The sequence below is a fragment of the Aquimarina megaterium XH134 genome (assembly GCF_000520975.1).
Taxonomy (GTDB): Bacteria; Bacteroidota; Bacteroidia; order Flavobacteriales; family Flavobacteriaceae; genus Aquimarina; species Aquimarina megaterium.
Genome location: NZ_JACB01000019.1, coordinates 1 through 53258, shown reverse-complemented (window position 1 = coordinate 53258; position 53258 = coordinate 1). Strand labels below are relative to the sequence as shown.

At 30.9% G+C, this 53258-nt stretch carries 63 protein-coding genes and 1 pseudogene; 18 read left to right on the top strand and 46 right to left on the bottom strand.

The genetic code is table 11. From position 1 onward, the window contains the following. Nucleotides 1–284: 284 nt before the first annotated feature. A complete protein-coding gene (locus Z053_RS30120; RefSeq protein WP_025665565.1) occupies nucleotides 285–1343 on the bottom strand; it encodes a helix-turn-helix domain-containing protein in 1059 nt (352 codons plus the stop codon). Between the two features lie 255 nt (nucleotides 1344–1598). Here Z053_RS30120 and Z053_RS0113620 point away from each other — a divergent pair, with 255 nt between their 5' ends. The 4 genes from Z053_RS0113620 to Z053_RS0113605 all read left to right on the top strand — a co-directional run bounded on the left by Z053_RS0113620 (nucleotide 1599) and on the right by Z053_RS0113605 (nucleotide 7187). Beyond that, entirely contained in the window at nucleotides 1599–2372 is a 774-nt protein-coding gene (locus Z053_RS0113620) for a TIGR02757 family protein (protein ID WP_025665564.1), read from the top strand. 142 nt (nucleotides 2373–2514) lie between these two features. Further along, a complete protein-coding gene (locus tag Z053_RS0113615) occupies nucleotides 2515–3984 on the top strand; it encodes a PhoX family protein (protein ID WP_025665563.1) in 1470 nt (489 codons plus the stop codon). A 4-nt stretch (nucleotides 3985–3988) separates the two neighbouring features. Further along, nucleotides 3989–5791 carry a cytochrome-c peroxidase gene (locus Z053_RS0113610; RefSeq protein WP_025665562.1) on the top strand — a complete coding sequence of 601 codons (1803 nt, stop codon included), beginning with the start codon at nucleotides 3989–3991 and terminating at the stop codon, nucleotides 5789–5791. Between the two features lie 187 nt (nucleotides 5792–5978). Beyond that, on the top strand, nucleotides 5979–7187 hold the full coding sequence (locus tag Z053_RS0113605; protein ID WP_025665561.1) for a sensor histidine kinase: 1209 nt from the start codon (nucleotides 5979–5981) through the stop codon (nucleotides 7185–7187). Here Z053_RS0113605 and Z053_RS0113600 read toward each other — a convergent pair. Then, nucleotides 7184–8752, bottom strand: coding sequence for an NAD(P)/FAD-dependent oxidoreductase (locus Z053_RS0113600; protein WP_025665560.1), 1569 nt, complete (start codon nucleotides 8750–8752; stop codon nucleotides 7184–7186). The two genes, Z053_RS0113605 and Z053_RS0113600, sit on opposite strands and share 4 nt — an antisense overlap. Nucleotides 8753–8924: 172 nt before the next feature. Here Z053_RS0113600 and Z053_RS0113595 point away from each other — a divergent pair, with 172 nt between their 5' ends. The 6 genes from Z053_RS0113595 to Z053_RS0113570 all read left to right on the top strand — a co-directional run bounded on the left by Z053_RS0113595 (nucleotide 8925) and on the right by Z053_RS0113570 (nucleotide 14719). Further along, on the top strand, nucleotides 8925–9467 hold the full coding sequence (locus Z053_RS0113595; protein WP_025665559.1) for a porin family protein: 543 nt from the start codon (nucleotides 8925–8927) through the stop codon (nucleotides 9465–9467). A 188-nt stretch (nucleotides 9468–9655) separates the two neighbouring features. Next, a complete protein-coding gene (locus Z053_RS0113590) occupies nucleotides 9656–11584 on the top strand; it encodes a vWA domain-containing protein (RefSeq protein ID WP_025665558.1) in 1929 nt (642 codons plus the stop codon). Beyond that, nucleotides 11581–12834 (top strand): dihydroorotase, encoded by a 1254-nt coding sequence (locus tag Z053_RS0113585; protein WP_025665557.1) that lies wholly within the window; start codon nucleotides 11581–11583, stop codon nucleotides 12832–12834. The genes Z053_RS0113590 and Z053_RS0113585 overlap by 4 nt, the downstream gene beginning before the upstream one ends. Nucleotides 12835–12900: 66 nt before the next feature. Next, on the top strand, nucleotides 12901–13230 hold the full coding sequence (locus Z053_RS0113580) for a membrane protein (protein WP_025665556.1): 330 nt from the start codon (nucleotides 12901–12903) through the stop codon (nucleotides 13228–13230). Between the two features lie 21 nt (nucleotides 13231–13251). Next, nucleotides 13252–14055 (top strand): hypothetical protein, encoded by an 804-nt coding sequence (locus Z053_RS0113575; protein WP_025665555.1) that lies wholly within the window; start codon nucleotides 13252–13254, stop codon nucleotides 14053–14055. A 4-nt stretch (nucleotides 14056–14059) separates the two neighbouring features. Beyond that, entirely contained in the window at nucleotides 14060–14719 is a 660-nt protein-coding gene (locus Z053_RS0113570; protein WP_025665554.1) for an alpha/beta hydrolase, read from the top strand. A 2-nt stretch (nucleotides 14720–14721) separates the two neighbouring features. Here Z053_RS0113570 and Z053_RS0113565 read toward each other — a convergent pair whose 3' ends face one another. Next, nucleotides 14722–15984: a sensor histidine kinase gene (locus Z053_RS0113565; RefSeq protein WP_025665553.1), complete on the bottom strand. Its 1263-nt coding sequence runs from the start codon at nucleotides 15982–15984 to the stop codon at nucleotides 14722–14724. Next, nucleotides 15981–16658, bottom strand: a complete 678-nt coding sequence (locus Z053_RS0113560) for a response regulator transcription factor (RefSeq protein ID WP_025665552.1) — start codon at nucleotides 16656–16658, stop codon at nucleotides 15981–15983. Before Z053_RS0113560 ends, Z053_RS0113565 begins: the two co-directional genes overlap by 4 nt. 317 nt (nucleotides 16659–16975) lie before the next feature. Here Z053_RS0113560 and Z053_RS0113555 point away from each other — a divergent pair, with 317 nt between their 5' ends. From Z053_RS0113555 to Z053_RS0113530, 6 genes are all read left to right on the top strand, one after another. Continuing rightward, nucleotides 16976–17332: a hypothetical protein gene (locus Z053_RS0113555; protein ID WP_025665551.1), complete on the top strand. Its 357-nt coding sequence runs from the start codon at nucleotides 16976–16978 to the stop codon at nucleotides 17330–17332. 27 nt (nucleotides 17333–17359) lie between these two features. Next, nucleotides 17360–18220, top strand: a complete 861-nt coding sequence (locus Z053_RS0113550; RefSeq protein ID WP_152538309.1) for a hypothetical protein — start codon at nucleotides 17360–17362, stop codon at nucleotides 18218–18220. A gap of 246 nt (nucleotides 18221–18466) precedes the next feature. Continuing rightward, a complete protein-coding gene (locus Z053_RS0113545) occupies nucleotides 18467–19108 on the top strand; it encodes an outer membrane beta-barrel protein (RefSeq protein WP_025665549.1) in 642 nt (213 codons plus the stop codon). 111 nt (nucleotides 19109–19219) lie between these two features. Next, nucleotides 19220–19708, top strand: a complete 489-nt coding sequence (locus Z053_RS0113540) for a hypothetical protein (protein ID WP_035096132.1) — start codon at nucleotides 19220–19222, stop codon at nucleotides 19706–19708. A 559-nt stretch (nucleotides 19709–20267) separates the two neighbouring features. Then, the gene (locus tag Z053_RS0113535) at nucleotides 20268–20774 is read left to right on the top strand and encodes an RNA polymerase sigma factor (RefSeq protein ID WP_025665547.1); all 507 of its coding nucleotides are present in this window, start codon (nucleotides 20268–20270) and stop codon (nucleotides 20772–20774) included. Continuing rightward, nucleotides 20771–21361 carry a hypothetical protein gene (locus Z053_RS0113530; RefSeq protein ID WP_025665546.1) on the top strand — a complete coding sequence of 197 codons (591 nt, stop codon included), beginning with the start codon at nucleotides 20771–20773 and terminating at the stop codon, nucleotides 21359–21361. The genes Z053_RS0113535 and Z053_RS0113530 overlap by 4 nt, the downstream gene beginning before the upstream one ends. 96 nt (nucleotides 21362–21457) lie before the next feature. On the opposite strand, the gene Z053_RS28505 is transcribed toward Z053_RS0113530, so the two are convergent. The 9 genes from Z053_RS28505 to Z053_RS0113490 all read right to left on the bottom strand — a co-directional run bounded on the left by Z053_RS28505 (nucleotide 21458) and on the right by Z053_RS0113490 (nucleotide 27065). Then, complete coding sequence (locus tag Z053_RS28505) at nucleotides 21458–21922, bottom strand: hypothetical protein (RefSeq protein WP_152538308.1); 465 nt, start codon at nucleotides 21920–21922, stop codon at nucleotides 21458–21460. Between the two features lie 68 nt (nucleotides 21923–21990). Then, nucleotides 21991–22458, bottom strand: a complete 468-nt coding sequence (locus Z053_RS28500; RefSeq protein WP_081748268.1) for a Crp/Fnr family transcriptional regulator — start codon at nucleotides 22456–22458, stop codon at nucleotides 21991–21993. A 23-nt stretch (nucleotides 22459–22481) separates the two neighbouring features. Continuing rightward, on the bottom strand, nucleotides 22482–23288 hold the full coding sequence (locus Z053_RS0113520) for an alpha/beta hydrolase family protein (protein ID WP_025665545.1): 807 nt from the start codon (nucleotides 23286–23288) through the stop codon (nucleotides 22482–22484). A 262-nt stretch (nucleotides 23289–23550) separates the two neighbouring features. Further along, complete coding sequence (locus tag Z053_RS0113515) at nucleotides 23551–23928, bottom strand: DUF2200 domain-containing protein (protein WP_035096138.1); 378 nt, start codon at nucleotides 23926–23928, stop codon at nucleotides 23551–23553. A gap of 180 nt (nucleotides 23929–24108) precedes the next feature. Then, nucleotides 24109–24495: a DUF4345 family protein gene (locus tag Z053_RS0113510; protein ID WP_025665543.1), complete on the bottom strand. Its 387-nt coding sequence runs from the start codon at nucleotides 24493–24495 to the stop codon at nucleotides 24109–24111. Between the two features lie 69 nt (nucleotides 24496–24564). Next, nucleotides 24565–25266, bottom strand: a complete 702-nt coding sequence (locus tag Z053_RS0113505) for a helix-turn-helix transcriptional regulator (protein WP_025665542.1) — start codon at nucleotides 25264–25266, stop codon at nucleotides 24565–24567. A gap of 156 nt (nucleotides 25267–25422) precedes the next feature. Next, nucleotides 25423–25977 (bottom strand): hypothetical protein, encoded by a 555-nt coding sequence (locus Z053_RS0113500; RefSeq protein WP_152538307.1) that lies wholly within the window; start codon nucleotides 25975–25977, stop codon nucleotides 25423–25425. Nucleotides 25978–26320: 343 nt separating this feature from the next. Then, nucleotides 26321–26836 carry a GNAT family N-acetyltransferase gene (locus tag Z053_RS0113495; RefSeq protein WP_025665540.1) on the bottom strand — a complete coding sequence of 172 codons (516 nt, stop codon included), beginning with the start codon at nucleotides 26834–26836 and terminating at the stop codon, nucleotides 26321–26323. Then, nucleotides 26829–27065: a hypothetical protein gene (locus tag Z053_RS0113490; protein ID WP_025665539.1), complete on the bottom strand. Its 237-nt coding sequence runs from the start codon at nucleotides 27063–27065 to the stop codon at nucleotides 26829–26831. The genes Z053_RS0113495 and Z053_RS0113490 overlap by 8 nt, the downstream gene beginning before the upstream one ends. Before the next feature lie 166 nt (nucleotides 27066–27231). Here Z053_RS0113490 and Z053_RS0113485 point away from each other — a divergent pair, with 166 nt between their 5' ends. After that, complete coding sequence (locus Z053_RS0113485; protein ID WP_025665538.1) at nucleotides 27232–27642, top strand: Lrp/AsnC family transcriptional regulator; 411 nt, start codon at nucleotides 27232–27234, stop codon at nucleotides 27640–27642. Nucleotides 27643–27714: 72 nt separating this feature from the next. Here the strand turns inward: Z053_RS0113485 and Z053_RS0113480 are convergent, their stop codons facing one another. From Z053_RS0113480 to Z053_RS31520, 12 genes are all read right to left on the bottom strand, one after another. After that, nucleotides 27715–28653, bottom strand: a complete 939-nt coding sequence (locus tag Z053_RS0113480; protein WP_025665537.1) for an alpha/beta fold hydrolase — start codon at nucleotides 28651–28653, stop codon at nucleotides 27715–27717. A 155-nt stretch (nucleotides 28654–28808) separates the two neighbouring features. Beyond that, on the bottom strand, nucleotides 28809–29576 hold the full coding sequence (locus Z053_RS0113475) for a hypothetical protein (RefSeq protein ID WP_025665536.1): 768 nt from the start codon (nucleotides 29574–29576) through the stop codon (nucleotides 28809–28811). A gap of 205 nt (nucleotides 29577–29781) precedes the next feature. After that, nucleotides 29782–30381 carry a hypothetical protein gene (locus Z053_RS0113470; protein WP_025665535.1) on the bottom strand — a complete coding sequence of 200 codons (600 nt, stop codon included), beginning with the start codon at nucleotides 30379–30381 and terminating at the stop codon, nucleotides 29782–29784. A 102-nt stretch (nucleotides 30382–30483) separates the two neighbouring features. Then, nucleotides 30484–31218, bottom strand: a complete 735-nt coding sequence (locus Z053_RS0113465) for a DUF7003 family protein (RefSeq protein WP_025665534.1) — start codon at nucleotides 31216–31218, stop codon at nucleotides 30484–30486. A 148-nt stretch (nucleotides 31219–31366) separates the two neighbouring features. Beyond that, nucleotides 31367–32371 (bottom strand): serine hydrolase domain-containing protein, encoded by a 1005-nt coding sequence (locus Z053_RS28495; protein WP_051476047.1) that lies wholly within the window; start codon nucleotides 32369–32371, stop codon nucleotides 31367–31369. Between the two features lie 267 nt (nucleotides 32372–32638). Beyond that, nucleotides 32639–33064, bottom strand: a complete 426-nt coding sequence (locus Z053_RS0113455; RefSeq protein WP_025665532.1) for a nuclear transport factor 2 family protein — start codon at nucleotides 33062–33064, stop codon at nucleotides 32639–32641. A gap of 159 nt (nucleotides 33065–33223) precedes the next feature. Then, the gene (locus Z053_RS0113450) at nucleotides 33224–34174 is read right to left on the bottom strand and encodes a hypothetical protein (protein WP_025665531.1); all 951 of its coding nucleotides are present in this window, start codon (nucleotides 34172–34174) and stop codon (nucleotides 33224–33226) included. 206 nt (nucleotides 34175–34380) lie between these two features. Then, nucleotides 34381–34977 carry an AAA family ATPase gene (locus tag Z053_RS0113445; RefSeq protein ID WP_081748267.1) on the bottom strand — a complete coding sequence of 199 codons (597 nt, stop codon included), beginning with the start codon at nucleotides 34975–34977 and terminating at the stop codon, nucleotides 34381–34383. A 62-nt stretch (nucleotides 34978–35039) separates the two neighbouring features. Further along, nucleotides 35040–35468, bottom strand: coding sequence for a CPBP family intramembrane glutamic endopeptidase (locus Z053_RS28490; protein WP_051476046.1), 429 nt, complete (start codon nucleotides 35466–35468; stop codon nucleotides 35040–35042). A gap of 237 nt (nucleotides 35469–35705) precedes the next feature. Further along, nucleotides 35706–36500: an alpha/beta hydrolase gene (locus Z053_RS0113435; RefSeq protein WP_025665529.1), complete on the bottom strand. Its 795-nt coding sequence runs from the start codon at nucleotides 36498–36500 to the stop codon at nucleotides 35706–35708. 239 nt (nucleotides 36501–36739) lie between these two features. Next, nucleotides 36740–37417, bottom strand: a complete 678-nt coding sequence (locus Z053_RS0113430) for a LytR/AlgR family response regulator transcription factor (protein WP_025665528.1) — start codon at nucleotides 37415–37417, stop codon at nucleotides 36740–36742. After that, nucleotides 37410–38048, bottom strand: a complete 639-nt coding sequence (locus tag Z053_RS31520) for a sensor histidine kinase (protein ID WP_160170092.1) — start codon at nucleotides 38046–38048, stop codon at nucleotides 37410–37412. The genes Z053_RS0113430 and Z053_RS31520 overlap by 8 nt, the downstream gene beginning before the upstream one ends. Here Z053_RS31520 and Z053_RS32080 point away from each other — a divergent pair. After that, on the top strand, nucleotides 38047–38178 hold the full coding sequence (locus Z053_RS32080; RefSeq protein WP_255518925.1) for a hypothetical protein: 132 nt from the start codon (nucleotides 38047–38049) through the stop codon (nucleotides 38176–38178). The two genes, Z053_RS31520 and Z053_RS32080, sit on opposite strands and share 2 nt — an antisense overlap. Before the next feature lie 734 nt (nucleotides 38179–38912). On the opposite strand, the gene Z053_RS0113420 is transcribed toward Z053_RS32080, so the two are convergent. The 21 genes and pseudogenes from Z053_RS0113420 to Z053_RS30710 all read right to left on the bottom strand — a co-directional run. Then, nucleotides 38913–39656 carry a DUF6882 domain-containing protein gene (locus Z053_RS0113420; RefSeq protein WP_241459829.1) on the bottom strand — a complete coding sequence of 248 codons (744 nt, stop codon included), beginning with the start codon at nucleotides 39654–39656 and terminating at the stop codon, nucleotides 38913–38915. Nucleotides 39657–39692: 36 nt separating this feature from the next. Then, the gene (locus tag Z053_RS0113415; RefSeq protein WP_025665525.1) at nucleotides 39693–39971 is read right to left on the bottom strand and encodes a barstar family protein; all 279 of its coding nucleotides are present in this window, start codon (nucleotides 39969–39971) and stop codon (nucleotides 39693–39695) included. Nucleotides 39972–40094: 123 nt separating this feature from the next. Further along, a complete protein-coding gene (locus Z053_RS0113410) occupies nucleotides 40095–40490 on the bottom strand; it encodes a hypothetical protein (RefSeq protein WP_025665524.1) in 396 nt (131 codons plus the stop codon). Nucleotides 40491–40492: 2 nt separating this feature from the next. After that, complete coding sequence (locus tag Z053_RS0113405) at nucleotides 40493–40918, bottom strand: hypothetical protein (protein WP_025665523.1); 426 nt, start codon at nucleotides 40916–40918, stop codon at nucleotides 40493–40495. Nucleotides 40919–41006: 88 nt separating this feature from the next. After that, nucleotides 41007–41573, bottom strand: coding sequence for a hypothetical protein (locus Z053_RS0113400; RefSeq protein WP_025665522.1), 567 nt, complete (start codon nucleotides 41571–41573; stop codon nucleotides 41007–41009). A gap of 306 nt (nucleotides 41574–41879) precedes the next feature. Continuing rightward, nucleotides 41880–42236 (bottom strand): hypothetical protein, encoded by a 357-nt coding sequence (locus Z053_RS0113395; RefSeq protein WP_025665521.1) that lies wholly within the window; start codon nucleotides 42234–42236, stop codon nucleotides 41880–41882. Nucleotides 42237–42306: 70 nt separating this feature from the next. Continuing rightward, the gene (locus Z053_RS0113390) at nucleotides 42307–42900 is read right to left on the bottom strand and encodes a hypothetical protein (RefSeq protein WP_025665520.1); all 594 of its coding nucleotides are present in this window, start codon (nucleotides 42898–42900) and stop codon (nucleotides 42307–42309) included. Nucleotides 42901–42987: 87 nt separating this feature from the next. Further along, nucleotides 42988–44052 (bottom strand): DUF7638 domain-containing protein, encoded by a 1065-nt coding sequence (locus Z053_RS0113385; protein WP_025665519.1) that lies wholly within the window; start codon nucleotides 44050–44052, stop codon nucleotides 42988–42990. 72 nt (nucleotides 44053–44124) lie between these two features. Further along, entirely contained in the window at nucleotides 44125–44580 is a 456-nt protein-coding gene (locus Z053_RS0113380; protein WP_025665518.1) for a hypothetical protein, read from the bottom strand. Nucleotides 44581–44919: 339 nt separating this feature from the next. Beyond that, on the bottom strand, nucleotides 44920–45204 hold the full coding sequence (locus tag Z053_RS0113375) for a hypothetical protein (protein WP_025665517.1): 285 nt from the start codon (nucleotides 45202–45204) through the stop codon (nucleotides 44920–44922). A gap of 83 nt (nucleotides 45205–45287) precedes the next feature. After that, complete coding sequence (locus Z053_RS0113370; protein WP_152538306.1) at nucleotides 45288–45785, bottom strand: hypothetical protein; 498 nt, start codon at nucleotides 45783–45785, stop codon at nucleotides 45288–45290. Nucleotides 45786–46080: 295 nt separating this feature from the next. After that, on the bottom strand, nucleotides 46081–46596 hold the full coding sequence (locus tag Z053_RS0113365; RefSeq protein ID WP_025665515.1) for a hypothetical protein: 516 nt from the start codon (nucleotides 46594–46596) through the stop codon (nucleotides 46081–46083). 78 nt (nucleotides 46597–46674) lie between these two features. Continuing rightward, nucleotides 46675–47397 (bottom strand): hypothetical protein, encoded by a 723-nt coding sequence (locus Z053_RS0113360; protein ID WP_025665514.1) that lies wholly within the window; start codon nucleotides 47395–47397, stop codon nucleotides 46675–46677. 871 nt (nucleotides 47398–48268) lie between these two features. Then, the gene (locus Z053_RS0113350) at nucleotides 48269–48730 is read right to left on the bottom strand and encodes a hypothetical protein (RefSeq protein WP_025665512.1); all 462 of its coding nucleotides are present in this window, start codon (nucleotides 48728–48730) and stop codon (nucleotides 48269–48271) included. 62 nt (nucleotides 48731–48792) lie between these two features. Continuing rightward, nucleotides 48793–49356 carry a hypothetical protein gene (locus Z053_RS0113345; RefSeq protein WP_025665511.1) on the bottom strand — a complete coding sequence of 188 codons (564 nt, stop codon included), beginning with the start codon at nucleotides 49354–49356 and terminating at the stop codon, nucleotides 48793–48795. A gap of 9 nt (nucleotides 49357–49365) precedes the next feature. Then, on the bottom strand, nucleotides 49366–49905 hold the full coding sequence (locus Z053_RS0113340) for a hypothetical protein (RefSeq protein ID WP_035096125.1): 540 nt from the start codon (nucleotides 49903–49905) through the stop codon (nucleotides 49366–49368). 9 nt (nucleotides 49906–49914) lie between these two features. After that, complete coding sequence (locus tag Z053_RS0113335; RefSeq protein WP_035096124.1) at nucleotides 49915–50793, bottom strand: hypothetical protein; 879 nt, start codon at nucleotides 50791–50793, stop codon at nucleotides 49915–49917. A gap of 174 nt (nucleotides 50794–50967) precedes the next feature. Further along, on the bottom strand, nucleotides 50968–51417 hold the full coding sequence (locus tag Z053_RS0113330) for a hypothetical protein (protein ID WP_025665508.1): 450 nt from the start codon (nucleotides 51415–51417) through the stop codon (nucleotides 50968–50970). A gap of 88 nt (nucleotides 51418–51505) precedes the next feature. Then, nucleotides 51506–52069 (bottom strand): hypothetical protein, encoded by a 564-nt coding sequence (locus tag Z053_RS0113325; RefSeq protein WP_025665507.1) that lies wholly within the window; start codon nucleotides 52067–52069, stop codon nucleotides 51506–51508. 193 nt (nucleotides 52070–52262) lie between these two features. Continuing rightward, nucleotides 52263–52760 (bottom strand): hypothetical protein, encoded by a 498-nt coding sequence (locus tag Z053_RS0113320; RefSeq protein ID WP_025665506.1) that lies wholly within the window; start codon nucleotides 52758–52760, stop codon nucleotides 52263–52265. Between the two features lie 67 nt (nucleotides 52761–52827). After that, a pseudogene (locus tag Z053_RS30710) lies at nucleotides 52828–52986 on the bottom strand (tyrosine-type recombinase/integrase); the annotation flags it as partial. Nucleotides 52987–53258: the final 272 nt, after the last annotated feature.

The following is a 53258-nucleotide window of genomic DNA, read 5'->3' as shown; positions in this document are numbered from 1 at the left end:
GGTCCCTAAGAATCCTAAAATTATATTTAAAAAAATCCGGTTTATAACTTTGTAGAAATCAATTATATAATCTATGATTTACCTTAATAAATTCTTTAGTTTGTATCTAAGGGAACTAGAATTGGAATGCTGTTGAATAGTGTTTTCATAATAAGTCGATTGTTTGTGTAAAATTAGTTGGTGCTAAATTCAACAAAAAAAATGCACAAATCAACAAACAGGTGTCCCCTAACATGATATAGGATGTCTTAAATCATAATCATAAACACATAAAAGCAAGATAATCAGTCATCTGCGTTTTTTGCATATGATGAAGGAGAGACTCCAACAATATCTTTGAAATTTTTGTAAAATGATGCCCTGGAATTAAAACCTACCTCATTAGCTATTGCAGAAATGCTAAATTTTTTATGCCTATCCATAGACAAAAGCTGTTTAAATTCCTCTATCCTATAATAATTGATATAATTATTGAAATTTTTATGTTCTATCTTATTAATTGCTTTAGAAATTAGCCTTTCTGGCAACTTTATCTCTTTGGCAAATGTTTTTAAGGTAATTGAAGGGTTTAAATACGCTTTGGTTTCTGTCATATATTCTTCAATAATCCTTATAATATTTTCTAGTTCTGCCTTAGTTTCTTTTTCTTCTACTTTAGGAGAAATCATATTTATAATATTAACCTGTACCAAACTCGCAATGGTAACATAATAGAGAGAAAGTAAAAGAATAGTATTCATCAAATACCTATAAGACTTTTCACTAATAAACAGATTCAATGAGTTACCCGAAAGATTAAACAGGATACAGATAATACAAAAAACAGTTAACCAATTTAATGATTTGTTTTTGGTGACTTCATAATAATAAGGTAATTGTTTTTTATGCTTATTATTAATTTTAATAATCATAACAGACATCGTTACGATATAGATAGCGCCAACAATGTTCATTATTTTGCCAAAATGCATTTCTTTTAAAGTAGTATGTATTTCTGGGTTTTGCAGCACTAGAAGAAAAAATACTGATAAAAACAAAAACTCTAAGATTGCAGGGATATAGTAATAGAATTTTCGCTTTATATAAATTCCAGCCGTTTCTACTGCGTAGAAAAATAAAAAACTCATACTTAACAAATTAAATCGAAACGGATGATAATAAATAGCCGGATGCTTAACATACTTAAAAACAAAATACATTGCCATCTCGACACATAAAGTAACAAAAAACAATCCCAGATATCTATTAATATGAACTTTTTTAGATCGGTAAAAAAGTAGAATAACAGTAATAACTAACGTTTGTAAGCCACTTATTAAAAATAAATAATCTATAATTTTCATCTCAAGAATCTTTAAATAACAAAAAACCACTGACTGTTATTAATATAGATCAATAGAAATGCCTATATGTTTTGTAACATAATAAAAACTATCTTGTTAATGGTATTAAAATAGATAAACTTTTTAACACATATATTTATTGTACACAAAACTCAAATCTGTATTTTATTTAACCTTTTTCTTAAATATTAATAGATATTCATTAAAATTATCATCTTTGCTGATGATAAAACAATAAAATGATAATATATCCCCGTGAAGAAATTTAACCATATCGACCTCAAAGATTTTCTGGATGAAAAGGCATTTTACTACGAACAACCAAAATTTATTGAAACAGATCCGGTACAGATTCCTCATCTATATACTGAGAAAGAAGATATTGAAATCTCAGGATTTCTTACTGCCACCATTTCCTGGGGGAATCGAAAAAGCATCTTAACCAATTCTCACAAATTAATGTCACTTTTGGGGAATAGCCCGTATGATTTTATAATGAATCATACCGAGATAAATCTTCAAGATTTTAATGGTTTTGTACATAGAACTTTTAATAGTACAGATCTCTCCTACTTCATCACAGCACTACGACATATATATACTAAGTATGATGATATGGAAGCTTTTTTTAAATTGTATAAAGAAGAAGACAACTTTCAGACCGCAATTCATAATTTTAAAAAAGAATTCTTTTCCTTACCGCATCCGATTAGAACAGAAAAACATGTTAGTGACCCTCATAAAAACTCTGCTGCCAAACGAATCAATATGTTTCTACGGTGGATGGTAAGAGATGCTTCTGCCGGAGTTGATTTAGGTATTTGGCGTAACCTCTCCCCTGCTCAATTATCATGCCCCTTAGACGTGCACTCGGGAAACGTTGCTCGTAAATTGGGATTGCTTACACGCAAACAAAATGATGGAAAAGCATTGTTAGAGCTTGATACAAAACTGAGAAGCTTAGATCCCATAGACCCAGTTAAGTATGATTATGCATTATTTGGGCTTGGAGTTTTTGAAAAATTTTAAGTTTAGAACCATTCTAAAGAGTAATCTTAACTTTACATTCTAAACATTTAGATGATATTTCTTTAATAAACATAAAACATCTTCATAAAGCTGTTGAGGTATGCCTTAAGCTAAATTTGTGGAAACAAAAATCCACACAATCATGAAAAATTATCTTATTACTGCCTCTTTAGGTGCTGCATTACTATTGGCTTCCTGCAACCTAGACGATTACACAGGAGGTCCTACTAAGCCTCCAACAGGAAAAATTGAACTAAAAAATCATTCTATCTCTCCTGTTTTATTAGAAAAAACCCCTGAGTTTTCTGATATAGAAATATACAATCTGCTTTCTTCTGAAGATACCTATATTCCTGATTTCACATACGGTTCTATGGCAGATGGTGCAGGATTACTTCGTAATAAAAACGGAACATTTACTTTAATTAATAATATAGAAGCAGATTATTCTGTTGCCAGAATCACATTAGACGAAACTTTTAAACCAATTAAAGGAGAACATATCCTTAATGCTTTGGCCACAGCAAATACTGCCCAGTGTTCTGGCTCACTAATTACTCCATCTATACATGGTTTTGGCCCTTTATATCTTTCTGGTGGTGAATGGGGAGGAAATTCTAAAGGTGTTTTTGCAACTAACCCATATAAGAATGCATCAGAAGCTTCTGCTCCAAGAATGTTGACTGCACTAGGGCAATGGTCTACCGAGAATGCTGTGGCACTAAGCAGACGTGCATATCCGGGTAAAACTGTCGTTTTTATTGGTGATGATAATAGTAATAACGAAGTTCCTTCGGGACAATTAGGAATGTATGTTGGCAGACAAGGTGATCTTGAAGGAGGTAAATTATACGGGTTGAAAGTAACCTCTCCAGGAGTAACCTACGAGGTAGATATGGAAGAAGGAATTTCTTATGATATGGAGTTTGTAGAATTAACCGAAAAAGATATTGATTTATTAGATGCCGAAGCTAAAGAAAAAGGAGTAATGGGATTTTCTAGATTAGAAGATATAGATTGGAGAAGAGGGCGTAGCAGAAAGAACAACCAAGAAGTATACTTTGCTGTAACAGGAAGAGATAAACCTGGATTAATAGGAAAAGGAACACGTTCTGGGAGAATTTACAAAGTAGAACTAAATAATAGAAATCCATATGGCCCTGGTAAAATAACTTGTGTATTAGATGGTGACAAAATTGGTGGTACAGCCGAAGCTTTTCACAGTCCTGATAATATTTTGGTAACCAAAAACTACGCTTACATACAAGAAGATCCAAATGGGATTCAAGATTTTAAACCTGCAGCAAATCATTATTCGAGATTGTATCAATACAATTTAAACACCAGAGAATTAAAAGTAGTATTAGAATGTGATCAGCCTAAAGCAGCAGCATCTGGATACGGTAGTTTAAATAAGATATGGGAAATAACAGGTATGATCGATATATCAGACGTGATAGGTGTTGATGAAACTTTTCTTATGATTACTCAAAATCATGGATGGGAAAGAGCAGACGGAACACCTTTTACCGACCCTACAGCAAACCCTGATGTAGCAAATAGCCGTAAAGAAGGTAGTATGCTTTATGTAATTAAAGGTTTAGAACGATAGACATATGATTTTATTTAAATACAACAAAGAGGCTTATTTTATGATAAGCCTCTTTATCATATTCTGTATTTTTTCTTCTTGTTCAGAAAAGAAAGAAGTAAAAATAGAAAATGCACCATTCAATATCCAAATGAAAGAACAATTCATAACCGATATTACTATGGCAATTAATCACCTGGATAGCGCTAAAACCGATACGACCAATGTCAAAAAGCATTTTCTTCAATCCAGAAAGTATTTCAAAAAAACTGAACCCATTTTGGCTTCTCTGGATATTGAAAACTATGGCTTCTTAAATCAACCTAATATTTTGAAAGTTGAAGAAGATGACTTTACCGATGTAAAAACAAAACAACCAAGTGGATATCAAGTTCTCGAAGAAGAGATTTTTACAGAAGAAATGAATGCTGTACTTGTAAACAAACACTTAAATCTGGTATCAAACAGGTTAAAATTAATTAGGGAAAATATCAGTTTTAATCACTTAAAAACATATCATTTTTTATGGCTATTTAGAAAATCAATAGTTCAAATTGCACTTACAGGAGTAACAGGTTTTGATTCTCCTGTCTTAGAAAACTCTTTAGAAGAGTCTAAAGTAGTATACCAAAGTTTAAAGACTTATTTATCTATCTTTAAGAATGAATTTAACGACGTAGCACTTTTAAAAAAATGGAACCACGAAATAGATGCGTCAATTAAAGATTTAAATGCTAATTTTAATACGTTTAACCGATATAATTTTATCAAAAACCATACGCATAAACAATTAGAATTATGGAATCAGGTTGTAGATGATTGGCGTGTGAGCTTTCCTTTTGAGTTAGCAATAAAAAATAATGCTACTTCTCTTTTTTCTAAAGATACTTATAATCACACCTATTTTGCTGATAGAAATTCTGGAGAAATGACTTTCGGAAAAATAGCATTGGGAAAAAAGTTATTTTACGATACTAACTTATCTTCGAATAAAAAAATTAGTTGTGCAACCTGCCATCATCCAGATAAAGCATTTACAGATGGCTTGAAAATTGGAGCAAAAGTTACACGCAATACCCCTACATTATTTTATGCTGGTCTTCAAAAGGCATTTTTCTATGATAAAAGAGCCGGTAGTTTAGAAGGTCAGATCATTGCCGTAATAGAAAATGAAAATGAATTTCATACAGATTTAGAAACGCTAAGACAAGTTGTTATACAAGATAGTACATACACAAAAAGTTTTGCCGAAGTTTTTAAAAACCAAAAGGTCGGTAATGCCGAAATTAGGAATGCTATAGCTAGTTATATAAGAAGTTTGGCACCTTTTAACTCTAAATTTGATCGCAACATAAACACTCTCGAGAATACGCTTACTCAAAATGAAATTAATGGTTTTAATCTTTTTAATGGTAAAGCCAAATGTGCTACATGTCATTTTGCTCCTGTTTTTAATGGTACTGTACCTCCTAACTATAGAGAATCAGAAATCGAATTAATCGGAGTTCCAGAACAAAATGACACTATCAATGCCACTATTAGTGCCGATTTAGGGAGGTATTATGTGTATAAAACTCCCGAAAGGAAACATTTTTTTAAGACTCCCACGGTTAGAAATGCTGGAAAAACAGCTCCTTATATGCATAACGGAGTATATACTACTCTAGAAGATGTTATGGATTTTTATAATCGCGGAGGCGGTATTGGTATTGGTATCCAGAATGAATATCAAACCTTACCTCCTGATCCGTTACATCTCACTAATCAGGAAATAGAGGATATTATTTCATTTATACATACATTAGAAGATGATATTGAAACCTATTAAAAAAGAATTTGATTACTAATTACCCATTCATCAATTTAAGGTATAGATGGTCGCATATCTTTTTTGAGTTACATTACGGTTATCACGTAAAATTGTTATGTAATGCTAATTAATTCGTAATATCTGGGTTATTTTTGTTAATTTTATTAGGAATTGATTCTTATATAAATCAATTCTTTGTAAGAGGATGATATCGAATGCTATACCCATAAACGAAAACTTTAGGTTAGAAGCTTTAAAATCATTAGACATTCTGGATACCGAATCACAGAAGGAGTTTGATGAGATTACTGCGCTTGCCGCGTATATCTGTGAAACAGATATGGCACTAATTTCATTAGTAGATAATGATAGACAATGGTTTAAATCTAAACACGGTTTAAAAACGTGTGAGACTCCTCGTAATAATTCGCTTTGCTCTCATGTTGTTTTACAACCTCATGCTCCTTTAATAATTAAAGATACCCGAGAGGATAAACGTTTTAATGACAACCCAATTATTCTAGAAGAAAAACCTATTATTTTTTATGCCGGAATTCCTTTGATAGATAAAGATGGTTTTGCTTTGGGGTCCTTATGTGTTATGGATAGTGTTCCCAGAGAGCTTTCTAATAAGCAGCTAGAATCCCTTAACGCTCTGGCAAAACAGGTGATTATTCTTTTTGAGCTTAACAAAAAGAATAATGATCTTCAAATAATTCAAAACAAATTAAAAAAACATAACGAATCTTTAAGGGAATTTGCTAGAGTGATATCGCATGATCTCAAAATGCCATTAGCCAATGTTATTACATCTACAGATTTATTAAAACTTAAACTGGAAGATAAACTCGACAATGAAAGTTTAGAATATTTTGATTATATCAAAACTTCTTCTTTTTCTATGAGTAGTTATATTAGTGATGTACTTGATCATTATGAGAGTGAAAGTTTAATACATAATGAACCCGAAGAATTTTACTTAAATCACCTATTGAATAAAATTGTTGATTTACTTACTATGAAACCGGATTTTACTATCTATTTCCCAGAAGAAGATCCAATCATACAATGTAATAAACTAGCATTAAAACAAATTTTCTTTAATCTTATCGGAAACAGTATTAAATATAATGACAAAGATCAGATCATTATATCAATAGAAACTAACGAAGATGAGAATTTTTATTATTTCAGAATAACAGATAACGGAATGGGGATTCCGAATGATAAGTTGGATACCATTTTTGAGCTTTTCACTACCGCTAATACTACAGATAGAAGCGGTAATAAAGGTAATGGTATTGGGCTTTCTACAGTAGAAAAATTAGTTAAGAATCTAGGAGGTTATATTAAAGTATCTTCTAAAGAAAAAATTCAGACCACTTTTGAGTTCTCTATAAAGAAATCTATTTAAACTGTTTTCGATAGTATTTTTGCTACACAAGCCTGAGCACATTTTTCACCATCAATAGCTGCAGAAATTATACCTCCGGCGTACCCTGCTCCTTCACCACAAGGATATAATCCTTTAATTTGTGTATGTTCTAATGTTTTCCAGTCTCTGGGAATACGAACAGGTGATGATGTTCTAGACTCGGGAGCATGCACTACAGCATCATTGGTAAGATACCCTTTCATGCTTTTGCCAAATGCTTTAAAACCATCTTGTAATGTTTGATGAATAAATTTAGGGAACACTACACCCATATCAGCAGATGTTAAACCTGGTTTATACGAAGTTTCTGGAAGATTTGTTGATATTCTTCCTTCAACCATATCTACCAGTCTTTGTGCAGGAACTTTTTGAGTCTTCCCTCCTATTTGCCATGCGTACTGCTCTATATTTTTCTGAAAATACATCCCCGATAAAGGGCCATATTTAGAAAATTCCTTAAAATCTTCTATCCGCAATTCTATAACAATACCACTATTGGCGGTAGGTTGATCCCTCTTAGAAGGAGACCAGCCATTTGTAACCACTTCTCCCGGGCTGGTAGCACAGGGAGCAATCACACCACCGGGACACATACAAAAAGAATACATTCCTCTGCCTTTTACTTGTTTTACGATACTATATGGTGAAGGAGGTAAATAAGGCCCTCGAACTTCACAAGAATACTGGATCTGGTCTATGAGTTTTTGCGGGTGTTCTACTCGTACTCCCAAAGCAAATGGTTTTGCTTCGATTTCTATTTGTTTATCATACAATAGTGTAAATATATCTCTTGCAGAATGTCCAGTGGCCAAAATAACGTTATTCGTAGCAATAGCACTCCCATCCATTAGAGTAACGCCATTGATTTCAGAATTTTTAATTTCAAAATCAATTACACGAGTATTAAAATGTACTTCTCCTCCTCTTTCAACAATTTTCTCTCGTATTGCAGTTATAATGCCTGGTAATTTATTTGTTCCGATATGTGGATGTGCTTCGACCAAAATTTGATCGGTAGCTCCAAATCCAACCAAAAGCTCTAAAATACGATGTACATCTCCTCTTTTCTTAGACCGGGTATATAATTTACCATCACTATATGTACCTGCTCCACCCTCTCCAAAACAATAATTAGAATCCTCGTTAACAATATGATCTCTGGTAATAGCTTTAAGGTCTCTACGACGTGCCTGTACATCTTTTCCTCGTTCTAAAACAATGGGTTTACAACCTAATTCAATACAGCGTAGTGCTGCAAACAGGCCTGCAGGGCCGGCTCCAATGATAACTACCTCTGGTGCATTAGAAACATCTGGATATTCTGGTAATACAATGGGTTGATTTATATAGTCTTCCTGTACATATACTTTAAGCTTCAAATTGATCTTAATTGCTCGTTGCCGCGCATCTATAGAACGTTTTAAAACCTGAATATGTCTAATTTCATCAGAAGGGATTCCATTTTTATGTGCTACCTTACTTTTTAATCGATCGGGATGTGCCGCAATTTCTGGCGAGACTTGTATCGTGAATTCGTATTGCAATCTTAGCTTAGGTTTTGAATTTAGGGCGAAGATACAACATTCTTTGCTTCAAAATAACTCTTATAAAACATCAAAATAGTACTTATAAACAAGCCGAATCTTTCTAGATTTAACCTTTTCTTAAGATATTAGTCCCTATCTTTGACCTCAAACAAACCTTAAATTTACAATTATGAAAAAGCTTTTTTTATTAGCAATTGCGGTAATCGGTTTTTCAATTTCTTCAAATGCACAGGACATCAAACTTGGTTTTAAAGGTGGGGTAAACTTTGCTACATTAAATGGAGACGGTTACAATGGTTTAGATGGACGTACAGGATATCATATTGGTGCTGTAGTTCAAATAGGATTATCAGATATGTTTGCTGTACAACCAGAACTTATATATTCTGCTCAAGGGGCAAAATTTAAAGCCTTAGGTATTGATCAAGATATTGATGTTGATTATTTAAACCTTCCTGTTTTGGTAAAATTTAAATTCGCTAAACTTTTTAGTGTAGAAGCAGGACCTCAATTTGGTTTTATAGTTAATGATAATTTTAATGGTGGTACTGATCCAGAAAGCTTTGATCTAAGTGCTGCTGTAGGTGCCGGAGTAGAATTTGGTTCTTTTTTCGGTCAATTACGATATAATATTGGATTTACTGATATCGTAGATAATGTAGAAGCTAAAAATTCTGTATTTCAAGTTTCTGTTGGATACTATATCTTTTAGTAAAAAAAAAGATTTATATAGAAAGAGCGGAAGTAAAACTTCCGCTTTTTTTAGACATAAAAAAATAATGTCCCCTTCCCTTACCACTTCGTACTTATTTTAATTTTTGATTGATAATTTGTGAATTGATAATTTTGAAATTCATAAATCCCAAATCTTATAGTATATTTGACAAACCTTACTAAGGAATGCAGTTTAAACACCCAGAATTTCTTTACGCTCTCTTTGCACTTATAATTCCTATTCTAGTTCATTTATTTCAGTTACGGCGCTTTCAGAAGGTTAATTTTACAAATGTTGAGTTTCTAAAAGCGGTTACGGTACAAACTCGAAAGAGTTCTCAGATCAAAAAATGGTTGACACTTCTTGCTCGATTATTAGCTATGGCGGCTATCATTTTTGCTTTTGCACAACCATTTCTGGCATTAGAAGAAATTGTAGGTAAAAAAAGTAAAACCGTTTTATACCTTGATAATTCGTTTAGTATGCAGGCCAAAGGTTCTAAAGGACCACTCCTAAAACGTGCTGTACAAGAAATCCTTAGTGACCTTCCTGAAGAGGAAACCATATCTCTTTTTACCAATACAGAGACTTTTATTGATGTTTCTAAACAAGATATTCAAAACGACTTGTTACAAATCGAGTACTCGTCTAATCAACTTTCATATTCAGCAGCCTATCTTAAAGCTAAACAGTTATTAGGAACATCTCCAGAAACCAATAAACGTATCATAATGGTTTCAGATTTTCAACAAAAAGAAAATGCCTTTAGCATACAAAAAGATACAGATACAAAAACACACCTTGTTCAGCTACAACCTGTCACCAGGCAAAATATTGCTATCGACAGTCTGTATTTAAGGCATAATACCAATAATGATCTCACTCTTAATGTAGTATTAAGCAATACCGATACTAATGCAGAAAACACCTCTATTGCGCTATATAATGACGATAAATTGATTGCCAAAACTGCAGTTTCTATTCCGGAAAATGGCACAGCCGAAACTGAATTCCGTTTAGATGAGAATATAAAAATTAATGGTACGGTAACTATAGAAGACCCAGTAATAACTTTTGATAATTCAAGGTTTTTTACCATAAATGCTCCAGAAAAGATAAAAGTTGTTGCTATTAATGAAACAGATGATAGTTTTATAAAGAATATTTTTACTTCGGATGAATTTGTAGTGCTAAGCAGCTCTGTCGAAAGGCTTAATTACAATGATATTAGTAATGCAAATCTGGTAATCATTAATGAGGTTAAGCAAATTCCGGTATCACTTATCAATGCATTAAAGCCTTTTGTTGATCAAGGAGGTACTATTTGTCTTATTCCTGCAACAAATGGAGATTTGGTTTCGTATCAACAGTTTATAAGCGGATATTCGACACAAGGGTTATTGGCAGAAACAACACGTGAAAAGAAAATCACATCTATTAACTTCTCACATCCATTATATCGTGGGGTTTTTGATAAAAAGATTACCAATTTTCAATATCCAAAGGTAAATAGTTATTATCAGGCAAATGCATCCAATATCGTGCTATCTTTTGAAGATAATAGCCCTTTCTTATATAAAACAAATAATATATATGTATTTACATCGGCTATAAATCAGGAAAATTCTAATTTTAAGAATTCTCCTTTAATCGTTCCTACATTATATAATATTGGTAAACAAAGCTTACAGCTTACCGATATATCATATACTATTGGTCAGATTAATTCTTATGATATTCCTATATCTCTCGGACAAGATGGAATATTGTCTTTGGTCTCTGATCAGGAAAACATTATACCATTGCAACAGAGTTTTTCTACAAAAGTGAATATAACGACAGACGAAGTTCCTACACGAGCAGGGATTTACCGTGTACAAGATAAAAATAACAGTGTTCAACAACATGTAAGTTATAATTATAATAGTGCAGAGAGTGATTTACAATACTATAACTTAACTACTACAGAAGATTATCAAGTAAGCCAATCAGTCACAGAGCTTTTTGACCAAATAAAAGAAGAGACTAGTGTTAATGAACTTTGGAAATGGTTTGTTATTTTTGCGTTGATATTCTTGCTAATTGAAATACTACTATTAAAATATCTAAAATGAACTTCTTATTAAAGGCTGCTACTGTAATTGACCAAAAATCCTCTTTTCATCGTCAAACAGTTGATGTATTAATCGAAAATGGAATAATTACAGATATAAAGAAGACAATCAAAGCCCCTGATCATGTTGAAGAAGTTACATTAGATAACTTACACATCTCACAAGGATGGTTTGATAGTAGTGTAAGTTTTGGTGAACCAGGATATGAAGAACGTGAAACTATTGAACATGGTTTACAAGTGGCTGCAAAAAGTGGTTTCACAGCTATAGCGTTACACCCAAATACATTACCTATAACCGATAATAGCACTTCTATAGGTTTTCTAAAAGGAAAGTCTCAAAATAGTGCAGTATCATTATATCCTATCGGAGCGTTGACCATACAGTCCAAGGGTGTAGATATGGCAGAATTATATGATATGCAACAGGCAGGTGCTATTGCCTTTGGTGACTATAAAAAAGCCATTCAAAATCCTAATTTATTAAAGATTGCTCTTCTCTATGCACAAAATTTTGATGGACTGGTTCTATCTTTTCCTCAAGAAAATAATATTGCAGGTAAAGGACTGGTTAATGAAGAAGAACAAAGTACTTTACTTGGATTGAAAGGAATTCCTGCGCTAGCAGAAGAATTACAGATTGCGCGAGACTTGTTTCTACTAGAATATACCGGTGGCACCTTACACATCCCTACAATTTCGACAGCCAAATCGGTAGCATTGATTAGAGATGCTAAGGCAAAAGGATTACAAATAAGTTGTAGTACCACCGTTCATCATTTAACCCTAACTGATAAAGAGCTGGTTACATTTGACACTAATTATAAAGTACTTCCTCCATTAAGAACGCAAAAAGATGTAGATGCCTTGGTAAAAGGTATAAATGATGGTACAATTGATATGATTACCAGTGATCATCAACCTATAGATGTAGAACATAAAAAGGTAGAGTTTGATCACTCAAAATACGGTACTACCGGTTTAGAAAGTGCTTTCGGAGTTCTTAATACGATATTAGATATTGAAGAAACCATAGCCATGCTTACTAGTGGTAAATCTATTTTCAAAATAGAAAGTGAAAGCATTGAAAAAGGTAATAAAGCAGATTTATCTTTATTTAATCCTACAGGTGATACCACTTTTACAGAAGAGCATGTTATATCTTCTTCAAAAAATAGTGCTTTTATAGGAAAATCTACAAAAGGAGCTCCTTATGGTATTATCGCCAACGGAAAAATGATATTAAAATAAGTATATTACAAAACTAATTCTTCATTACGATCTAGTGTAGTAATAAAATAATATAATACAACAATTATGCAATCTGACTACGCAAAACAAGGAAAAACAGCAGCTATTGTTTCATATATCACTATTATTGGTACAATTATAGCTTTTTTCATGAATCAGGAAAATAAAAATCAGTTTGCAAGTTTTCATATCAGGCAAGCATTGGGTTCATGGATTAGTTTCTATCTTTTAATAGCTTTGGCTAATATTTTTGACTCACTAATGATTCATATCGCTTTCTATATCTTCTGTATCGTGCTAATTGTTTTTGGGCTTATCCTGGCAATACGAGAAGAGCAAAAAACAGTTCCTATTTTGGGGCCTTTCTTTCAGGAATGGTTTAGTTTCATTAAATAGAAGGTTATAACGAACTATTTTATGTTTAAAAAAATAGCAAAACTAGTTCTTAAACTCTTATTATTTCTTTTTTTAACCGCTCTAACGCAAATTGGTGGAGTGATATATATTCTTACAGAATTACTGGTTAAAAGAAACATACATAAGTATAGGTTAAAAAAAACGGCCATATTTCTTATCACTTATGTATGTATAACGTTTTTGATTATCCCCCATATCGCCCCGTTATTTGGTAGAGAAAAAATTAAAGATACTACACAAATAAAAGCTCATAGCTTCGTAACAAAATTTCTAAATCGAAATTATGTACATCCTGAGCTTTATACTGCATTAGAGGAAATTGCAAATTCATTTCATCGATCTAATCCTGATATCGCACTGGTATATCTAGATGCTAGCTTTCCATTTATAGATGGTTTTTCATTGCTTCCGCATTTGAGTCATAATGATGGAAAAAAGATTGACATCTCATTTATTTATCAAGATCATAATAATAAGACGACCAACAAAAAACCTTCAATTAGTGGCTACGGAGTATTTGAATCCCCTACCCAACAAGAATATAATCAAACCTTAATTTGTAAACAAAAAGGAAATTGGCAATACGATTTTACCAAATACACAACTTTTGGAACCTTAAACAAAGGGTTAAAATTTTCTGAAAAAGCTACAAAAGATTTACTTTTGGCAATCGTAAAACAAAAACAGATAGAGAAGGTTTTTATAGAACCACATCTAAAGAATAGATTAAAGGTACAAAGTACCAAAATACGATTTCATGGATGCCAGGCAGTACGGCATGATGATCATATACAATTAAAATAAAACTATGCAAACCAAACCATTATCCTTATATCATATTGTAAAAGAACCTACAATAAAAAAAGATAAGACTCCTGTTCTATTTATGTTTCATGGGTATGGTAGTGATGAAAATGATCTTTTTTCTTTTGCTACAGAACTACAGGAAGAATTATTCATTATTTCGGTTAGAGCACCTTATCCTATGCAACCATATGGTAATGCGTGGTATGCAATTTACTTTGATGCTGCCCAGGGAAAATTTAGTGATGATAAACAAGCTATCGAATCCAGAGATAAAATTGCTGCTTTTATAGATGAAGCTATCAATGCTTATGATTTGGATAAGGATAATGTTACTCTTCTTGGATTTAGCCAGGGAACAATCCTTAGTTATGCAGTTGCACTCTCCTATCCGCAAAAAGTAAAAAATGTAATTGCATTAAGCGGCTATATAAATGAAGATATTCTGGCTGATAATTACAAAGTAAATGACTTTTCTAAGCTTAATCTATATTGTTCTCATGGTAGTGTAGATCAGGTAATTCCTGTGGATTGGGCTCGTAAAGCTCCTGTGCTACTCTCAGAACTTGGCATAACAAGTTCCTTAAATGAATTTCAGGTAGGTCATGGTGTTGCTCCCCAGAATTTTTATCAATTTAAAGAATGGTTGAGTACTCACATTTAACATTAGAATTTTAGTGTAACCTTATGCCAAATGTCAGTATTTTTATAATTTATTGAAAAGTCGTAGTAATCGGCAATTCGATATACTAGTGACAAACCAAGACCACTAGAATCAAGCTTGTTTCCTGATTTCTTAAAACGTCCGAATAATTCTTCTTCTGATATTTCTAATGGTTCTCCTGTATTTTTAATCTCAAAATATGCATTGGTAAGTGTCATTACGATTTTCCCTGATTCTATATTATGTTTTATAGCATTACTAATCAAATTATTAAACAGCACATAGGCCATTGTTTCATTAATCTCTATCGACGGATTTTCTTTAAAATCAAGAGTTACCTCTATATTTTTAATATCAAGTAATTCTTTTACTCTTCCAATTTTCTTTTTAAGATATTCTGCCACGATTAGTTTTGATGTATCTATAAATTGATTATTATCAATTTTTGATAGTAAGGAAAGATTATCTTTAAGCTTTGATAACCTTCCTGTAGACTCGTATACTTGTCCTAAAATAGATATTTGCTGTTCAGAAAGATTTTTATCCTGCATCAAAAGCTCCATTTTATTTTTAATAATTGCTAATGGTGTTTGTATCTCATGAGAAGTATTCTCGGTATATTCTTTTAAATTCTTATAATCCTTTACCACTTGATTTGTCATGAGTTCGAGTGTAGAATTTAACTCTTCAAACTCTAATATATTAGTTTCACTAAAAGATAAAGGCTTTGGCTTTTTAACATTAAAATCTTTTATCTGGCTTAGCGTATTATAAAAAGGTATCCAAATTCGTTGCGAAACGATATTACTCAATACAAGCATCGTAATAAAAAACAAAGCAGTAATCAAAGCAATAACCTGTGTAACACCTCTTATTAAATCTTCTGTAGATAGTAATGATTTGGTTATAGAAAAGACATAGAAATTATCTCTCACTTTGTCAGAGAAGGTGATCTGCCTATAGTTCATCTGCTCATTTTGGTATTCATTAAATAATATCGTGTCTTTTATAAATGTTTGGATTTTTGGGTCATTATCTACTTTTTGGATAGTAATATTATCTCCAATATTTAGACTATAACTACTTAATAACTCATCATGCCTATACAACTCATCAATCAATTCTTCTTTTGCCGCAAATAATTTATCATTAAACTCGCTATTTACAGTACGTCTAATAACAAAGTAAGAAGATAAACCTCCCACAAGAGATACAATAAATAGTCCTGTAAAATAATAACGATTAGATAAGCTTAGTAGTTTCATTGATCAGAAAATTTATACCCTACGCTGTATACGGTCTGTATATAATCTTTACCACCATGTTCGAGAATTTTTTTTCTAAGGTTTTTTAAATGAGAATAGATAAAATCATAAGAATCTGCAATCCCCATTTCATCTCCCCATAAATGTTCTGCAATAGATCCTTTGGGAATTACACGATTTGGATTCGAGATAAAATATAGCATTAGATCATACTCCTTTTTAGTAAGTTTTAGAATTTTGTTATGTACTTTAACACTCATTTCATAAGGGAATACTTCAATTTCATTAAAGGTAATCGTGTTTTGGGCATCAAAATTTCTTCTACGTATAATCGCCTTTATACGTGCATTTAGTTCTGCAAGATCAAATGGTTTTGTAAGGTAATCATCTGCTCCAATATCAAGGCCATAAATTCTATCATCGATAGCATTGCGTGCAGATACAATGATGATTCCTGATTTTGATCTCATTTCTTTAATCTGTTTAATAACATCAAGACCACTACCATCAGGAAGGTTAATATCGACAACCAGGCAATCATATTCATAATCCCAGCTTTTTTCCTTTGCCTCTGCTAGATTATCTGTCCATTCACATTGGTATCCTTCTCTCCCAAGGTACTGCACCATCGATTCGGCAAGCATATGTTCGTCTTCTATAATTAGAATTTTCACTTCTTTCAGATTAAATTTAATAGTCCAATAACCTTTAATTAAAGAAACAAATAATTATCAGAAAGCAAAAGTTTTTGCAAACAATATTCATCTTCAAAAATAGAATTGATTTTCAATTTAAAAATAACAACATAACAAGCTGTTTTACAAATATCTACCTTAAAAACAGTTTCTAAACAACTTCTACAGATTTCCTACAGATTCTCCACAAATTCTCTACAGATTCTAATTCTACTTTCGCACCCAATAAAACAAACTGGTTACAAAACAACAATTTAACCACAACTGAAAAATGTTTTAACCATAATTTAAATACTATGAAAAAAATACTTAGTCTAATCTTATTTCTTTTTTTACAAATCAGTTTTTCGCAAACCCAAGAGGATTATCAAAAAATAATTACCGAAGTAACTGATGCATATAACGCAAAAGATACCGATAAGATTTTTAACTCCTTCTCACCCCAGTTACAATCGACATTTACAATCGAAAAAGTAAAACAATTTGTTTCTGAAAACCAGTCAAAAAAAGGACCAATGGGAACTTCTTCTTTTTTATTAGATGAAGACAAAGCAAAAAGATACCTAACAGAATTCGAAAATACTTCTATGATTCTAATTCTGGGATTATCCCCCGATAAGAAAATTACAAAATTAATTCTTGAAGAATACTAATATATAAACACTTAAAAAATAATAGAAATGAGAAATAATTATTTAACTGCTAAATCAGCGTATATACTCTTTATACTAGGAATAACGACATTTAGTATAGTCAATGCCCAATCTAAGCCAAAATATGGCGTAATGACCTATAATAAAGCTATCAATATATCTGAGAAACAAGGTATGCTAATTCAGAAAATGGCTAAAGATTACCTATATATGGTAGAAAATTCGGATGATGACAAGGCGTCAAGAGATCTAATGACAAGTAAAATTATTTTTGAAAAACAAAATGAAATCTTGTCTAAAAATTCTAGCAACAAGGCAACAAAGAGTAAAATTAAAAAAGTGGGAAATCTATGGGTAGCATTTAAAAAACATATAGAAAGTACTCCCAATTTTGATGATGCCAAAAAAATTCTGAACCTAAATACAGATTTACTTAAAGAAACAGAAAGTGTTGTGCGTTCTATTGTGATAGAATCCAAAAATGCTAATAAAACTATAAAAGGATTAGCTAATGATGACTCTTATAATGAAAAAGATCTAGAACTGAAAAAAATCATAACCGTCTCAGGAAGACAGCGCATGCTTGCACAAAGATTGGCGTTATATTATTTAGCAAATCACCCAACATTGAAAGACAAAAACTCTGAACAAATGTTGAAAAACATATACAATGAAATAGATGGAATGAATACCCCATTACTTCTTTCAGATTTTGATAATGCCGAAATAGATGAAAAAATTGCAAATGCATTAACCATCTGGGAACTTATCACACAAAATAAACTTGGAAAACAAGGATACAAGCATAAAGAAATCTATGATATTTCTAATAAACTCACCAGAGCATATAATGAAATAACAACTTTATACGAGCATACCAAACTATAACAGACCTACTCCCCTGGTTTTGTAGACAACATATCAAAATCTAAGCTAATCTCCCAACACATCAATACCTTTCGAGCTAATTAATGTGCCTTATCCCCAGGGCACTGCTTCGAAAAATTCTAAAGATTAGTTTCCATTTCCACTCTTAAGCCTAACAATAAAATATCATCTATTTCTAGTACAAGTAGTGTATTAGAATGTAGAAACGTAAAAAGAATACATTAAATATTTTAAGAACATTAACGCATGAAAAAAATACTTTTAATTACTACTGCAATGGCATCTTTCGCTTTTGCTAATGCTCAAGAACATCACAATAGTGCTACAAAAGAGCACCATTTTGCTAAAGATTACGATAAAAAAGGAGAATTTGAACAAGGAGATATATTTGTTTCTGCTTTGTTTGGATTTGATTCTAAAACAATTAAAGATGAAGGAGAAGAACATAAAGATATTATGTTAGATGTATTTACCAGAGTTGGTTACCTTATTTCTAATACTGTAACTGGTGGTGTAAAATTTGGATACGAAAGTGAAAAAGAAGAAGAAGGAGAAACAGAAATTAGATCTCATCATGGACTTATCGGAGTATTTGGACGATATGATTTTACTCCGGGTCATAAATTCTCTCTTTTTGGTGAACTTGGAGTAGATTACCTTACAGCCGATGTAGAAAGAAATGGTTTAAAAAATAAAGAAAAAGGGTATAAAATCGGGCTTATCCCTGGATTAACCTATTTCCTGAATGATCATTTTGCTATTGAAGCTTTATGGGGAGCTATATCTTATGAATCTATGAAAGCTGATAAAAGAGAAAAATCTACCGACGAAATTATTGTAGGGTTTGATTTCGAACATATCAATTTTGGATTGGCATACAAATTCTAAAAACAACATCCGTATAGCCTACTATAGCAGTTATTTACCCTAAAATCACCTATACATTACGGTTGTATTGTTATATAACTAAAAATAATTACAATAAAATAATAACATACAATGAAACTGATTTTAAAGAAATATGTCTACGTGATCGTTGGATTTTTACTATCCACAATCGGGTATTTATATTGCATCATAGGAAATATAAATTTAGCAGAACAAATAGATATGTATTTTAATTTTATTAAATCATCAAAAATCGATGAATTGATATTTCTATGGTTTAAGTTCTTTGCTTTATTTATTATGCTGAATATCATAGTAATTTTAGAAAAAAAGCGAAACATTGAAAAGAGAAAAATATATCACTCAATGTTATATGCTAGTAATCATATTATACGAAACTTCTTATATCAATCTCACATATTAAAAATGGAAGCCGAAGAAAACATCACGTTTAATAAGAGCACTATTAATATGTTTGAAGAAAGTAAAGATGAAGCAATGCTGTTACTCAAAAAGTTATCTTCGATAACTAAGATTGATGATACTAGTATTTATAACTCAATAAAAGAAGAAGTGGGAAACAAAAACAGTACAGTGTAACTCTTCATACCCTATAAATAAGCTCCTCTCCTCCTAAATAAATTAGGTATTGATATAGCTCAATATGCACTTGAGCAAATCATAATATAGTATTTCAAGAATTTTATCCCTTATCGGGAAGATTGTGTGAACGGCTCTAATACTTAGAATTGTAAAATAGAGTCAAAATGATTGATATATCTATAATGAGAGGAGCATCCTATTGAACCATTCTTTATAGGAAAGAACAAGTTCATTATCTATTTGTTATACAACGTCACGCATAAGAAATGTAAGGCAGTTAATATGCGGTACATTTCGGATTAGTGCTAAGCCATATATATGGCTTTTATCATCTTTCATAAACTCCAGCCGAAGAACTATAGCTACCAAAATATTAAATAAAAGTAACCTGTAAATTTTATATTTGGCTTATATCCAAGTGAAGTCCATCTGCTCAAACTAGTTAGAAAATTTGTTGTAATGAAAAGTCTTTAGTTATTGATTAAAAAAAATAGTATCCTAAAGTGTCATATTTTGAAAACTATGGTAACTAAAATAGTAGAGACAAGCTTTAACAATGAGAAAAGAACGTGAAACCATATTTCTTAATGCCTTAGAAGAGAATCAGGAGAAACTATTTAGAATTTGCTCGATTTATTCCAAAGACGATGAAGATACGAAAGACCTTTTTCAAGAGGTTTTGATCCATGTTTGGAAATCGATGAACACCTTTAAAGGTAATTCATCTATTGGTACTTGGATGTTTAGAGTTGCTTTAAATGTTTGCCTTCGTTTCAAGTCTAAACATACTAAAAACCAAAATCGAATGATAAGGTTAGATAGTATTACTATTTCCAATTTTAGGTCAGAAGTAAATAACGAAGACGGAAATAAAAAACTAAAAGTGCTAAGAAAGTGCGTTGAAAAATTGAATGAAAGTGATAAAGCTATAGTTGCATTGTACTTGGAAGGGCTAGTCTACAGGGAAATTTCAAATATTCTAGGGTTGTCTGAAAACCATGTAGCAGTAAAAATCAAGCGAATTAAATCAAAATTATTAAACTGTATAAATGAATCATTATGATAGAAGATGAATTGATCAAAATCTGGCAATCGTCCAGTAATCAGGAACGTGTAAAATTCGAGAAATCGAAATTGATGATAGAATTACAATCAAGTTTAGGTCGATTGCATAGATGGTGGAAATATCTAGAACTTGTAGAAGTAATTTCTGCGATTATTTGTATTCTGTCATTTGGTTTCATCGTTTATTGGGCTCCGTTCACTACTACTAAAATTGCTTCTGTCTTATTAATTATCTTTTCGATTAATATATTAATTCAAGTGCTTGGCATAAAAAAAATTAAACCAAGTGATTTGGAAGAAAACTACCTTGAATACCTCAAAAAGACTATGAAATATCTTAATGCTCAAAAGAAATTGCTTGAAACTTCCGTTTATTGGGTAGTTTTACCTATTTATCCAATATTGCTGCTCTTTTTTATTGGTTTTTGGCACATACCTACAAAACGATATGTAATAGTCATTACTTTTTTGGTTGCAATTGGATTGGGGATTTACGGATATTTTCTAAATAAAAAAAGAGTGAAAAATGAAATTAATCCAAGATTAGATAGGGTTGATGAATTAATAAAAAACTTAAGAAGTTAATAGTAGTAAGATTATTTTGAGCTATTGAAGATGACGTTTTGGTTATGAGCAGTACCATCTCGCAGGGCACGCTATTGCTTATAGGTTTTGTTAGTTTTAGCTATTTTTATATACTGTCTTTAAATCTGAATGTAGCTTTGTAAGCTTATCATTATTAAGTGAAAACAAATTACTGTTGAGTTCTTCAATCTCTTTATCATTTTCTGAAATGATTAATCTAAGTTTAATTATAAGTGTGAATATTTTTTTTGCATTTTCTGATTTCAATTCTGATTTTAATGATTGAAAATTAATCATTTTAGTTTTTGTTGAGTACAAAGATTCTTTAATGATTTCAATCATTTCCTGTGAATTATGAACATTTATTTCTTTTATTTTAGAGCTTGTCAGTCCATTTATTATAAGTGCAAGGCTAAGTAGTGGTCCCGCAAAAGTCCAGATATCAGGAAAGATTTCATTTTTAAATAAGTAAACAAAAAAAGATAATAAACTGATTCCTAATAGAAGTTTTATTATAAGTAATCCTTTTATTGGTGCATTATATGTATAAATGTTTTTCAAGTTTAATAGATTTTCATAATTAATGCTAACGTTTTGTGTAAAATGCATTAAAAAGCATTTACACCTTGTTAGGTATTGTTTTTATTTTCTTCAAAATTGAACTGAATCGTATATAATCTTTCACACAAACCTAACATAGTTTCGGTCACAACTTTACTGATAAAACGTTCAAAATCATGATACTTGCTAGAAAGCTTGTCAACCGTATTTTTTGAAAACTCTAAAACTGTTGAATCCTCAACAAACTCAATATAACGTGGACTTGGTTCGTTACTGAAAAAGCTAACTATAGAAGCCATAAACTGATTTTCAAAAGTAAACCAATCTGAAATATCTTTACCATCTTTCAAATAATAAGCTCTTGCACAACCCTGTACAATTAAATATGCTTTTTTAGAAAATTGTCGCTCGCGTATTACAATTTCCTCTCTTTTGAAAGTGTTGATTCTTGAACTGGCAATGAACTCTTCTTGGCATTCAATAGATAGTAGAAAATATGTTTTTCCAACTTCAGTTAAAATATGTTTACTGTTCATTTTCTAATTGGCTACAACATACATTATAAAGGATATATGTTCTTTATTATTCTATTAATAATTTCAGCAGTTTCAAGAGGTTTTTCTAAGGGAAATAAATGCCCTTCATTAAGCTCGATTGTATCAAAATTTGAAAAGTTGCTTTTCCACCACTTTACATCTAATTTTTTAAACATTTTGCTTTTATTTCCATATATCAGTGTTCCATTTAATTTGTTAATTCCTCTTGGCAACTTGGTATATGTAGAACTATATATCTCGGCTTCAATTTCTTTGCTAAACGCTAGTTCAAAACCATTTCCAGATGCTTTCAAACCATATTCAATAAAGTCGTTAAAACACTGATCATTAAATTGCTGAAATAGTTGCTTACCCTTGAAGTATTTGTAGGCTTTTTGTTTTGTTTCAAAAAAAGATTTCCTATTTAATGTTCTTTTCGCAGGTCCAATATTATTTGCAAATCCAAATATTTTCATTAAATGTATCATTTTCCTTTTCCAGGGATGATAAAGAATCGGTTCTATTACTATTACTTTTCTGAAAAGCTGCGGCTTGATAGAAGCTGCTATTAATATTAAAACTCCGCCAGTAGAATGCCCAATGCCAATTACAGGTTCTTTGAACTTATTCTCTATAGAATCAATTACTTCTAGAGCCAGGTTTTCGAGATTCCCATTTAGTTTGAATTGGTTATGCCCCATTAATTCGACATAATTTATATCAGCATTTTCTATTGAGTTTAAAAAATGATTAAAACATTTTCCCGGAAAACCATTTGAGTGCGCAAACTGTATTAAATTCTTATTCTCCTCTATAGACTTGTTGGGCATAACGTTTTTTAGCTAAACTGCGTTTTTATGCTTTTTTACACTTTGTTGGCAGTTATTTTAATTCAGTAACTCTTTCAAATGTTCTCAATTTATCAATTCTGCATACTCCAAAGCAGTTTTATTAGCTTTTGATTTCTTTTTTTGCTAAATAAACTCGAAAATAATCCCATATTCTTTTTATTTAATTACAAATAACAACCTCTATAACAATTACATAAGTCGATATGCGACTATCATTTATTATACATTATTAGCCCCTCTATTATTTCTTTTCTTCTCGCATAATTTTCTCCATTTTACGACCTCTTGCCAATTCGTCAATCAGCTTTTCCATACGTCTACACTGTTTATACAATTCGAATTCATCCTCTATTTCTTCAATTCGATAACCACAAACGACTCCTTTAATTAAGTGTGCATTAGGATGTATTTTAGCTTTTTGAAAAAATGTTCTAAAAGTTGCTTTTTCATCAATAAGTACTTGTAAAGCATCTTGATCAAAACCAGTAAACCATTTAATTACTTGGTCGAGTTCTTCTTTTGTTCTACCATTTTTCTCCAATCTATTCAGGTAAAGTGGATAAATGGATGCAAATATCATATTGGCAACCTTTTCATTTTTTTCGGGTGTAACTTTCATTTTCATTTTTATCTGATTTTGAATTGATTGGTGCTAATATCTTGTATATAAAAAGTAGCGTTTATAGTTACTAGGTTTTCATTATTAAAACTAAAGTAATAAAAAAGTGCAAAACTTTGAGTCTTGCACTTAATGAGTTATTTTTTATATACTTTGTGAGCCACTGCATTATTTTGCAATTTAATTCCAAATATTTATCAAGCAAAAAACATTAGCCGCACCTAAAATCAGTTCAAACATAATTCCTTGAGTAATTTGTTTACTCGGTTTGCCATCAACTTTCATACTGATTAATCTACCTATTACAAAACCTATAAAAATAAGTATTGCAATAAAATGTGAGGTAAAAGATAACCTTTCTACAAATATTCCAATTGCAATAAGGATTCCAGCAAGAAGCATTACTGAACTGACACCTCGCATTTCATTCAACAGGCTAGAATCATTTTCTAATTTAATTCCAGAATTCTTTAAGTAGGTTTTTATTGGATTACTCAATCTCATTATACCAACAAAGATTAACAAAAGGCTTGATAATGATAAGGCTGCGATTCTAATAATTTCCATTTTTAGTTGTTTTTAATTAATACTTCTGCAAATGTAAATTGGTACTGTGACAGAGGTGTGTCAAGGGTGTTATTGGGTTTTTACATATTTTTCAAAATATTCTTTTATAGTCATATTATGAGGGCTAAATGTTTCTGTTTTGGTAACAATTTTTTTAATAAAATCGATTCTAAAGTGTCTAAAATCATTTCTTAATCGGCAAAAGCCAATTAGCAGAAAATTTTCGTGGATGCTATAAATTGCAAAAGGTTCTATATCTCTTAATGTTTGGTTGTTTTTTGAAGAATGGTAGTCAATTGTTAAAACATGATATTGTGTTATTGCGGATTGAATCTGCATTAGGTTATTACTTGTCTTTTCTTCATTATTGTTTCCGCTAAAATAAATTCTGTCAGCTAACAAATCTGCATTTCCTTTTTGTGAGTATCTTAAAATGGCTTTAATTTTCTCTATTGCACTAGATGAGTTCTTCACAAAGGACAAATCTTTATTTTTGATAACCAATTGTTCCAATGTTATTAATGCATTAGCTTCGTCCTCGGTAAAAAGAACAGGTGGAAGATGATAACCTTCCATAATAGAATACCCTTTACCCTCCTCTGTCACAATTGGAATCCCTGATTTTTCCAGAGTCCTTATGTCTCGATAAATGGTTCGTAAACTTACATTGTGTTTTTCAGCTAGTTGTTTTGCTGTAATAATTCTTTTGGATTGTAGCTGGGTAAGAATAGCAGTTAATCTTGAAAGTCTTGGTTTTTCTTTTTCTTCCATTGTTGTTTATCCTGCTTGTGACTAACGTGTTCGTGTACCGTTAGTTGTGATTAGGTATGCGATTTATATTCTGCAATACAATATAGTGAATTGTAAGAAAAGATCCCGCCCTTAGCCAGCTGCAGTAATTAATTATACACGTTGTTGACAACTACTTTAATCCATTGATTTAATCACTTTGCCTTCACTAATTTTAAAGAATTCATCTGGCACTTCCTTTTCTTCAATGCTAAAAGCTTCCATTACTGATTTATATATTGGATATAGATTATCTTCATTTCTTACTGATAATGATCCGGATTTGTTTACGAATAGATTCCAATAGCCATATTTGTGGTTTTGATATGCTTCTTTATTTAAACGATATTTAGGATTAAAATAATGAATACTGCGAGTTTCTAATCCATATTGAGAATCTTTGTATTCAAGACGTATTGACGGGCATTTGTCACCCAAAACATTCTTCACATCGTCATTATTTTCCTCCATTTTCAATAACTCACCAGGTATTTTATCGATTCTAGACATTTGGATAGTATCTGATTTTTCATATTCTATATACATTATGCTTTCATCCAATAAAAAAATCATTTTCATTGCTCCTAAATCACCTTTGGCATTGTTTGTCATGGCATATTTTCTTTCCTGTACATAGCCTATAATGGTATCTCCAATCTCTTTTTTAAGCATTTCTTGAGTTAAATTTTCCATTGTGGGAGTAATTTCCATTTTGTAGTGGACTTCCCCTTCAAAATATTCTTGGGAGTAACTGTGACATATGACGAAAATGCTAATAATCAAAAGAAAATGTTTTTTCATATAAAGTGTTTATTTAGTTGTTCCTAACATTTAATATATGTGTCGTTGCGAGGTAAAATGTTACCTTGCTTTTCGATTTTTCTGCGTATTGGTTGCTAACTTTTAACTTCTGCAAGCATTGCGCCTAATCAAAAATATGACAACCATTAGATTGATTACTTAGCTGCTATAACATCATATATATTGTTGGCTGTAGTTTTTCTTCTATTCCTAGATTTTCAATAGTCTTGCATATTTACATTTTTTTTGAGAAAACTATATTTTCGTAGCCTTTTCCATTGACTACAAAATTTAATTCTCCAACGTTTTTAAATTCATTTCTTTTATAGAATCTAATGGCTCTATTATTTTTTATGTAAACGGTGAGCCACATGGTATCCAATTGCATTTTTTTGGATTGCTCTTCAACAAAGGTTAGTAACTGTTGTCCAATTTTTAAGGGTATAAAATCATTTAGGATGAAAATTCGTTCTAATTGGCAACTGTTCTGTGATGTAATATTTTCGTTTGACACATTTACTACCAATTTTGCATAACCGACAGGTAAATCATCTACATAAATAATATAGAAAAATTGATTGGGATTGCTTATATTCTGTTTCGTTTTAAAAACTGAAAAATTCTCGTTAAGGTATTTTAATACATCGTTTTTATCTTCGATATAATGACCATGAGATTCAGCCCATGTTAGTCGACCTAGAAGTGCTAAAACCTCTGTATCTGCTTTCGTAGCTATTTTTATTTTAATCATTAGTATTCTTATTTATTCGTAATCTTCTTATATGATAACCATGAAGCAATACAGCGATTGTGCAGCCTAGAATTATTGGTGTAGCACTAATTAATGCGCCATATAAAATGTAACCTATATTTGCGATTAATGATATTAAACGTAGTTTATATTCGCCTTTGGTAGACATAGAATATAAATTGATAACTAAAGCTGTATAGCCAATACTATCAATTAAAAATGGACTCATGCTTTATCTTTTTCTGTTTGATTAATTTATATTGGAAACTATCCTGTTTAAACACTATAACACAAATATAGAATGTATTATCTTATTTTTAGTTTATAATCGAATTAATAATCGTATATTTAAATTCGATACAATCGAATAAATAACTTTAAAATTACGATTATAAATGGACACATTAGATAAAAAAATACTTGAAATGCTAAAAATTAATGCTAGAGAAAGCTTTGCTAATATTGGAAAAGAAGTGGGATTGTCTGCTCCTGCCATAGGCAAACGTGTTAGGCAAATGGAAGAAGAAGGCATAATCGAAGGCTATGCTCTAAAATTGAATCATGAAAAATTGGGCATTGAGACTAAAGCATATATAACATTAGTAATACACCGAGGGTCAACAGGATCAAATGATGCTCAAAAACAAATACAAGCAATGGAAGAAGTGCAAAGTTGTGATAGAATTACTGGTGATGATTGCTTATGTGTTTTAGGTTATTTTAGAAACAATAAGCATCTTATTTCCTTTCTTGAAAAAATCGCAGAGTATGGTTCTTCAAAAACGAGTATTATTTTAGAAGCGTAATTTATTTCCTTGAAAGATTCTATAAACAGACAAATTATTTTTACACGTTGCTATGGTTGCTATGTAACATTTTTAATTTTCTTGAATCCAATCAACTAGCCTTTCATTGAAAAGTGCGCTTTGTTCGTATTGAGGAGTATGCCCGCTTTTCTCAAATAAGGAAATTGTTAGAAGAGTTGATTCTTTACAATTTAGATTCCAAAGTGTAGGAGGAGCGATGTAATCACTTTTTCCAACAGCTGCAAAAACAGGAATATCTAATTTTTCTTCTGGTAAACATAGATCGTATTTTGGCATTACTTTACCAAATAGATGATATAAAAAGTCTAAATTATAGTTTACTCTTTCAAAAAATTGTGTGGCGTCTAAATTTTCGTCATACCATCTTTTTGGACCAGAAGCTACTAAGCTTTTAATAAAGGCTTTACGACGATTTAAGGTATCACTTTTTTCCTTTTCTAATTGCTTTTGTTTTTCATTATACAGTAACTTTCTTTTTTCGGGTGCATTTTCCCAATATACATTCACAGAGTCTTTATATTCAGATGTCCCCCACGTTCGAGGAGTTGCCATCATTACAACATGAGAAACGTATTCAGGATGTTTTTTAGCATATTTGTGGGCTACTGCTCCTAATATTGAATGACCTCCAATTATAAATTTTTCAAGTCCCAGTACTGCCCTTATTGTGTCTATATCTTTAAATAGGCTATCAATATCGTAGTTTGCAAGATCAATTGGGTTGTATTCCTTCGCATTAAATCTCATTTCTATAGAATATAATCGAAAATTGTCTAGAAAGTCTTTTGAAAAATATTCAGGGTCAGACCCAATTAATAGAAAAGGAGATCCTTTTCCTTTAATAGAATAATTTAAGGTAGAGCCATCTATTATAACGCTTCCTGATTTATTGCTATTATCCTGAATTATGTTTTTCTGGTCTTTACTATTGTTCTTACAAGCTGAAATTATAATAAAACAAATAATAAAGATTTTGTGAATGTTTTTCATATGATCATTAATATTACATAATGTTTTGTATAAGATTAGTTGGGTAGTTTAAGCAATAAAGTTAGCAAATAAACCACGAATAGAAAGTCCGCGAGGACTTTCGTAAGTAGGCTTTAGCTAGCAATGAATTATACATATTGTTGTGCAACGTATTTTTATTCAACATAATGGTTGTCAGCTCCAAAGAAATAATCATTCGGTTGTCTATTGTCAAATTCTGTAATTTCTCCATTATTTGCATTCATTTTAAAATGGTAACTCACTTCTGGAAAACAACTTGGTCCCATTATACTTCCTTCCCGAATTAATGTGCTAGTTGACCAAACAAACGATTCTGTTCTTTTGTCAAACCACAAGTCAATATTCAGTTTTTTGTATGAAATCTTTCTACGAATTAATTCCGAATGTACAGAGTCAATTAATATTATTCTATCAGCAAATTCAGCCTTTGGGAAATCAATGTCCTTAATCAGTTTTCCATTTTTGTCAAGCATTAAATTCAGTCCAACTTTTTCAATTCCGATTTTGGGTATTTTTAATTGATAAACAACTGAATATATTGGAAAATCTAAAATTGTGTCGCAATCGGTTTTTTCTTTGTTTTGACCGAGAAGTGCTAAAAAGGAACTTTCATTTTCGGTTCTTTCAATTTCTATTGGTTTGTCTGATAGTACATAACCATTATCAAATTCCAGTTGTTGAAAGTTGTCTTTTCCTAATCTGGCTTTTAAAAAGTTGCTTATTCTATTCCGAATTTCGGGTGGAATTTTATCTAAATTTTCAAATTCAGCAGAATAGCAACTATTTATATATTTATAACTTTCAGTTTTTGAAACGAATTGAGGGTACTTTTCACGAGAATATTTATCGCAAGAAGCTAATAGGATAATTAAAAGTAGAAAACTTAATATTTTGACTTTCATTTCAATTTTAGCGTGATGTTCAGATATATTGCACAACGTTTAATATATGTGTCGTAGCTGTGTAAAATGTTCCTGAGCCATCGATTTTTTCTGCGCTGATTTTATAACTTTCTCATCATAAAATCTTTGCGCCTTACCAAAATACAACAACCATTCGATTCATGACTTATCTGCTATGATCACATATATCGTGTTGTGTTTAGTTTTATTTAGCGATTATTTCATAAGGCGTTTCTGGAAAACCAAAAAGAATTGCTTTTTCATCGTCAATTTCCTTAATCCCTATAAGTGTTCTTCTTTCTCCGTTATTATAAATCGAAACGAAAAATGTTCCTTGTAAACTTTCTAAAATTAATTTCTGTCCCTCTCTATTCAGTTTTTTATTAATTTCTTTTATTGCAGGACTGTCCAGTTCCTTATTAAAAGTGATTGGGATTTTTTCATTATTCCACTCTGCTTTAAATTCGAGTTCTTGAATTTTCTTAGCGGTCAATTCCGTTTTGGTTGGAAGGATTCTTTCGTAATCTGTTGCAAATTCAGTATCCACAATCCTAGATTCCGTTTCGCAAATAACAGTATGAGTTTTTCCCATTCTATATATTCTGATCCGATCCTCATTTACAATTTTATACTTAGATTCAGAAATTTTTTCACTCCAACTAGTAACTTTTTTTGATAACGGGTTCCTATTTGTTTCCTCCAGTTCAAAATGAAGAATCTGGTCATTTTTAAATTCAATAAATTCAGGAGGACAGTAATCGTCTCCTGTTTTTATCATTAACCAAGTACCTTTTAGATTTTCCATTTTAGGATTCAATTATATTAAGCACAACGTTGCGTGTATGAATCGTTGTGGCTTTTAGCCACTATGATTTTATACACCTTGTTACCATACGTTTTTTATTGTTTATAAAGTACCTCCATCAGGCCAATTTTTCCAATGATTATTTGGCTTTTCAGTTGGTTTGTATAATTCTATTTGTCCAGTCTCCAAAACTTTTGCTATTTGCTTAAAAGTTTTGTTTTTGCTCGGAAGTTCAGAATCAGCACAGTCAGGATGATTCCATTCCGTTAATTCCATAATCTTTGGTAAGTCCATTGGGATTCGTTCTCGAATTTCTTTTTCAGTTGCCTCAAACTCTCTATTGTATTCAGGTTCCAAACCTCTCAAAAATTCCCAAACAAAAATCTTATGGTCTTCTTCTAATTCAATTCCTTTATTGATATAAAATTCTCGATTATGATTAATAGCGATTTCTTTATCTCGCAATATCATAGTATTTGATTTTGGGTTTAAGCTCTCTTCATATTCCTCATCGAAAGTTGGAAAGTCCGAACTATCATCGGTTAAGTAAAGAAAATTGGCGTTATCAGTACCTGGTTTTGTTTCAATACAGTTTCCAAATATGTGCAAACAGTTACTAATTCCATTGTGTCCGCCACCACGATAATTAAATCCGATAACCTCAATTATTAAAGCCCAACGTTTACCATCTCGATATGCACTCAGTTTAGAATGAACAGGATGAACATATCCATTGTCAAGCATTGGAAAGGTGTAATTCTCAGCACACTTGTCAAGCTGTTTTAAAATATCCTTTGCTGAATATTCCTGTTTTTTGTTAAATCCGAAAATGTTCATTCGTATGTATGGTAACGTGTTTGTGTATGGTTAGTTATGTGGTTAAGCAACTAATTTAGTAAACAAATACGAACCCTAGAAAATTCTGTAGCAATTTTCCAAATAATCACTAATCAAAGCAATTAACTATACACGTTGTTGTATGTAGTTAAGTTTTTGACTTTGATATTAGAATAATTAATTGTTCAAATTCTTTTCTGGTAACTCGTTTTCGCTGTTTAGAGGGTATATCAGTCATAACTTTGTGAGCAATTACTGTATTCCATTCCGGTATTACAAGAATTCTTTGCCCCCAAGCTCCTGTAGCAACAAAGCTTCCCTCAGGAAGTAACCCTTCTGCATAGCTTTTATCATGAATCCACCAGAGATATCCATGTCCATAACGTTCATTACTTTGATTGGTGGTAACAGTAAAATCAGTTGTTATCTTTTCAATCCATTCTATTGGAATTAGCTGTTTCTCTTTCCATTTTCCTTTATTCAAAAAAAGTTGACCAAATTTTGCCATATCTCTTGTTGATAATCTAAATCCTGCTTTAGCGTGTTTTGACAATGTTGTGTCACTACGATAGATTACCTCAAAATCATTAATCTCAAGTGGTACTGCAATCCCTTTTTCAAATAAATCTAATGTGCTTTTTCCTGTTTGCTCCTCAAGTATAGTTGTAAGTACATTATAATCCCAATTATTGTATGCCCATTTGGTTCCTGGTATGTTTGGTTCATTACCAAGTAATAAATCTCTGTCTTCTTGCATTTTACCAATTTGAGAACCAGTTGGATGATTAATGCCAGAAGTACTTTTTAATAGATGTAGGACCTTGGTTTGTCTTTGTAATTCGGTTAATGAAATAGGAAAATCCTGAATTTCCATATCCTTAAGAGTAGCATTTAGATTAATCGTATCTAGGTTTTGAAATACTAATGCTCCAATTATTGCCTTTCTAATTGAATGAACTCTGCTTACTTTATCAATATTACCTTCTGAAACTATTATCTGTCCATCAGTCTGTATTACTAGAGCATAAGTTCCAATTTCTTTAGCGTATTCAATTACTCTTTGGATTTTTTCATTATCCCAATTTTCCTTTTTTTGACCTAAAGAGAAATAAGTATTGAAAAGTAAAAAAATAAAAAGAAGTTGTTTCATCATCGACAAAGATTTTGACTGTTCTGATTAAAGACAACTTATCATTGGGAAATGTTACACTTTGAAAACAATTCTATTCAGAATAATTTTTGTTTTAATTACATACTACGTGTTCGTGTATGGTTTGTTGCGTGGAACTAAAAATAGATAAAAGGAGCAAACCATTTATTCAGCAGCAGTGATTTTCCGCTTAGGAAAATCAGCGCAATGAATTATACACATTGTTGTATGTAGTTTTCTTATTGATGGGAAATTATAATAATTGCTTTATTAATCCAGAGATTGCCATAAAACTTTAGTAATCATCCATTTATCATCATGCTTTGCCATAAGTAAGTAATCAATCCCCCAATATAACGTCAATTTTACACAAGCAATTTTATCTTGTGCATCCATAATTTCAATAGTTTTAACTGCATCCTTTGGCGCTGCCCATTGTGGGTCGTTAGCTACGTCGCGAGCAAAACCAATAGCTTTCTCATATGACATAATATGCACTTTTGAACCTTTTCTCTTACTTCCAAATCCTAATTTAGATAAATCTGGATGAACACTCCTTTTAATTTTAGTAGTATCACCTTCATAAAAACCTTCAATGTAGTCCAGAGCTGCTTTTTCTATTTTGTCCTTATCTTGGCTAAATGAATCCAAATGAAAACAAAATATGAGCAGAAATATTAAAATTGTTTTCTTCATTACTTACTTATTTTAGATGAGTTATTTAAAAATGCATATTCTTTTTCCATTTTGGAGAATGATTTCAACTTTTAGTAATTAATTTTCTCAAATTACATATAATGTTTAATGTATGTGTCGTAGCCATCCCATAGGGTTGCTATGTTTTGTAATATAATGTTACCTATTGTTATTTAGATATGTTTTCTTGGTTTTATACAGTTCTTTTAGATCACGTGATATATATAAATATGGATATTTGAAATATTTCTGTTTGCTCATAATTGAATTGCTATATATTTTCAGGGAACTTTTTTCTCCATTAATTTTATTTTCCGCTTTCATGTGTTCAATAATTCCTAAATATAAATTGGAAAGACGTGTTTTTTTATAACTTTCGCTTCGGACAATTGTCTTCCATTCAAAATCCAAATAATTAAATTCTTGATAATAGAAATATTTTTTCCCGTTAAACATCGGCATTTTATTAGCTACCGAAAGTAGTTTTGTATATTCTTTTTGTGAACTTAAAACATTAAACATTACAATAAACGGATTTACTAAATTAAGAAAGAAGGAAGATTTTTCAAATTCTGTTTCTAGACCATAATCGTTTAAGTCAAAGTTAAGATCACTTAAATCAAAGTTGAGATTACTCAAATTAGGGCTATCATGAACTATAGTCATCAATATTTGATTACCTATTCCAGCGTAATAATTGTCTATTAACCATCTTTTATCTATTTGTTCTTGTACGACTCTTTTTATAATTTCAATACTTTGCTTCTCTCCATTTTGTATTGCTCCGGCATTATGCCGAATTTCCCTAAGTGTATACCATATTACTAAATCATCATAGCTTGGTTTAAAAAGATATCTTTTGTCTAAAAAACCATTATCCCTCAAAGAAAAAACTTTTAGTAAATCTATAATGTTCGATAATTTTTCTGACCTGAATTTTTCAAGGTGTTTTATTGTAGACTTATCTTGCAGAGTTGAATTTTTAGCATAATATTCACTAAGTTTTATAAGTTGCTTAAAATCTTTTTTATTCAACTCTATTTGTGAAAAACACCAAGTTGATAGGAACAATAATATAAAAACTAGACTTTGTTTTTTATGCTTTATCATAATAATAGGTAACGGTTTGTGTATGAAACGTAGTGTGTAAAATGATGCTAACTTTTCGGATTAACACAGAACCGAATTTTTATGTTTTGTTTTAATTTTTTTATTCTAAAGCCAAATTTTTAAATTTGGTGGTCTTTGCAAATAAACAGAAACTTTTGGTTTAGCATTTATTAGCTATGTTTTATACATGTTGTTACCACACCTTTTTATTCAGCAACAATTATTCCTCCATTAATCTCTTTTGCACTCGGTTTCTCAAACCAATTTTCCATAAAATCAAAGTTTTCTTTCGTTACTTCAAATTCGTAAGTAGCTCCTTTTTCATTGTTCCTTTTCATTACTCTTTTCCATCGTGTTTCTTTTGATATGTCCAAAAAATGAATTTTTAGTTCATATTCATTCGACTCAGCAAATTTTCTAAATTTTTCTCTGTGCTCAAATTTTGACAAACCTAAATCGAGAATAGAGTCAGTCTTTGAATTTTCTAATTGTCGAACCAACTCCATTATCATTTGCTCTGCCCTATCAATTCTTTCTAAAAACCATTCCAATCCGTCATCCTTTTTTTTGTCGGCAAGAAATAACGTCTTATTCCACTTGTCAATTGAAAAAATAATTCCGTTTGTTTTACTTTTCAATTCCGTTGAGTATGTCGTTTTTCCAGAACCTGTATTTCCAACTATCAGATGTATCATTTTGCTTTTTTCAAATGTATGGTAACGTGTTCGTGTATGGTTAGTTGCGTACAAGTACACGATTATTTTTCCGTATTTACAATATAGTGAAAAGTAGGGAAAAACCATTGTCTTAGCCAACTATAGCAATTAAATATACACGTTGTTGGCATGCATTTTTAATTTTTTTGTTACATCACTCTCTCCACCATAGACATACTATTTAATATACAATGAGCAATAATTAAAAGCCATAAATTACGTCCTAATTTCACGTATGCTATTCCCATAATTAAACCAATTAATCCAACTGTTATTGACCTTTCTGACAGGTCATTTGAGTGTATAAACCCAAAAATGACTGCCTGTAACACTAAAGCAATCACTGTTGCATAAGAGGTCATTGAAAAGAATTTTTCAATCCAGTTCATTAAGAACCCTCTATCTAATAATTTCTCCAACATAGATTCAACCCAAATGAAGAAAATAATAAGAAAAAAATGAGACCAATTCCCTTTTAGGTCTCCAAACTTAAAAACTGCACTTTCTGATGAAGTATCTTCTGCAATGGAAATAGGTAAATTATCTTTTATAAGTTCAAAGACAATTATTGAGACCATTACTGCTTTGAAAATAATAACAGAAACACCGAGTGTTTTTCCACAAGTTGTCGGGTTTTTTTAGCCCCAAACCTTTCTAAGAGACGCCTCTTATTTTCATTCTCCAGCTTGCTACTACTAAAGTTGTAAATGACCAAAAAAGTCCATTAGCTATAAAACCTACTATTGAAGAAGGGTTATTTAAATTCAAATCAACTGTTTTTGTTTTAATAAGAAAGTTTTTATTCGGTTTATTAATTACGGTTTTTTAAATTGACTTAAAAAAGATTGTAATTCTTTCCAATAATCTTGATTGCCTTCAGAACAATTCCAAAGCGATTTTGAACCATGTAATCCTCCTGTTTCTGGTGCATAAATTTTTTTGTTTGAGGTCTGAATTAAATCATAAATTGTTTTAGCGTCTTCATATTCCGAGCTTGAAGCCGCAATAAAAGTTGGAAGTTTTACGCTTTTTGCATATTCATTTATTTGTATCTCTTTATATTCCAATGCCGGTGGTGAAAATGCTATTATACCGTCTATTTCAGTTTGATATTCTTTACCAAGTATCAAGACAAGTGATGCAGAATAAGAGCTCCCCCAAACCAACAGTGTTTTTGGGTTAAAATTATCTTTAACATATTGTAAACCAGCTTCCATATCTGGATACGCATGATAATATCGTGTACCTTTATCCAGTTTACTCGCTTCAATACGAGTCTGGTTATCAATACCATTAATTGTATTACCAGACCTTTGGTCTATAGCAATACAATTAAACCCTAACGTATTTAATTCTGAAGCAATTGGATGATATTCTCCACGACTATAACTACCTTGATGGTATAAAATAATCCAAGGTGTCGATGTATTATTTACCTTGTAAACATCGGCAGTTATTTGTACCTTATCTTTTGACGCGAACTGAACAGTTTCGCCACGAAATTCGACTATACATTCTGGTGTGTTGATGTGGTTATATATTTTAAGTCCTATAAAAACAAGGATTATACTACCAATGACTATTAAACTGATTTTAAATATTTTTTTCATATTTATTTTCCGAGTAATCGGAAATCTTTTTAGTTAAACTTACTCTCCTCTTTTTATTTAGGTTTAATTCAAAAACCCCATATCACCTTTATGCAATAGTGATTAGCTAAATGGTTTTGAACTCTAAATTTATATTAATTATATAACCAAAAACGTCAAAATAGACCAATGAGTAAAATCTGCAATCGTTAAGTGGATAAGTGTCTATAAGTAAATAAGTTTAATATATACTCTGAAGATTAGTTAAGTTCCTTGAAAACTTTTTCTTTGTAAGAATTGCTAATGGGAATTTCAATTTTACCAATTTCTATATCACTTTTGGTATAAGCTGTTACTTTAGTGAGATTTACAATATATGAACGATGTACACGTAAAAATTGATGATTTAGTTTTTGTTCAAAAGCTGTTATCCCACCTTTAAAAAGGATTTTTTTAGTATTAAAATGAATCTGAATGTAATCTTTCATGCTTTCTACAAACAAAATATCGTTGAGAACGATTTTTATATTTTTTTTATTGCTTCTAATATAGATATGTTCATCCTTTGAATTTTCACTTCTTTTTTTTTGAGTCTCTAAAAACTTTTCTATAGCCTTAAAAAACCTTGAGAAATTAATAGGTTTTAAAAGATAATCAATAACGTTTAATTCGTATCCCTCTAACGCATATTCTCTATAAGCTGTAGTGAAAATGACTTTTGGTTGTGCCATCAGGTTTTTAAGAAAATCTGTGCCTGTAAGTAAGGGCATTTCAATATCTAAAAACATTAAATCAATGTCTTCTTCTTTAAGGATTTTAAGAGCCTCTAAGGCTGATTCACACGAAGCTACTAATTCAAACCCTTTTAATTCCGACAAATGTCTTTTTATAAGTTTTCTAGCTAATTCTTCATCATCTACAATTATGCATCTATACATTAGTTATTAAATTTAAGTTTGCTGAAAATTTTTGCTCGTTATCATTTAATTCCAAAACATAATTATTTGGATACAGAATATTGAGTTGCTTTTTAATATTTGGAAGTCCAATTGATATTCTTTTTTGGTTGTTAGTTTCCGAACTCAGTAAAGGTTTTGTGTTTTCTATCTGAAAATAGATTGTTTCGTTGCTTACTTTTAATTTAATATTAATAAAGGCCTTATTTGTTTCTTGACGTACACCATGTTTGAATGCATTTTCTAAGAAAGTAAGTAATAATAGTGGTGCAATATTTGCTTCATTACCTGCTTCGTATTCAAAATTAATTTTCAATCTTTTTCCGTACCGTAATTTCTCTAAAGCAATATAATTATTAAGTAATTTTATTTCATTAGCCAATGGTACAAATTTTTCGTTACAACCATATAAGATATAGTCTAATATTTCTGATAACTTATCGATTACTTCGGGCGCATCGTCTGATTTCTCTAAAGTAAGTACATAAAGGTTGTTAAGTGTGTTAAATAGAAAATGTGGATTTAATTGATTTTTTAATGCTTCTAATTCTGATGTTTTTTTTTGTTCTTTTAAAGTCAATACTTCTTTTTGATGTCTATAATACTCAAACATGATTAGAATAATTGTAGGAAAAATCAATGAGGGAATATTATTTAAAAAAGCAAAACCATTTGTGATGCGTTCCTTAAAAACAGGTATGCTTCTTAAACTAAAAATTTCTGGATATTTGGGCACTATATAATAGCTACTAATTGCAATATATATTACATAAGTAAGATAAATTATAAATAAGCAAGTAAGTCCAAATAGAAATCTTTTTTTCTTACTTAATAATAGTGGGATTAAAAGCTTAATAATTATATAGCTTAGTACAATTTGAACGAGTATTACAAAAATTGTTTTTTCGAATAATAAAATCTTATTAGATTCAAAAGTCCATTTTGAACTCATGTAGTACGCCAACATGACTATCCAAAATAGAATATGAGCTAGTAATTTTCTATTTTTTTTAATATATCTACTTATTTTAATTAGCATAATTATAAAACAAAATGACAGAAAATAAACCTGTTCTTTTTTTACTATTAATGTAAAATTAGTTCTCTTTTTTAAAGCTTTATTCTACTGGGTATCAAAAAGCTTAATATGGTTAAACAAATTTAGATGCTAAATTTAAATTAATAATAGTGTTAAAAAGTATTTAATATACCAATCATAAAAATCTGCAAACGTAAAGAGAGGAAGTGTCTATACTTAATACTTCTTAACATATTCATTTGAAGTTTAACACATATTTAAGTTAAGTAAAAAGCATTTTGTGATTGGTATTAATTCAGTCCTTAAATTTAAAATTTACCGTATCTATGTTTCGAATTTCACTACTTTGTCTTTAAATGAATGCCAACGTCTCTTGTATGTTGCGTTTGCCTGTGGAAGGCGGCATATGCAATATACAAATTGTTGTGCTTAGTTTTTTTATCCGGTTTGATTCAATTCCTTAATTTCAAAATAGCATCTTTCGCAGACTAACTTGATTTTGGCAAATTCCATAGATTCGTCATTCCAGCCGTCAGTTTTAAGTCGCTCTTTTTCGCATTGCGAACACCAAGCTTGAAAGTCATCTTCTTCATCTAATTCCATCCCACGATAGCTATCGAAAGCTTCTTCAAATCCAGCTTTTGTTTCTACATTTAGATGTTGACAAACAAAGGCCTTTCTTATTTTTCCGTGAATATTACATTCAATTAGGTCACTCTCAATTTTTTCAGCTTCTCTTTTTGTTATCTGTTCAGTTAATAGAAAGTATTTTTCTAAATGGTCAGAAATCACTCGATAAGTTCCAATTCCACCAATTATATCAAATGCAATAGAAGTCAATTCCCAACCTGTGTATTTATCTCCGTCAAAGTGGGCGTTGATTAGATTGCCATAGTTCTTTTTTTTTCCGAATTCTTTAACTTTTAAAGTTCTAAATTTCTTCGGTTCAACAGAATCTTCGTTCGCCCAAGACCACATCCAAGTATTTGTGTTTTGTGAAAATGTACCGACTGGAATGTATTTGAAATAAATGTCTTTATCGTCTGAGTAAAGTCTTAGCGTTTCGCTTGACTGATTGTAAAACCAATTTGCATAATTGTCAATGTCATATTCGTTCCTAAAATTTTCTTGAAAATCAGTAAGCTTTTTACAAATTTTGTCAGCGTATTTTTGGTATTTCAAAGGTTTAAATATCAATTCGGATTAATTTTTATTCAGTTAGGTCAATTGTAATTCTATGTTTTCGTGTTCTTTAATTATTTCAATTATTGTGTCAAAATATTTAAGTTCAGATTTACTTTTTTCACTTCGATGCCATTTTAAAATATATTTTTCGTCAACATCGTGAACTCCGAATCCTCCATAAAGAATATCATTAAAAGCATTAAGATTTCGTCCAATTTTCCAATTTAGTCCGAAAGTCATTTTCGATTCTATTTCTCGATAAAAACCTTTCATATTTGAAAATTTATTTCCGTTTATCTCGATTATTCGCATTTTTGGGTAATTGACTACAACGACTTGTATAAGAAAAGTAGAGCGTTTATATACAATACCTTTCAAATTAAGTACAAACCGAATTTTTTATTTTATTTTTAACTTTTCATTCTAAAAGCCAAATTAAAAATTTGGTGACTTCGAAAATACACCCGAAGCTCCGGTTTCATCAACTTCGTGCTCTATTTTTTTTATACTTTGTTGTACAACGTTTTTTATTTCCACTTTTTTAGGAACTCTATTCCGTTGTATAAAACCTGACATTCTTTTATCAGGTGTTAATGATTTATATCGACTTTTAATATATGGTCTTGCTCCATCAGTCGGATGAAATTCCTCACTCAAATATTCAACCTCATCATTATATAACTCACGTACAGTTCCATCATCATTTACATGAACATATTCAAATCCATTTTCTTGTGGGCGCAATGGAATGAAATATCTCAAATAGATAATTCCTACACCAAGAATAATTACTCCAACAATAACTCCGATTATAATAAATAAAGTACTCATCTTCAATTATAATGAATTAAACCTTTTTTAAATAATAATTCTTTAAACTCTTTAGAATCAGTTTTTATTTTTTTATTAATAAATCCAGAACCTAAACCATAAATGAAAGGACCAGGTCTATTACTCCATCCTTTTCCAAATTCTCTTGGTTTATGTCCAGCGATTCGTCCACTAATATAAATCCGATTATCTAGAGTTATTTTTTCCGCAACTAGGTCAACACAAGGATATATTTCTTTTTCAGTTAAATATACTTTATCAGCAATTAATTCAATGACATCATTTTTTCCAATCGCTTTTGTTTTTTCGAATAAAAACCATTCAAACTCATAGTCATTCGGAAGCTCTTGTCCAAAATGCAATTCCGCGTACAACTTCAATTCAGAAAGAGCCTTTTCTATATGTTTTTTGAATTCACTTTTTGTCATTTCTCAAATGTTGTACAACGTCTCTTGTATGGTGCGTTTGCTTCCCGAAGGGAGCATATGCAATATACAAATTGTTGTGTCTAGTTTTTTAATATGCGAATCGATTAAAAATTCCAATCAATTCCCATTTTTCATTCAAGTTTTGATATAGACTGGAGTATCCTCCATTATTACCAAATTTAAAATTAATCATACCATACTTATTATCATCAGAAAAAACAGGTCTAGATATTGATAAGGGCCAATCTCTCCATTTATTTGGATTATTATTATACTGTCTTATTTTTCTTTTTAGCTCTCTTTCTTGTTCTTTAGATTCCGGTTTAATGGATTCTAGAGCAGCTTTTATAATAATTTTTTGATCCTTTTTTGTCAGATAAACCTCATTTAGTTCGTCCACTTTCCATTCCATCAATTTTTGGATATTAGTTTTTGAAATTAATTCAATTAAGATTATCGAATCTTTCAAAATCAGCTTACTTTCATTTAGCTCATAGAGATAATTATTGACGTTCCATTTGTCCGTTTTTAAATTAGGTTTGTAACCTTCTTTATTAACAATCTTTGTTTTATCAGCTAAAGCTAATTTTAATAAATCTTGGGAAGAAAGATTATAACTAAAAAGTATTATGAATAAGTATAGTAGTTTTTTCATTATTTGGTCAGTTTATCCCAAAACTAAATTGGTTAGCCTACTCATAAAACTCAAAATGAGTAAACCTGCTTTTTTAGAAGATTAACTACCCAAATCATTTAGTTATTAGACTTTACCATACCCAATTATACACAACGTTTAATATATGTGTCGTAGCAGGGCAAAATGTTACCGAGCCATCGACATTATCTGCGCATTGGTTGCTACTTTTCCATTTTTGCAAGCATTGCGCCTTACCAAATATACAAGAACCATTCGGTCCATCACTTTGCTGCTATGATCACATATATAGTGTTGTATGCTTTTTTATCTTTTCCGTATCTGTATTTTGTCAGAATCCAAAATAAACTGTTCAGATTTTATATAGTCGATTTTTTCTTTCAAAATAGTCTCGTCCAAATCAGATGAATTTATGAGTGCTGCAGTTTCTAGATTTCCAATAAGTTTTTCCTCCATATCTGATCTTTGAGAAATGAGATTTCCATTCAAGTATATCCTTCCGGGAAGCTTTTCGAATTCTAGAATATTCCAATTAACGTTTTGCACAAATTCAATTTCAAATTCCTGCTTTTTTTTATTCATACAATGTAGAGTAACTGAACCTCCGTCCATCCAGGCAGACAATTCTTGAATTAATATTTGAGAAGTAAAATCTATTTCCAAATTCAGTAATTTATTAATTGCACACAACGGTTTGTGTATGGTGAGGTAGTATCCCGAAGGATACTATGCACTATACATTTTGTTGTGTTTTCGTTTTATTTTCATATTTGCTTCTCAATTCCAACAACTTATTCGTCAACTGAATTTTGTTATTATAAATTTTATCAATCTCATTATCTAAATCACAGATTACTTCTAATTCCTTTTCAGTCCAAATTATTCTAAAATTTTCCTCTTTTAGGTCAACTAATCCTTTCCATTCATCATACCAGTTTTGAAAGTCAGAGGCAACCCATTCAAGATTGAGTTGTCCGATTTTTGATTCCAGACGAGATTTTAAATGTTTATTAAATTCAGAATCTTTTACGAAATTTTCATTTCTATAAAAGCTCTTGAGTATTAACTGTCTGAAACTAATAGTCCAGTCTTGATTTCTCTGTTTGGAATACTCTTCTATTTGTCCATTCCAACCAGTAGCCATTTTTTTTATTCCGAATTCATTGAATAATAAATCACTTATTAAGCCACTAATTTTACATTTTCCTTCCGTTCCAATTTCATAACCGTGAATAAAAGAAATAATTGACTCTTTAGACACTTTTCCTATGTACATACCAGTCCTAGTAATGAATAACATTAACGTATTTAAGTCAATTTCTCTCATTTTTTTCCAATGAAACACAACGTTTAGTATATGAAGCGTAGCCTGCCGGTAGGCGACTATGATTTTATATACAGTGTTATCTACTTTTTATTCATCTTTTGGTTTAGGAACATTTAAATGAGGTAATTCATATCCCTTTTCTTTTGAAATGAGGTAATGAGACCATTTTTCAATTTCTTGTTCTCCATAAATAATCATTCTAACTGGAATATCTTTAGCATCCATATCACCTAACACATAGGTTCTTAGATGTTCAGGAATATTTTCGTAAGCAACCTTCAGTAAATCTTTTAGCCTTACAGTTGGATTCTCGATATACTCTTCATAAACTTCTCGGCAAATTTCAGAAGTTGTTTTATCTCCATTTAGCTGAGAAATAATGTCATTAATCTCGCTTAATTTTTCTTCTATATTGGCAGAATATTGGCAAGTACCTACGGTACATTTTCCAAAGCCGTATATGTGAACTATTGAATCTTCAAGTATTTCCGTTGATATTGCACCATCTTTTACTAATGAAGTAAATTCATCAATTGAAACGAGTTCAGTTTTTTCAATTCCAGAAATCTGAATTCTAGAATCTGCAAAGACGTTTATATTGATAAGATTATAGTTTAAATCATCAATTTTTTGAAACCCATGAAAACTATCTCCTTTATGTTTTTGCGAAAAATAGTTTTCAGGGTCTTCTATCCTAACAGGTTTTCCATTCGCCATTCCCAACAAAGAAACATTAGTATTTCCAACTTTTTTTGTGGTTGTTCCAAAACAGTTATAAAGGTTCTTTAATTCAGGATTTAAATCTTTAACGACCTCTTTTATATGTTCAAAATATGATTCTTTATCAAAAAGCCATTCCCCATTTTTCACAGTCCAACTTCCTAAATGATGTACAGAAAGTTGCTTCCCATTAGGGATTTTTGGAGAAACCCAACCTGAATTTAATTTCTTCTTAAACAACTCCAAATCCACCATTTCCCAACAATCAACAAGTCCATCTTCGAATACTTGAAGATTAATAAAGAAATGACTTTCACCATTGTTTATTACCCCGGGAACGAATCTTCCTTGTAAAACTCTGGTTCTTTCAATTTTGGGAAATGACTCAAATTTCAAGTTCTTCTCTTTTTTATTTCTTCCAAATAATTTCATTAAGGTAATTGTTGATAACGGTTTGTATAAAATGCGTTTTAATGCATTTTTACATATTGTTGTAGTGTCGTTTTAGTATTTTAAGTTGTCAAGCTCATGTTTGAAAAACGTTTTAAATTCTCCCTTAATAGTCAATCTGTGTTGCTTGATTAAATCAAAAATTAAGCCTCTAATTGTTAATACTTTAGTGTCGATTTTTGGTTTTTCATTTAACTGAAACAAAGAATATAAGCTCAATTCCTTTCTCTCACTAACTGGCATAGGAAGCTGATTTTTTATTGCTTTATAAATTTTAAGTCTATCCGTTTGGTTAAATTTTTTGTCCAAAAATGACTCACTGAATAATTCGTTTTCAAACAGATTTTGCATTTTCAGTGAATTTAAGATTCTGGATTTTAAAAATACGTATGCAATATCATGACGTAAAATAACATTATTATGAATAAGCTCTAATTTTTTGTTATCTAAAGGAAAACTAAAACTGTGTTTTTTTTCTAGTTCTTCAGTGTTTTCTGGATAAGTTCTCATCTATTATAATCTTCTTAGCATCTTGTTTTAAATGCACTACAACGTTTAATATATGTGTCGTAGCGAGGCAAAATGTTACCTAGCTACGGGCGTTTTCTGCGCATTGGTTGCTAACTTTTCCTTTTTGCAAGCATTGCGCCTTCATATATACAACAACCAATCGATTGATCACGGATCTGCTATGATCACATATATAGTGTTACAGCACGTGTTTTTCTGGGTTTTACCCCGTAATTATTGCGTTTTAAAGCTTCCTTTCGGTTAATTCTCCGCGAAACTCTTCATTTAGCCGCACGAGTACTGTCCGTCGTTGCGTTATGCTTTTCAGATTTCGTTAATTTAAAGAATTCCAAGCCATATGAGAATAAACAAAGCCCAAAATATAGAAATATTCCAAATAGCTACTTTTCTTTTTTTCTTATCTATAATTTTTTTTCTTGCGATAAACTTGTAAGCATAAAAAGAAATTAATCCTAAAAGGTAAGAAAGAACCAAATGGCTAAGTCCATAACCAATAAATGATGCATTAAACTTCCCTCTATCAAGTATTCCATAACCAATACCAATAATAAAGACTACTATAACTCGTAATATAATTTCACCATCTAGTTTCTGTAAATTCATTTTAGTTTTTGATGTGCTGTAACGTTCTGTGTATGGTGCCTATCCCGAAGGGTGTGCACTATAAACTTTATTGGCAGGCGTTTTTATTCTTTTAAATTATTCATTAAAATTGGTAATCTGTAATTTTGTTGATTATATTTTCGTTTTATTTCTTTTCCATTTTTGTCAATTTGAATTAAGTACTTATCAATTATTATGTCCTTATCCTTATAACTTTCTGTAACTAAAGTATCAGATTTTCGAATAACAAATCGATTAGTTGTCAATACGTCATCAAATTTTTCTCTGTCAACAGTTATTATACTGTCTTTCATTTCGTAAGTTCCATAAAAATGAGTCCTACTTGCCCAACTTCCACTAATTATAACGTACTCTCCATTTTTCTTAAAATCCGTATATCCACCAAAAATTCTTGCTTTAATTAATGACTCAGAATTTACTTTGGATTCGTAAAATGAATAAATTCCAACATTTAAAAGAAAAATCAATAGACCAACTAAAATAGTGGAAAAATCTCGGTTATTTTTTTTAAATATCAGAAGTGATTTTATAAAAATTATTATCCAAGGGATTCCAATCAATAGGTATATCAATATTTGGAAAATATTATCATAATGATATGATTTGTATAGAATGAAAGCAAAAACACTTCCGAGAAAAATTAAGAGTACTTTTTTTATCATTTGCTATTCTCCATCAAGTTTTAATGACTGCCAACGTTTTATATATGTGTCGTAGCAGTGCAAATTGTTACCTTGCTTTTTGATTTTTCTGCGCATTGATTGCTAACTTTCACCTTCTGCAAGCGTTGCGCCTTACCAAAACTACAACAACCATTCGATCTATTCCTTATCTGCTATGATCACATATGTAGTGTTACCTGCTGTTGTTTTTCTTTATTTTTTTTCCGCTCCGATATTCAATCCGAAATTCTGTTCCATCTTCTTTTAGGCAATATTCAGTTCCGTTCTTTTTATTTTCCAAATATTCACAACGATAAGTCAATTTTTCATTTTCGTATTTTTCGATTAATGTCTTTTTTCCGTTTTTATCGTAGTGCTTGTACTCCGTAGTTGGTTTGGTCAGTCCGTAATTTGTTACTTTACGTTTAGTTTCTGTTTCTTCATAAAATTCCGTTACGCTTGCTGGTTTTGGTTTGTCAGCCCCATTATAATAAGTCACAGATTTAGTCATTTTTCCATCGACAAAGTATTCTTCGTAAACTAAATGTCCATTCTTTCTTATGCGTTGAGCTTGTCCAGAAAATAGTTTATCACCTGAGATTTTATAAGTCAAATCATTTTCAATATATAAGTTTTTTATTCCAACTATTTCTTGAGCGAAAAGTTGATTAAAAAAACAAAATAAAATGATAGATAAAATGTTTTTCATAATTGCAGGTAACGTTGCTTGTATGTTCCGTTTGCTAGCCGAAGGCAGCACATGCAATATACAACCTGTTATGCCTTTTTATTTTATTTTTTCTTTTAATAATTCTTTTACTATTCCTTCAAGATATCCTTCATATTTTACTTCACACTCTAGACTTTTATTTTGATCATTCAAATTAGAATATATTTTCATTCGACTATTCCCTAAGAAAACTATACCTATATGAGGTGTGTTCTCATTTACAATATGTCTTCTTGCTCTTGACAAAATAAAAACAGACAATCGCGTTCCAATTCTCAATAATTCATCAAGTTTTATATTTCTCATTTCTTTGATTAATCTAATTGCATCTTTTTCAGAATGATATTGATCAGAATCAATAGAAAATAAATTAATGCTAGTTTCTTGAGTTAAATTCCAACTTTCTATGAACTCACCTTTGATTCCTTCTCCCTTTTCATAGTACTTAGCAAGTTCGCCAAGTTCTATTTCTGGAAATTGATCCTGCATTTTTGAAGGCATTGTTCTTTCTAATACCCAACTCTTTATTATTTTTACTTGTCTTTTAAGATCATCACTTGAAATTTTAAAAATAGGGCAGCCGTCCCATTCGAACTCATATATTGGGATTTCACTAAAATAGAATGGGTATATCCTACAACCTCTGTCCTTGTCCTTTAATTCAATATGAGATTCGTTACCAAAATCAGCTATAATATTTATTTTATTGCTTTCTATTTTACGTAATTCATCACAATTATTATTGAGTTCTGATTGCAATAGTTCTAATTCTTTACTCATTTAAATCTAGAATTCTATTTTATTAGGCATAACGTTTAATATATGTGTCGTAGCAAGGCAAAATGTTACCCCTGCTTTTCGGTTTTTCTGTGCATTGGTTGCTAACTTTTATTTTCTGCAAACATTGCGCCACTCCAAAAATACAACAACCTTTTGATTCATCACTTAGCTGCTATGAGCACATATATCGTGTTACCAAATGTTTTTTGTCCGTTTAGAAACGTTATTAATCAAATTAAAGATTATTAAACTTAAAATACAACCTAGTAGGAGTCCAATAAACCAATATAATTCTAATTGTAGATTATCAAAATCAATCGGTTTTTGATTGGGATTTAACTTTAAACTTTCGTTGATTTTCGAAATTCTGTATTGCCATAATAGAGCACCTGAGGAGATTGTCAGAATAACAAATGCAATTAATTTAATTTTTGATTTCAGAAATGACAGCTTTTTGCTTGTCAGATATAGAAAAGGGAGAATGCCAATTGATAAAGAGAACCCTAAATTTAAAACCATAAAGTCATTATAAAACCCTATCATTTCTTCATCTTCTATTTGGTTTAAAGATTGGTCATAAAAGTAAAAAGACAAAAAATGCCCAATCAATGAGAATATTAAGAGGATTCCTAAGTACAGTATTATTTTTTTTCTTTTTATAAGATTCAAGTTTTTATTTTAGAATATTTGGTAACGTTTAGCTATGCGTAGTGCGGAAGCAAAAAATCACTAGTCTTCGAATCAGCACTTAGCCAAAGTTTATGTTTTGTTTTTATATTTTCTAAAATACTAAATCTAAATCTTTGGTGACAAATCAAATAGACAATAACCTTTGGATTAAACCAAAAACCGCATTATCGCATAGGTGTTGTTAGCTGGCGTTTATTTTTTCAAAGATGATATCATTAAGTTCTCCATCAGCAACATGGTCAATCATAAACATTTTTCTTAATTTACTTTTGAACGATTTTTTATAAAGTCTATTTTCTGCGATTGATTTTGGATAAATAATTTCTTCTCCATCATTAAAATCCGTACACCATTCTTTAAGACCTATTTGAAATCTTTTTTCAAACAGCTCATGAAGCTTTTGAATTCCATCAATGTCTCGTGTTATATTTAAGAAATATTTTCTGAGATTCACATCGATAAAAACAATGAAATAACTATCGTCGTCACCATCCATACAATTGATTCCGCCTATTGCCATGATTTCATCTAAACTAAGAACCCAAGATTGGTCTTTATTCATAGTCCAATAACCTTTACTATGCATTCCATCATATTGGCTATCGTATTTTATTAAATTATTATCAATATAAATTTTGTTCATAGAAATGACAGCTAACGTTAAATATAACAAACGTTGCTGACCTAAAGGGCAGCTATGTTTTGTTATATCGTGTTGTGTACAGTTTTTCTTTTTATTATTTCGAATATTCCCAACATCAAAATTGCAATTATTACTCCTTGTAGAAGCAACATTCCAATTCCGAATGCAAAGGGATTTATAAATTCCGTATTTCCGTTATCAGTTGTTAAATAATCTCGATGATAACTGGTTACGATTATTACAAAACGCTCAAAATAAACTCCAATTTTCATGCAAAATGCGACTAACAGAACGTACCAAAATTTTGCAGCTAATTTTTTATTAATCAGCGTAAATGGTAAAATCAAAGCTGATAAAAACATAATCCAATATGTAATTGCGTAAGGTCCAACTGCACGATTGACAAATGCGGATTCCTCAGGATTAAGTATAATTCCAATTAAAGTTATTATCCAAGTAATAAATGAATAGACAATAATTACCCAACGTACTAAATTCAGTGCTTTTTTGATTTCAAATCGGTTTTTAAAGAAAACTTTGACTAGAAACAAAGTCAGAATTATTGGAATAAGGCATTGAATCAGATTTACATCTACTATTTTTATGATTCGATCGTATAATTCCATTTTCTGATTTTAGTATCTTCTTTCCTCTGTTATAACAGGGTTGTCGTTTTTGTCAGCGTGTATTTCTCCTGCATAAACTTCTCCACAGTTTAATTGTTCTTTAATTTTATAAGCTATTTCTGACTCGTCTAATTCCGTCCCATTATTCGATTCAACTTCTATCATAATAGGTTTGTCATATTCTCCTTTTTTCCAATCGTGAGGTCGACTAATATTTAGGTAGAGATTTGATTTTCGGTCACTTGATTCAATCCATTCCCAAACATTTTCATAATCTCTGTATAAATTGTCAACTTCAAAAATCTTTTCAAAGTCAGATTGCAAATCAGTTAACTCTTTTTTTATATAAATCCAAAATTTCATTTTCTTAAATTGTACACAACTCCAAATATATGAATCGGAGCAAGGCAAGCAAGCCTGAACCAATTGATTTATCTGCGCATTTTTATTTCTTATTAATTTATAAAAATCTAGCGCCATCTCCAAAAGGTAACTACCTTTGGATAGAACACTAAACTTTGCTCTGATTTCATATATAATGTTAGGCACAGTATATTTTTATAGTGTAATTCCGTGTTTTTTCAAAGTCGTTTTGAACCAACCTTTATGTTTTTTCCATATTTCTTCGGTTTTCAACTTATCCATTGCAATTTGTTTAAACTCTTCGTTTTCACTTTCCAATAATATTTCAATAAATGAGTGTAAATAGAAAACCTCATTTTCGGTTTGGAATTTAACCGTCGGAAATTCAGTAATTAAATAATTGTTTAATTTTTCCGAGTATTTAAATGAATAATGTTTTTTCAAATAATCAAAAGCATAAGCATTATTTCCGTTAAAAGCTAATTCTTCAATTCGTGATAAATAAATGTCTTTATGTTTTCTATTATCAAAGGCTCTGTCATAAAGTAACCAATCAATATCTTTTTTAGAATAGATAATTACACTATCCAATTTTTCCATTGTCAAGTCATTTGCAAGCCTTTTTTTCATTGCGATATCTTGCTCGTAATTATTACCATCAGTTTTGCTTAGCGTTTCCATTCTGATTTTATTCCAATATTTGTGATAAATGACTGAAGAAGTTGATTCTTTGTCAATTATACAGCCTTCAAAAGTTTGAACTCTTTCATTTTTTTTCAATTCCGATGAGAGCAATTTAGAAACATTTCCCTTATTTGATTCAATAAGTTCAATTGAAGCGTAAATTCGAATAGTTGGGTTATCGTGCTTTGATAATTCGATTAATTCATTATCCGATAACTTATCTTTTAATTTTTGGAATCTTTTATATTGTGTACTAACGACACATGCATATCCAACACAATCAGAATCAACTCTATTAATTTGAATTATAGAATCAATTAGTTGTTGTTTTGTTTGCGAAAAACAAAGACAAACAATAAAACTAAATATTATGGTGAATAGCTTTTTCATATTGTGCCTAACGTTAAATATATGTGTCGTAGCAGAGTAAAATGTTACCCTGTTTTTCGACTTTTCCGCGCATTGGTTGCTAACTTTTCCATTCAGCAAGCATTGTGCCTTGCCAAAAATACAACAACCATCCGATTCATCACCTAGCCGCTATGAGCACATATATAGTGTTAGCTACTTTTTTTTATTTTCTTCATCCAAATTTTTGATTCCTGGAGCGTTTTTAAGAATATTCTGTCCAAGTTGATCAGGTAAGTCTATGAAAAGCGTAGCACTACTATCCCAACAAACAATCTCAAAAAGAGAGTCGTCAAGTTGTTTTTTAGGAGATCCAATCCAAAATTCCGGATTTCCATCTGCATATGGTATTTCACTTAGTTTCACTTCTGTCCCTGAAGGGTAAGCTGAAATAACTGCCCAAACAAACTGATAATCAAATTCAGTAATTTTCGAACGTAGTTCTTTTCCCGTCACCCATCTTGGACTTTCAAGTGGAGCCCATCCGCCATCTACATCCGCAAAGTGCCAATCGTAATCTTCCATATTTATTTCCATCCACTTTTCAATATCTCTGAGGCTGGTGAAGAATTCAACTTCTTTAGCGTTTTCTTGAATTAGATTCATTTTTGAATTGTAGTTAACGTCTCTTGTATATTGCATATGCCGCCTTCGGCAGGCATATGCAATATACAAATTGTTAGCAATAGTATTTTTATGGGTTATTTCGTCTTTCTTTTCCGTTTTTAATTTCGGCTAAAGCGCTTTTAAATGTATAAATTTCGTTTTTTGCTCCATCAAAATCCGCTCTTGGAAGTTTAGTTGAATTTTTTCCAATTTGTCTTTTTAAGCGACTCCAAAATTTTTTAGTTGTATCGCTAGCTGAAATTCCAATTATTGAATAGTGATTACCAATCCATTCAAACGAGGACATTCCAATTTCATCATTATAGTCAGTTCGAATATTCAAGTGAATAACTCCAGGCCACCCAGCACCAAAATAGGGTGTAACCGGATTAGCTCCAGTCCGTTTTTCAGTCCATCCAATCCAAGGATTTTCAATCCATTCATCATCCCCAGATTCTGTTAAGAGAGGCAAAGGTCCACTTTCATTATGCCACAGACATATTCGGTCAGTTGGAAATTCAGTCAACGATTTTACTGCTTTCCATTTTTTAGTTCCGTCAGAAACCAAAAAAGCTATTTGTTCTTCAGAATTTAGTAAATCCAAAAGTTCTTTTTCGTCTTCTTTATTCAGATAAAGTGGAATCCAAGCCATAATTTATTTTACATTATTGCTAACGTTATAAGTATGTGTCGTGGCAGAGCAAAATGTTACCTAGCCATCGACATTATCTGCGCATTGGTTGCTACTTTTCCATTTTTGCAAGCATTGCGCCTTACCAAATATACAAGAACCATTCGGTCCATCACTTAGCTGTTATGACATCATATATGTTCTTGTATCACGTTTACATAACACTTCGTTCTAAGTCTTTGTCCTTTTTAAAAGTGATTGGGGTCGTTTCAATTGTTGCATCTGGATTGTTGCCATTTGAACCATTAATTAGAGTTCGACCAGAAATTAAAGCTGTAATTAATTCAGTATCAGATTTCAATATTTCAATCTTTAAATTTTCCAGGTTTGCATGTTCAAAGTAATAAACATTAGAAAGATTTTCTTCTCGGTTTTCATCCCAAGATTCAACTTGTTCAATCACTTTCCCTTCGCTAAGATTTAAAGAGGATTTGTCTAGTAAAGCAGTAGCTTCAAAATGAGGGTTAGGTGATGATATTGCCTTTTCAAGTTCAGGAACTCTAGTCAAAGAGTCTTTAGTCTCAAAATAAATAGTGAACTCCCATAAGTCAGATTCTACTTCAATCAAATTGTAGTTTGCTTTGGAGACTAAAAATTCTTCTTTTCCGAATTCATCATGAATTAAGCTAACTATCTCTTGGTTTGAGTTCATCTGATTATAGTTTTTACAATGTGATGCAATAATTGAATATACCCAATTGGGTATATTTCTCTTTTACTCACAAATCTAGAGGATTTTGGATAGACCTCAAATTATTTGTTGCCACTTGTATATAAATTTCTGTTGTTTTGCTTGAACTATGACCTAATAAGACTTGAATATATCGCAAATCTGTTCCGTTTTCTAAAAGATAAGTAGCAAAAGAATGTCTAAGCATAACGGTTACATTGAATAAATTTAAGCAGGAAACAGGGTTTCTTTGGGCCCGAAAATTCTTCGAAAAATCATTGTATTTTAGTTAATTTTCAGCATAAAAAAAGAGTACATATCAGCCTGTTTTTTTGAACTGTTTTAAGACATTTTTTGCTTCAAAAACAGTGTTTTTGAATACTTTTTTTGGTCGTCTTGAGCAAAAAAATCGGCTTCTTAGATGAAAAAAAACGGCATCTAAGGTCAAAAAAAATCGCTTCTTAGGTGAGTTTTAGCGTT

Excerpts from the sequence above, each read along its gene's own strand:
- Z053_RS0113530 (WP_025665546.1), top strand. The coding sequence starts at position 20,771 with ATGATAGAAGATGAATTGATCAAAATCTGGCAATCGTCCAGTAATCAG.
- Z053_RS0113470 (WP_025665535.1), bottom strand. The coding sequence starts at position 30,381 with ATGGAAAATCTAAAAGGTACTTGGTTAATGATAAAAACAGGAGACGAT.
- Z053_RS0113365 (WP_025665515.1), bottom strand. The coding sequence starts at position 46,596 with ATGAAAAACATTTTATCTATCATTTTATTTTGTTTTTTTAATCAACTT.
- Z053_RS0113610 (WP_025665562.1), top strand. The coding sequence starts at position 3,989 with ATGATTTTATTTAAATACAACAAAGAGGCTTATTTTATGATAAGCCTC.
- Z053_RS0113335 (WP_035096124.1), bottom strand. The coding sequence starts at position 50,793 with ATGAAAAAGCTATTCACCATAATATTTAGTTTTATTGTTTGTCTTTGT.
- Z053_RS0113345 (WP_025665511.1), bottom strand. The coding sequence starts at position 49,356 with ATGGAATTATACGATCGAATCATAAAAATAGTAGATGTAAATCTGATT.
- Z053_RS0113435 (WP_025665529.1), bottom strand. The coding sequence starts at position 36,500 with ATGAAAAAAATATTTAAAATCAGTTTAATAGTCATTGGTAGTATAATC.
- Z053_RS0113570 (WP_025665554.1), top strand. The coding sequence starts at position 14,060 with ATGCAAACCAAACCATTATCCTTATATCATATTGTAAAAGAACCTACA.
- Z053_RS0113360 (WP_025665514.1), bottom strand. The coding sequence starts at position 47,397 with ATGAGTAAAGAATTAGAACTATTGCAATCAGAACTCAATAATAATTGT.
- Z053_RS0113575 (WP_025665555.1), top strand. The coding sequence starts at position 13,252 with ATGTTTAAAAAAATAGCAAAACTAGTTCTTAAACTCTTATTATTTCTT.
- Z053_RS0113605 (WP_025665561.1), top strand. The coding sequence starts at position 5,979 with ATGATATCGAATGCTATACCCATAAACGAAAACTTTAGGTTAGAAGCT.
- Z053_RS0113590 (WP_025665558.1), top strand. The coding sequence starts at position 9,656 with ATGCAGTTTAAACACCCAGAATTTCTTTACGCTCTCTTTGCACTTATA.
- Z053_RS0113515 (WP_035096138.1), bottom strand. The coding sequence starts at position 23,928 with ATGAAAGTTACACCCGAAAAAAATGAAAAGGTTGCCAATATGATATTT.
- Z053_RS0113475 (WP_025665536.1), bottom strand. The coding sequence starts at position 29,576 with ATGAAAGTCAAAATATTAAGTTTTCTACTTTTAATTATCCTATTAGCT.
- Z053_RS0113510 (WP_025665543.1), bottom strand. The coding sequence starts at position 24,495 with ATGGAAATTATTAGAATCGCAGCCTTATCATTATCAAGCCTTTTGTTA.
- Z053_RS0113390 (WP_025665520.1), bottom strand. The coding sequence starts at position 42,900 with ATGAGAGAAATTGACTTAAATACGTTAATGTTATTCATTACTAGGACT.
- Z053_RS0113535 (WP_025665547.1), top strand. The coding sequence starts at position 20,268 with ATGAGAAAAGAACGTGAAACCATATTTCTTAATGCCTTAGAAGAGAAT.
- Z053_RS0113380 (WP_025665518.1), bottom strand. The coding sequence starts at position 44,580 with ATGAGAACTTATCCAGAAAACACTGAAGAACTAGAAAAAAAACACAGT.
- Z053_RS0113350 (WP_025665512.1), bottom strand. The coding sequence starts at position 48,730 with ATGAACAAAATTTATATTGATAATAATTTAATAAAATACGATAGCCAA.
- Z053_RS0113430 (WP_025665528.1), bottom strand. The coding sequence starts at position 37,417 with ATGTATAGATGCATAATTGTAGATGATGAAGAATTAGCTAGAAAACTT.
- Z053_RS0113495 (WP_025665540.1), bottom strand. The coding sequence starts at position 26,836 with ATGATTAAAATAAAAATAGCTACGAAAGCAGATACAGAGGTTTTAGCA.
- Z053_RS0113455 (WP_025665532.1), bottom strand. The coding sequence starts at position 33,064 with ATGAAGAAAACAATTTTAATATTTCTGCTCATATTTTGTTTTCATTTG.
- Z053_RS0113615 (WP_025665563.1), top strand. The coding sequence starts at position 2,515 with ATGAAAAATTATCTTATTACTGCCTCTTTAGGTGCTGCATTACTATTG.
- Z053_RS0113330 (WP_025665508.1), bottom strand. The coding sequence starts at position 51,417 with ATGAATCTAATTCAAGAAAACGCTAAAGAAGTTGAATTCTTCACCAGC.
- Z053_RS0113520 (WP_025665545.1), bottom strand. The coding sequence starts at position 23,288 with ATGCCCAACAAGTCTATAGAGGAGAATAAGAATTTAATACAGTTTGCG.
- Z053_RS0113415 (WP_025665525.1), bottom strand. The coding sequence starts at position 39,971 with ATGCGAATAATCGAGATAAACGGAAATAAATTTTCAAATATGAAAGGT.
- Z053_RS0113465 (WP_025665534.1), bottom strand. The coding sequence starts at position 31,218 with ATGAACATTTTCGGATTTAACAAAAAACAGGAATATTCAGCAAAGGAT.
- Z053_RS0113580 (WP_025665556.1), top strand. The coding sequence starts at position 12,901 with ATGCAATCTGACTACGCAAAACAAGGAAAAACAGCAGCTATTGTTTCA.
- Z053_RS0113485 (WP_025665538.1), top strand. The coding sequence starts at position 27,232 with ATGGACACATTAGATAAAAAAATACTTGAAATGCTAAAAATTAATGCT.
- Z053_RS0113565 (WP_025665553.1), bottom strand. The coding sequence starts at position 15,984 with ATGAAACTACTAAGCTTATCTAATCGTTATTATTTTACAGGACTATTT.
- Z053_RS28495 (WP_051476047.1), bottom strand. The coding sequence starts at position 32,371 with ATGATGAAACAACTTCTTTTTATTTTTTTACTTTTCAATACTTATTTC.
- Z053_RS0113375 (WP_025665517.1), bottom strand. The coding sequence starts at position 45,204 with ATGAATTTACAGAAACTAGATGGTGAAATTATATTACGAGTTATAGTA.
- Z053_RS0113480 (WP_025665537.1), bottom strand. The coding sequence starts at position 28,653 with ATGAAAAACATTCACAAAATCTTTATTATTTGTTTTATTATAATTTCA.
- Z053_RS0113410 (WP_025665524.1), bottom strand. The coding sequence starts at position 40,490 with ATGAGTACTTTATTTATTATAATCGGAGTTATTGTTGGAGTAATTATT.
- Z053_RS0113325 (WP_025665507.1), bottom strand. The coding sequence starts at position 52,069 with ATGGCTTGGATTCCACTTTATCTGAATAAAGAAGACGAAAAAGAACTT.
- Z053_RS0113550 (WP_152538309.1), top strand. The coding sequence starts at position 17,360 with ATGAGAAATAATTATTTAACTGCTAAATCAGCGTATATACTCTTTATA.
- Z053_RS28490 (WP_051476046.1), bottom strand. The coding sequence starts at position 35,468 with ATGGTCTCAATAATTGTCTTTGAACTTATAAAAGATAATTTACCTATT.
- Z053_RS30120 (WP_025665565.1), bottom strand. The coding sequence starts at position 1,343 with ATGAAAATTATAGATTATTTATTTTTAATAAGTGGCTTACAAACGTTA.
- Z053_RS0113385 (WP_025665519.1), bottom strand. The coding sequence starts at position 44,052 with ATGAAATTATTTGGAAGAAATAAAAAAGAGAAGAACTTGAAATTTGAG.
- Z053_RS0113505 (WP_025665542.1), bottom strand. The coding sequence starts at position 25,266 with ATGGAAGAAAAAGAAAAACCAAGACTTTCAAGATTAACTGCTATTCTT.
- Z053_RS0113500 (WP_152538307.1), bottom strand. The coding sequence starts at position 25,977 with ATGGAAAATTTAACTCAAGAAATGCTTAAAAAAGAGATTGGAGATACC.
- Z053_RS0113555 (WP_025665551.1), top strand. The coding sequence starts at position 16,976 with ATGAAAAAAATACTTAGTCTAATCTTATTTCTTTTTTTACAAATCAGT.
- Z053_RS32080 (WP_255518925.1), top strand. The coding sequence starts at position 38,047 with ATGATTAGAATAATTGTAGGAAAAATCAATGAGGGAATATTATTTAAA.
- Z053_RS0113400 (WP_025665522.1), bottom strand. The coding sequence starts at position 41,573 with ATGAAAAAACTACTATACTTATTCATAATACTTTTTAGTTATAATCTT.
- Z053_RS0113585 (WP_025665557.1), top strand. The coding sequence starts at position 11,581 with ATGAACTTCTTATTAAAGGCTGCTACTGTAATTGACCAAAAATCCTCT.
- Z053_RS0113540 (WP_035096132.1), top strand. The coding sequence starts at position 19,220 with ATGAAACTGATTTTAAAGAAATATGTCTACGTGATCGTTGGATTTTTA.
- Z053_RS0113490 (WP_025665539.1), bottom strand. The coding sequence starts at position 27,065 with ATGAGTCCATTTTTAATTGATAGTATTGGCTATACAGCTTTAGTTATC.
- Z053_RS0113405 (WP_025665523.1), bottom strand. The coding sequence starts at position 40,918 with ATGACAAAAAGTGAATTCAAAAAACATATAGAAAAGGCTCTTTCTGAA.
- Z053_RS0113320 (WP_025665506.1), bottom strand. The coding sequence starts at position 52,760 with ATGAACTCAAACCAAGAGATAGTTAGCTTAATTCATGATGAATTCGGA.
- Z053_RS28500 (WP_081748268.1), bottom strand. The coding sequence starts at position 22,458 with ATGAACAGTAAACATATTTTAACTGAAGTTGGAAAAACATATTTTCTA.
- Z053_RS0113595 (WP_025665559.1), top strand. The coding sequence starts at position 8,925 with ATGAAAAAGCTTTTTTTATTAGCAATTGCGGTAATCGGTTTTTCAATT.
- Z053_RS0113545 (WP_025665549.1), top strand. The coding sequence starts at position 18,467 with ATGAAAAAAATACTTTTAATTACTACTGCAATGGCATCTTTCGCTTTT.
- Z053_RS0113445 (WP_081748267.1), bottom strand. The coding sequence starts at position 34,977 with ATGGTTTTTCCCTACTTTTCACTATATTGTAAATACGGAAAAATAATC.
- Z053_RS0113450 (WP_025665531.1), bottom strand. The coding sequence starts at position 34,174 with ATGATAAAGCATAAAAAACAAAGTCTAGTTTTTATATTATTGTTCCTA.
- Z053_RS31520 (WP_160170092.1), bottom strand. The coding sequence starts at position 38,048 with ATGTTTGAGTATTATAGACATCAAAAAGAAGTATTGACTTTAAAAGAA.